Here is a 56,284-nt window from a genome sequence, read left to right on the forward strand (position 1 = left end):
CAATCGACGCACGGGGGATTCACACCCACCGCATTTGGCATACCAACAAGGCCGAACCGGGCTGCCGGGGCTCAGCTCTCCGTCAGCCGTCCCGCCGCCACCTCTACACGGCGCGTCGTGCGGACCGCCTCCAGCATCCGGCGGTCGTGCGTGACCAGCAGCAACGTCCCCTTGTACGAGTCGAGCGCCGACTCAAGCTGCTCGATCGCCGGCAGGTCGAGGTGGTTCGTCGGCTCGTCCAGGACGAGGAGGTTGACGCCCCGGCCCTGGAGCAGGGCGAGTGCGGAACGGGTCCGCTCGCCCGGGGAGAGAGTGGTCGCGGGGCGCATGACGTGATCGGCGCGCAGGCCGAATTTGGCGAGGAGCGTGCGGACCTCGGCCGGTTCCGTGTCGGGGACGGCCGCGCAGAACGCCTCCAGCAGGGATTCAGTACCGTGGAACAGCTTCCGCGCCTGGTCCACCTCCCCCACCACCACACCGGAGCCCAGGCTCGCGTGCCCCGAGTCCAGCGGGAGGCGCCCGAGCAGGGCGGCGAGCAGCGTCGACTTCCCGGCGCCGTTCGCGCCGGTGATGGCGATCCGGTCCGCCCAGTCGATCTGGAGCGAGACCGGTCCGAACACGAAGTCCCCGCGCGTGACGCGCGCCTCGCGCAGGGTCGCCACGACGGAGCCGGAGCGGGGGGCGGAGGCGATCTCCATCCGCAGCTCCCACTCCTTGCGCGGCTCCTCCACGACATCGAGCCGCTCGATCATGCGCTGGGTCTGGCGGGCCTTCGCGGCCTGCTTCTCGCTCGACTCACTGCGGAACTTGCGGGCCATCTTGTCGGAGTCGCCGGCCTTGCGGCGCGCGTTCCTGACGCCCTTGTCCATCCAGGAGCGCTGCATGAGGGCGCGGCCCTCCAGCGCGGAGCGCTTGTCCGCGAACTCCTCGAACTCCTCCCGGGCGTGCCTGCGGGCCCGCTCGCGCTCCTCCAGGTACGCCGCGTAGCCACCGCCGTAGAGGTTGATCTGCTGCTGGGCGAGGTCGAGTTCGAGGACCTTGGTCACCGTACGCATCAGGAACTCGCGGTCGTGGCTGATGACGACCGTGCCCGCGCGGAGCCCGGAGACGTACCGCTCAAGCCGTTCCAGGCCGTCGAGGTCGAGGTCGTTGGTGGGTTCGTCGAGCAGGAAGACGTCGTAGCGGGAGAGCAGCAGTGAGGCGAGGCCCACGCGGGCTGCCTGGCCCCCGGAGAGGGTGGTCATCGGCAGGTCGAGGCCGACGGTCAGCCCGAGCTCCGCGGCCACTTCCTCGGCCCGTTCGTCCAGGTCTGCGCCGCCGAGGGCGAGCCAGCGTTCCAGCGACTCCGAGTACGCGTCGTCGGAGCCGGGCGCACCGTCCACGAGGGCCTGGGTGGCGGCGTCCATCGTCGACTGGGCCTCGGCCACGCCCGTCCGCCGGGCCAGGAACTCCCGCACCGTCTCCTGCGGGCGCCGCTCCGGTTCCTGCGGGAGGTGGCCGACGGTGGCGGTGGGCGGGGAGAGCCGCAGCTCCCCCTCCTCCGGCTGGTCGAGCCCGGCGAGCAGACGCAGGAGCGACGATTTTCCGGCGCCGTTGACTCCGACGAGACCGATCACGTCGCCGGGAGCGACCACGAGGTCGAGTTCGGCGAAGAGAGTGCGGTCGCCGTGTCCGGCGGCGAGGTCCTTGGCGACGAGGGTGGCAGTCATCAGGAGGTCGATCCTAATCGGCGCCCGGGGGCGCCGGTCGCCCGGAGCGGGGCTAGGGTCCTTCCCTGGAACAGGTGGACCGACCGGGTGGGCCGGGCAGAGACGAGCGGCGGTGCGGCAGTGTCGGAAGTGATCGTGGTGGGCGGTGGGGTCAGCGGCCTCACCACAGCGGTGGTGCTGGCCGGACGCGGTCACCGGGTACGGGTCTGGTCACGGCAGCCCGCCGCGGCCACGACCTCCGCGGTGGCGGGGGCCCTGTGGTGGCCGTACCGGATCGAGCCGCGGGACCGGGTCGGTGACTGGTCGCTGGCTTCGCTGAGCCGGTACGAGGAGCTGGCCGCCCGGCCCTCGGAGACCGGGGTACGGCTGGTCAGGGGCCTGCACCGGGGCGAGCGGCTCGCGGCGCAGGGGGCGTGGGCCGGAAAGCTGAAGGATGTGGTGGAGAGCGCGGAGGGGCTGCGCTGCCGGTTGCCGCTGATCGACATGCCGGTGCACCTCGACTGGTTGGAGGAACAGGTCAGGGCCGCCGGGGGCTCGGTCGAGCGGCGTACGGTCAGCTCCTTCGACGAGGCCGCCGCCGAGGCGGCGACGGTGGTCAACTGCACCGGGCTCGGCGCCCGTGAGCTGGTCCCTGACACCGGTATGCGGCCCGTGCGCGGTCAGCTGGTCATGGTGGAGAACCCGGGGATCGAGGAGTGGTACACCGAGGCGGACCCGGCGTCAGAGGCGACGACGTACTTCTTCCCGCAGCCGGGCCGGCTGGTGCTCGGCGGCACCGCCGGCACGGACGACTGGAGCACCGTGCCCGATCCCCGCGTGGCCGGGGAGATCGTGGCGCGGTGCGCCCGGGTCCGGCCGGAGATCGCCGGTGCGCGGATCATCGGGCACCGGGTGGGGCTGCGGCCGGCCCGGGACGCGGGGGTCCGCATCGAGGCCGAGCCGCTGCCCGGTGGCGGGCGCCTGGTGCACAACTACGGGCACGGCGGCGCGGGGGTGACCGTGGCGCTGGGCTGCGCGGAAGCGGCGGCCCGGCTGGTGGACTGAACTGGTGCGCTGAGCGCGGTGGGGCGAAGCGCGACCGGCGCTCGTAGTCGCCGGGCGGTCCCGCTCAGTCGGCGGCCGGGCTGGAACCGCCGGGCTTGTCGCTGTCGCGTTCGGTGGTGATCTGGCTGTCGCCGGGACCGATCCGGATCTCGAAGTCGCCGTCGTACTTGGCGTGCCCCTCGATGACGGCGGACTCGACCGCCTCCACCCCGAACTCGCGTCGCACGATGAGCGGGTCCTCGCGCAGGTCCCGCATCAGGGCCACACACATCCCGATCATGACGATGGTGAAGGGCGCGGCCACCAGGATGGTCAGGTTCTGCAGTCCGGCCAGCGCGTCGCCCTTGCCGTTCCCGATCAGCAGCATGACCGCCGCCACCGCGCCGGTGGTGACGCCCCAGAAGACGACGACCCACTTGGCCGGTTCGAGGATGCCCTTCTGGGACAGGGTGCCCATCACGATGGACGCGGCGTCGGCGCCCGACACGAAGAAGATGCCGACCAGGATCATCACGAGCAGGCTCATCACCGTGGGGATGGGGAACTGCTGGAGTACGCCGAAGAGCTGGGCCTCCTGGGTGTCGGCGCCGTCGAGCTTCCCGGCCTCCTGGAGCTTGATGGCGGTGCCGCCGAAGATCGCGAACCAGATCAGGCTGACCGTGCTGGGGACCAGGATGACCCCGCCGATGAACTGACGGATGGTCCGGCCGCGGCTGATCCTGGCGATGAACATGCCGACGAACGGGGTCCAGGAGATCCACCAGGCCCAGTAGAAGACGGTCCAGCTGCTGAGCCAGTCGGCGACCTCGCCCTTGCCGGTCGCCTCCGTGCGTCCGGCGAGCTGGGGCAGATCACCGATGTAGGCGGCGATCGAGGTGGGCAGCAGGTCGAGCACGATGATGGTGGGGCCCGCGATGAACACGAACACGGCGAGGATCAGGGCGAGCACCATATTGATGTTGGACAGCCACTGGATGCCCTTCTCCACGCCGGAGATCGCCGAGGCGACGAAGGCCACGGTCAGTACGGCGATGATCAGGACGAGCAGCCCGGTACCGGTCTTCTCCTTCCAGTTCAGCTCGTGGAACCCGCTGCCGATCTGGAGTGCGCCCAGGCCGAGCGAGGCGGCCGAGCCGAAGAGAGTGGCGAAGATGGCGAGGATGTCGATCAGTCTGCCGAGGCCGCCGTGGGCGTGCCGGGCGCCGATGAGCGGCTCGAAGACGGCGCTGATGGTCTGCCGCCTGCGGCGCCGGAAGGTGCTGTACGAGATGGCGAGACCGACCACCGCGTAGATCGCCCAGGGATGGAGCGTCCAGTGGAAGAGGGTCGTGGCCATCGCGGTCTGCATCGCCTCGGCGGCGTCCGCGGGATGGGTGCCGGGCGGGTGGTGGACGAAGTGCGCCAGGGGCTCGCTCACTCCGTAGAACATCAGGCCGATGCCCATGCCCGCGCTGAACATCATGGCGACCCAGGACACGGTCCGGAATTCCGGCTCCTCGCCCTCCTGGCCGAGGGTGATCTTTCCGTAGCGGCTGATGGCGAGCCAGAGCGCGAAGACCACGAATCCGGAGGCGGCCAGCATGAAGGCCCAACCGCCGTTGTGCATGAGCCCGTTGAGCAGTGTGCTGGAGACGTCCTCCAGCGAGTCGGTGGCGGTGGCCCCCCAGACCACGAAGGCGAGGGTGAGGACGGCGGTGACGCCGAACACCACTCGGTCGGTCGTGGGGCGCCGGCCCTGGGTCGGGTCGCCGGGCAGATCCGCCGTCACCGACAGATCCCCCCTGCCGCCCGTTCTCTGATCGTCCTGGGACACGAAAGGCACCTTTCACGGAAGCTGAAGTTTCGCTCTCCGTAGGCAGTACCACACGCGGCGCACATCTTCCGGGATCAACAAGCGGTATCGGCTTGACCGTTTATGAGGTGGTATGACGCACGTGCGTCCAGCAGGAGCGGGATCAGCTTCCGGGCCGGCTGGTCCAGCGGTACGTACACACCGTCACCGTCGGGCCGGGAGGTGACGCCGTGCAGGGCGAGTTCGTCCCCGACCTCGGCGAATCCGCGCTCCGTGAGCCGGTAACCGCAGGGCGGCCGCGCGAGGACGTCGCCGGGCTCCGGGTCCTCGTTGTCGGCCCCGCCCAGCAGGACCGGTTCCCGGTCGGACGTTCCGGCCGCCCGGGAACCGGCGGTGGCGGCGGCGATCTCACCGCGCCGTTCCTCGACGTAGGAGAACAGACCGTCGAGCGCGGCGAGTTGGGAGTGCACCCGGCGCCGGGTGCTGACCGCGGGGTCGGCCCGCTCGGCGTCCGTGAGCGGGTCCACCCGGGATTCGACGAGCAGGGCCACCGCGTGTTTGACACCCGCCGCGTTGCGCAGGATGCGCTCCTGCCCGTCGCCCGCCGTCTGCTTGACCGCCCGCCCGGTGACCGGGTCCGTCCAGATGCCGTAGAGCCCGCTGTCGTGTCCGGCGGACCGGACGGCCGGGCGCACATAGCGTGCGGCCAGGAGCTTCGACTCCTCTCGCACCCGGTCGTCGACGTTGGGGTTGCGGGGCCACAGGACGGTCAGGTCCTTGTCGTAGTACGGCGTGGCGGCGCCGTACTCGTGCAGGTCGTAGACCACGTCGGGCGTGTGGTCCCGGAGCACCGCCGCGATGGCGCGGCCCTCCGCGGTGTGCAGGGCGAGGTGGTCGCGGTTGATGTCCACGTCGTCCGAGTTGCCCCGGGTGCCTGCGGCACTGCCGTCCGGGTTGGCGGTGGGAACGACGAGGATCTCGGTGCGGGCGAGGAAGTCACGGGTGGCCGGGTCCCTGGCGTATCCGAGATCGCGGACCGTCGTCAGGCAGGCCTCACGGGCAGCCGGTTCGTCGCCGTGCTGGCTGCACACGAGGAGCACGGTGAGCGCGCCCGGACGCCGGGTTCCGATCCGGACGAGCCGCAACGGGCGGCCCCGCTCAGTCGTACCGATCCGCTCCACGGCGACCCGGTCGCCGCGCCCGCCGAGGGCCGCGAGCAGCGCGCGTTCTTCGGCCGGGGAGGTCCAGCGCGTCCCGTCGGCGGCCTCGAATCCGGTACGCGGCGGGGTGCGCGCGGCCTCGGCGGAGCCCGTGAGCAGCGCGCCTGCCAGCGCGGTGGCGACGGCCGCGTGCACGAGGCCGCGCGTCCGGCGACGGCCGGCCAGCGGGCCGCCGCCGTCCGACGCGTGGCCACCCCGTGCACGTCTCGGCATGGCCGGAAGGTACCGTGCCGGGCGCCCGCGCGACAGAGCCCGGAGCCACCCGCGCGACAAGGCCCGGAGCCGCCCGCGCGACAGGGCTCGGAGCCGACCCGGCCCCCGGCCCCCGGCCCGGCGTCCGCGCGAGGGGATACCCCGGTCGCCGCCCGCGCCAGGTCGTAGGCTGGCGGGGTCCGTGCTGTCCGGCCGGGACCCGGCCGGATCCCGCCCCCTCCCGCGCCTCCGAGGAGCGTCCCTTGCCCCGTTCCACCCCCGATGCCTCTCACGCACGCCCCACACTGGAAGCCGTGGCGGCCCGCGCCGGGGTGTCCCGGGCGACGGCCTCCCGGGTGGTCAACGGCGGTGCGGGGGTGCGGCAGCCGCTGGTGGACCAGGTCCGCAAGGCGGTCGACGAGCTCGGCTATGTGCCGAACCACGCCGCCCGGACCCTGGTGACCCGGCGCAACGGGGCGGTCGCCGTCATCATCGACGAACCCGAGATCCGGATCTTCTCCGACCCCTTCTTCTCCCAGCACATCCGTGGCATAAGCCGCGAACTCATCACCTATGACACCCAGTTGGTGCTGCTCCTGGTGGAGGGGAGCGGGGACTTCGACCGGGTCACCCGCTATCTGGCCGGTGGCCACGTGGACGGTGTGCTGGCCTTCTCGCTGCACACGGACGACGAACTGTCCTCGGTCATACGCCGGTTCCGGGTACCGACCGTCTACGGCGGGCGCCCCGGACGGCCGGGCGTCTCAGGCCCCGCGGTCCCCTACGTCGACTGCGACAACCGGGGAGGCGCCCGCGAGGCGGTACGCCATCTGGCCTCGCTCGGCCGCCGGCACATCGCGCACATCGCAGGCCCGCGCGACCAGACCTCGGCCCTGGACCGCCTCGACGGCTACTTCGACGTACTGCCGGACGGGGATCCCGCGCTGGTGGCGGACGGCGACTTCACCGCGGAGGGCGGCGCCCGCGCCATGGCCGGGCTGCTGGCGAGGCGGCCGGACCTGGACGGTGTCTTCGCCGCCAACGACCTGATGGCCTCCGGCGCTCTGCAAGTACTGCGCGAGCACGGCCGCCGGGTACCGCAGGACGTGGCGCTGGTCGGCTTCGACGACATGGAGTCGGTCGCGGAGAAGACCGATCCCCCGCTGACGACGGTCCGTCAGGACGTGGTGAGCATGGGCAGGTTGATGGTCAGGCTGTTGATGGACCGGCTCAACGACGGCGCCGGGGAAGCCGGTCCGGTCATCATGCCGACGGAGCTGATCCGGCGCGCTTCCGCCTGATCCCGGCCTCCCGGTGGGCCGCCCGTGCCCGGCGCGCCCTCGGCAGGTAGCGCAGCCGCTCCGGCAGCACCGGCACCAGCAGCCGCACCACGGCGCAGAACCGCCGCAGCGCCCGCTCCTGCGCGTCCGTCCACTCCAGGCCGATCGCCTCGCGCGCGTCCGGGGGCATCAGCCCGACGGTGAGGAAGCTCCGGAACCGGGCCAGCGGCGGACGGAGCAGCGGCCACAGCGCCCTCAGCGGCAGCCGCAGGAGCAGCGGCCCCCGGTCCGGCGGGGGCACCGGGGTTCCGGGGTCGACGAGTTCGTCGACGACGACGGTCCGCTCGATCTCATCGGCCAGCATGCCCCAGTAGTACGGCCAGAACTCCTCGACGGTCCGCGGCATGTCCCGGTCGCGGATCCCGAGCACCCGGCCCACCTGGAGCCACTCCCGGTACAGCGCCCGCTCCTGTTCCGCGCCGAGCGGGCGGATCAGGTAGCGCGCCGCGTGCTGGTACACGGGGAATCCGGTGGCGTGCACCCATGCGTAGTTCGCCGGTGACAGGGCGTGGTAGGGGCGGCCCCGGGTGTAGGTGCCCCGAATGGTGCGGTGCAGCCGGCGGAGCCTGCGCCCCTCCTCCACCGCCTCCGCTCCCCCGTACACCCAGAGCTGGAGCGAGCGCAGGGACCGTTCACCGCGCCCCCACGGGTCCGTACGGAAGACGGAGTGCTCGTCGACCCCCGCGCCGACCGCTGGATGGGCGACCTGGAGGGTGAGGGCGGCCGGCAGCATCAGCAGAGCCCGGATATCGCCGGACAGGCTCCACAGCACACCCCCGGGCGGGGGCGGTACGGGGTCCTGCTCGCTGCTCATTCGGTACTCCCGGCGGTCGGCGTGGGGGCCTGACCCGGCGATCGGCCCCCGCCTCATCCAGTATGCGAGCGCTTCGGACACCACGCGCACCGACCCCCGCCGCACCCCGTCCCACACCCGCCCGTCGGCACTGTTGACGGGACTCGTGAAACAAGTCAATAGTATTTGTAACTTTGACTCTCAGGACCGACGACCCATCACATCGCTTGCTTATCAAGCGAGTTGGAGCATGAAATCCGGACACCACACACCGGATCGGTCCCACATGGAACCGGGACACGGACACGGACAGGAGGGCGCACCATGGGCCGATACAGCCGCCTGCGCGAGATACGCCGGATGGATCCGGCGCACGACTACGCCGAGATCCTTCGGCTGATCTCTCAGTACGAGTTCCCCTGGGACTACCGGCAGGGGGTGAGCATCGCCTTCCTCCGCGACTACGGGGTCCCCCGGATCTCCGTGCTCCTGGACCGGACCCAGGAGTTCGAACGGGCCGGGCAGAAGCGGTACGACGACACGGTGCTGATCGGGTACGAGATGGCCGCCGACGGCTTCGACTCGGAGCGCGGGCGGGCGGCGGCCCGGCACCTCAACCGGATCCACGGGAAGTACCGGATACCCAACGAGGACTTCCTGTACGTCCTGGCGACCACCGTCGTCGGGCCGAAGCGCTGGATCGACCGGTTCGGCTGGCGGCCCCTGTGCCGGGTGGAGACACAGGCGCTGACCGAGGTGGGCCGGAAGATGGCCGCGATGATGGGCATCGAGGGCGCACCGGACACCTACGAGGGGTTCGAGCGGCTGCTGGACTCCTACGAGGAGCGGATGTTCGCGTACGACCCGGCGAACCGGCGGGTCGCCAACGCCACGTTCCGGACCATGGCCGACTGGTACCCGCGCCCGCTGCGTCCGCTGATCGCGCGCTTCTCGCTCGCCCTGCTGGACGAACCGCTGCTGCGCGCCCTGGGGTTCCGCGCGCAGCCCCGCTGGGTCCGCTCCGCGGCCGCCGGATCGCTGCGCGCCCGCTCGCACTGCGTCCGCCTCCTCCCGGCGCGCCCCCGCCGGCTGCCCTCACGTCCGCAGCCGCGCTCCTATCCGTTCGGCTGGCGGCTGGACGACCTCGGGCCGCACTGGGCGGCCGGCCGCCCCCTGGAACCGCTCCCCGACGAGACGGCCGCCGCCTGAGCCGCCCCCGGCGCCTCAGCGGCCGCTCGGGCCGTCCGGGGAACGGGTCGCGAGCAGCGGCACCAGATAGCGCCGGGCGAACTCCCGCACCTGGGTGTCCTCGTCCAGCTCGAAGCAGCTGACGGGGTTGAGGAGGAAGGAGACGGTGATGCGCACCATCAGTTCGGCGACCGGTGTCGGATCACTGGCCGGGCGGCCCTCCGCGCGCCGGGCGTCACGCAGCCGGTCCGCCAGGTACTCGCGGATGGCGAGGAGGGCCGGTCCGCTCTCCAGGGTCAGGAAGGGCAGCATGGTCTCGGGTTCCAGCCTCAGCAGACCGCCGATGAGCGGATGCTCGCGGATGTGCCGCAGCACCGCGGTGAAGCCTTCGACCAGCCGGTCCTCCGTCGTGGGCAGGGCGGCCACCGCGTCGTCCACCTCCACCAGGAAGCGGCGGTACTCGCGCAGCAGGCAGGCGGAGACGAGGCTGTCCTTGTTGCCGATCCGCCGGTAGACGGTCACGCGCGAGACCCCGGCCCGTTTGGCGACGTCGTCGACGGTGGAGCGGCGCAGCCCGAAGGTCATGAACTGCTCACGCGCGGCGTCGAGGATCTGCTCACTCAGGGCGTCGGAGGGCGGCGGCCCGTCCAGCGCACGGGCCAGCAGTGCCTCGTCCGTGCTCCGTGCGGCCATGGGACCTCCCCGCTCTGTGCCGGTTCCGGTCCACCCTAGTGGCGCCGCAACAGTGAGCTCCGTGCTGTCACTCCGTTACTCGCGCGTCAGTCGAAGTCGTACACCGTCACCTCGACCCCCCGGCTCGACAGCCGTTGTTCCAGCAGGGGTTCGACGCGCGACCACTTCCCGCCCGCCAGCCCGCAGCCGATCCGCGGCATATGGACCGAGGCCCCCAGCTCAAGGGCCTTGTCGGCCACCGTGCCCAGCGCCGTGTCGATCGCCTCGTAGCGGACCGGCACCCCCTGACTCCCGGTGCGCATCCCCCGCTGGCCCACCATGTTCGCCACCCAGATGTACGGGCTCACCTGGACGAACTGGACGGCGCCGAGCCCGAAGTCGTTGCCGGCCCGTTCGCGGTGCCAACTGCGGTACCGGGCCTCCGGTTCGGGCCAGCGGCGCGACACGGCGAGCACGAAGCCCTTGCCCCAGCCGCCCAGGTCGTTGCAGACATGGGCGATCAGCTTGACGCCCTTGCCCTGCGGAGCGGTGGCGTCCCCGTTTACATAAACGATCTCGGTCATCGCACCAGCGTACGAGCGCGCACTGACAATGGGCGGCCGGAGCGCCCGTTCCGGCGGGGCCGGGCTCCTCGCCCTCGGTCCAGCGGTGGACCGACCGGACGAGCGGGAAGGCGGAACTCGGGGTTCCGGCGGCCCATTCGGGGAGCTGCTCCCGCAGCAGCGCCCGGACGGCGGACTCATCCGCGTCGGTCTCGTCCTCATGGAGGGTCACGGCGACAGCCTGGTGCGCGGGCTGCGCCGCCGCCGGCGAAATCAGCTGGTGCTCCGCCGCCGGGCACTTTCACAACAGTGGTGAGACAGCAATACTGTTGAACTGATCGACGCACACGCCCGGCAGTTCATCCGCGGGGTCGGACACGAGGAGCAGAGATGGCGACCGGGACAGAGGAGCCGACGCTCACGGTCGACGAGCTGGCCGCTCGCGCCGGGGTGACGGTGCGCACGGTGCGCTTCTACAGCACCCGGGGGCTGCTGCCGCCGCCGGTGATCGGTCCGCGCCGGGTGGGGCACTACGGGCACGACCACCTCTCCCGCCTCGCGCTGATCGAGGAGCTCCAGCACCAGGGCATGACGCTCGCCGCGATCGAACGCTACCTGGAGCAGCTGCCGCCCGATCTGAGCGCCCAGGACCTGGCGATCCACCGGGCGCTGGTGGCCTCCTGGGCGCCGGACTCGGCGGAGGACGTGAGCCGGGCGGAGCTGGAGCGCCGCGCGGGGCGGGCGCTGACCGGGCAGGACCTCGACCGGCTGGCCGCGATGGGGGTGCTGGAGCGGGCCGATCCGGGCGCGGCCCCCTACCGGGTGGATCCGGGGCTGCTGCGGCTCGGGGTGGAGCTGCTCGACGTGCCGATCGCGCACGAGACGATCCTGGCCGCCCGTACGGTCCTGCTGGAGCACACCCGCTCGGCCGCCCAGGAGCTGACCCGGCTCTTCCGGGACGAGGTGTGGAGTCCGTACCGGGAGCGGGAGTCGGACCCGGAGCACCTCAAGGCGATGAAGTCGCTGTCGGCGCACATGCAGCCGATGGTGCTCCAGGCGCTGGTGACCGCCTTCCAGCGGTCGCTGAAGGAGGAGCTGCGGGCCGCGTTCACCGCCGAGTGACGGTGAACGCGGCGCACGGGCGGCCTCAGTCGTGGAAGGTCTCGCCCTTCTCCGCCTTGGACACGAGCAGCGCGGGCGGCAGGAACCGGTCCCCGTACCGTCCGGCGAGCTCCCGGGCGCGGGCCACGAAGCCGGGCAGGCCGCCCTCGTACCCGTTGATGTACTGGAGCACGCCGCCCGTCCACGGCGGGAAGCCGATGCCCATGATGGAGCCGATGTTGGCGTCGGCGACGGTGATCAGGACGTCCTCCTCCAGGCAGCGGACGCTGTCCAGGGCCTCGGAGAAGAGCATCCGCTCCTGCATGTCGGTGAACGAGATGTCCGTGCCGGGTCGCGTGAAGTGCTCGCGCAGTCCGGGCCAGAGGCGGGTGCGCCTGCCGTTCTCGTCGTACTCGTAGAAGCCCGCGCCGCCGCTGCGTCCGGGGCGCCCGAACTCGTCGACCATGCGGTCGATGACCGAGTCCGAGGGGTGGCCTGCCCAGCTGCCGCCCGCCTCCTCGACGGCCCTGCGGGTCTCGTCGCGGATCTTGCGGGGCAGGGTGAGGGTCAGCTCGTCCATCAGGGAGAGCACCTTGGCCGGGTAGCCCGCCTGGGCGGCGGCCTGCTCGACGGAGGCGGGCTCGACGCCCTCGCCGACCATCGCGACGCCCTCGTTGATGAACTGGCCGATGACGCGGGAGGTGAAGAAGCCGCGCGAGTCGTTGACGACGATCGGGGTCTTCTTGATCCGGCGGACCAGGTCGAAGGCGCGGGCCAGGGCCTCGTCGCCGGTCTTCTCGCCCTTGATGATCTCGACGAGCGGCATCTTGTCGACGGGCGAGAAGAAGTGCAGCCCGATGAAGTCGGCGGGGCGCGTGACCCCTTCGGCCAGGGCCGTGATGGGCAGCGTGGAGGTGTTGGAGCAGAGCAGCGCGTCGGGCTCGATGATGTCCTGGATCTCCTGGAACACCTGGTGCTTGAGCTCGGTGTTCTCGAAGACCGCCTCGATGACGGCGTCGCAGCCCGCGAGGTCTGCCGGGTCGCCGGTCGGGGTGATCCGGGCCAGCAGCTCGTCGCGCTTGGCCTCGGTCGTACGGCCCCGGGACAGCGCCTTGTCGAGCAGCTTCTCGCTGTACGCCTTGCCCTTGGCGGCGGCCTCCGTGGAGACGTCCTTGAGGACGACGTCGATGCCGGCCTTGGCGCAGGAGTAGGCGATGCCCGCGCCCATCATCCCGGCGCCGAGCACGGCCACCTTGCGGACCTGGCGCTCCTCGATGTCCTTGGGGCGGCTGGCGCCGGAGTTGACGGCCTGGAGGTCGAAGAAGAACGCCTGGATCATGTTCTTGGAGACCTGGCCGGTGACCAGCTCGGTGAAGTACCGGGCCTCGATGGTCAGGGCGGTCTCGAAGTCGACCTGGGAGCCCTCGACGGCCGCGGCGAGGATGTTGCGCGGCGCGGGCATCGGGGCGCCGTTCAGCTGCTTCTTGAGGTTGGACGGGAAGGCGGGCAGGTTGGCGGCGAACTTGGGGTTCGACGGGGTGCCGCCGGGGATGCGGTACCCCTTGACGTCCCAGGGCTGCTGGGACTCGGGGTTGGCGTCGATGAAGGCGCGGGCCTTGTCCAGCATCTCCTCGGGGGTGGCGGCGACCTCGTGGACCAGGCCGTTCTCCAGGGCGCGTCGCGGGGTGTACTGGGTGCCCTGGAGGAGCACCTTGAGCAGCGCGTCGGCGATGCCCATGAGGCGTACGGTGCGGGTGACGCCGCCGCCCGCGGGCAGCAGGCCGAGGGTGACCTCGGGCAGGCCGATCCGGGAGCCGGGCGCGTCGAGGGCGACGCGGTGGTGGGAGGCGAGGGCGATCTCGTAACCGCCACCGAGGGCAGCCCCGTTGATGGCGGCGACGACGGGCTTGCCGAGGGTCTCGATGCGGCGGAGCGAGCCCTTGATGGCGGTGCCGGTGTCGAACGCGAGCTGCGCGTTCTCCGGACCGATCCTGATCATGTCCTTGAGGTCGCCGCCGGCGAAGAAGGTCTTCTTCGCGGAGGTGTAGATGATGCCCCGGATGGTGTCCTTCTCGGCCTCCGCGCGCTCGGCGATGGCCGCGATGGAGTCCTTGAAGGCCTGGTTCATCGTGTTGGCGGACTGGTTGGGGTCGTCGAGTACCAGGGTGACGACGCCGGTCTCGTCCTGTTCCCAGCGGATGGTCGTGCTCTCGGTCATGTGTCTGTCTTCTCCGTAGGAGGGGGAACGGTCAGAGACGCTCGATGACGGTGGCCACGCCCATGCCGCCGCCGACGCACAGGGTGGCGAGTCCGTAGCGCTTGTCGCGCCGCTCCAGTTCGTCGATGAGGGTGCCGAGGATCATCGCGCCGGTGGCGCCGAGCGGGTGGCCGAGCGCGATGGCGCCGCCGTTGACGTTGATCTTGTCGAGGGAGAGCCCCATGTCCCTGGCGAAGCGCAGGACGACGCCCGCGAAGGCCTCGTTGATCTCGACGAGGTCGATGTCGTCGATGGTGAGCCCGGCCTTGGCGAGGGCCTTGCGGGTGGCGGGCGCCGGTCCGGTGAGCATGATGGTGGGCTCGGAGCCGGAGACGGCCGCGGAGACGATCCGGGCGCGCGGCGTGAGACCGTACCGCTCCCCGATCTCCTTCGAGCCGATCGCGACCAGGGCCGCGCCGTCGACGATGCCGGAGGAGTTGCCCGCGTGGTGGACGTGGTCGATCTTCTCCACCCAGTGGTACTTCTGGAGCGCCACCGCGTCGAAGCCGCCCATCTCACCGATGCCCGCGAATGACGGCTTGAGCGCGGCGAGGGAGTCGGCGGTGGTGCCGGGCCGCATGTGCTCGTCGTGGTCGAGGACGACGAGGCCGTTGCGGTCCTTGACGGGGACGACGGAGCGGGCGAAGCGGTTGTCCTTCCACGCCTCCGCGGCCCGCTCCTGGGACAGCGCGGCGAACTCGTCGACGTCGCGGCGCGAGAAGCCCTCGATGGTCGCGATGAGGTCGGCGCCGACGCCCTGCGGCGCGAAGCCGGTCTCGTAGTTGGTCATCGGGTCCATCGCCCACGCGCCGCCGTCCGAGCCCATCGGCACCCGGGACATCGACTCGACGCCGCCCGCGAGGACGAGGTCCTCCCAGCCGGAACGGACCTTGGCGGCGGCCAGGTTGACGGCTTCGAGCCCCGAGGCACAGAAGCGGTTCTCCTGGACGCCCGCGACGGTGTCGGGGAGCCCGGCCGCGATGGCGGCGATCCGGGCGATGTCGGAGCCCTGGTCCCCCAGCGGGCTGACCACGCCGAGGACGATGTCGTCGACGGCCGCCGGGTCCAGGCCGGGGAAGCGGCTCCGGAGCTCGTGGATCAGGCCGACGACGAGGTCGATCGGCTTGGTGCCGTGCAGGGCGCCGTTGGCCTTGCCTCGGCCGCGCGGGGTGCGGATCGCGTCGTAGACGAATGCTTCGGTACTCAAGACAGCTGCCTTTCTGGGGCGGTTTTCTGCCCGGTGCGGGGTCGGGCGAGCAGGGGTCAGGCGAGCAGCGAGCGGCCGATGATCTCCTTCATGATCTCGGTCGTGCCGCCGTAGATGGTCTGGATGCGGCCGTCGGTGAACGCCTTGGCCACCCGGTACTCCGTCATGTATCCGTAGCCGCCGTGCAGCTGGAGGCAGCGGTCGGCCACCCGCTTCTGCAGTTCGGTGGCCCACCACTTGGCCATCGAGGCGTGCACGGCGTCGAGCGTGCCCTGCGAGTGGTCGACGATGCACCGGTCGAGGAAGGCGCGGGTGACGGCGCACTCGGTGGCCATCTCCGCGATCTCGAACCGGATGTGCTGGAGCTTGGAGAGCGGCCGTCCGAAGGCCTCGCGCTCCTTGACGTACTCGGTGGTGATCTCCAGCAGGTGCTCGGCGGCGGCGATCCCGGCGACGGCTATGCCCATGCGCTCCTGGGCCAGGTTGGTCATCAGGTGGATGAAGGCGCCGTCCAGCTCACCGAGGAGGTTCTCCTTGGGCACCCGGACGTCGTTGAAGAAGAGCTCGGCGGTGTCCTGGGACTTCTGGCCGATCTTGTCGAGGTTGCGGCCGCGCTCGAAGCCCTCCGCACCGCGCTCGACGACGATGAGCGAGAGCCCCTTCGCGCCGCCCTCCGGGGTGGTCTTCGCCACGACGACGACCAGGTCGGCCAGGATGCCGTTGGAGATGAAGGTCTTGGAGCCGTTGAGCAGCCAGTGGTCGCCCCTGTCCTCTGCCGTGGTGCGGATGGCCTGGAGGTCGGATCCCGCGCCGGGTTCGGTCATGGCGATGGCGGTGATGGTCTCGCCGGTGCAGAAGCCGGGCAGCCAGCGCCGCTTCTGCTCGTCCGTGCCGAGGCCGGTGAGGTAGGGGCCGATGATGTCGTTGTGCAGGCCGAGCGCGAGCCCGGGGGCGCCGGCGCGGGTGAATTCCTCCGCGAGCACGGCGCTGAAGCGGAAGTCGGTGTTGCCGCCGCCGCCGTACTCCTCGGGCACCGCGAGGCCGAGGAGCCCCTGCCGGCCGGCCGCGCGCCAGGCCTCGCGCGAGACGATGCCGTCCTTCTCCCACTGCTCGTAGTGCGGGAGGACCTCCTTGGCCAGGAAGGTGCGGACGGCCTCGCGGAACGCGTCGTGCTCTTCGGTGAAGATCTGCCGCTGCATCAGTCGGTGGTGTCCTTCCGGGTGGTCCGCAGGGCCGGTACGTCCCAGTCGGCGGCGACGGCCTCCGTGTCGGCGCCCGGCCGGGCCGGGCCGCTGTGCACGGAGGCGGGCGTGGCCGAGAACCGGGGCGCGGGCGCGGGCTGGGTGAGTCCGCCGTGCTCGACGAAGGTGGCGCGGGCGGCGAGGTGCGGGTGACGGGGTGCCTCGCGGAGCGAGAGGACGGGCGCCACGCAGGCGTCGGAGCCGTCGAAGACCTCGGTCCACTCGGCGCGGGTGCGGGTACGGAAGCGGGCGGCGACGACCTCGCGCAGTTCGTCCCAGCGGGAGAGGTCGCCGCGGTCGGGCGCCGTCTCCCCGATGCCGAGGAGCTCGGTGAACTCCGCGTAGAACCGCTGCTCCAGCGGGCCGACCGCCATGTACTCGCCGTCGGCGGTCTCGTACGAGCCGTAGAACGGGCAGCCGCCGTCCAGCAGGTTGGAGCCGCGCCGGTCCTGCCAGCCGCCGGCCGCGAGCATCCCGTGGACCATCATGGCGAGGTGGGCGGTGCCGTCGACGATCGCCGCGTCCACGACCTGGCCGGAACCGCCGGGGGTGCGGGCGTGCTGGAGGGCGGCGAGGACGCCGACGACGAGGTAGAGCGAGCCGCCCGCGTAGTCCCCGAGCAGATTGGCCGGGACGGTGGGCGGCTCGTCCGGCTTCCCGATCATGGAGAGGGTGCCGGTCAGCGCGATGTAGGCGATGTCGTGCCCGGCGCGCTCGGCCAGTGGCCCGTCCTGGCCCCAGCCGGTCATCCGCCCGTAGACGAGGCGTGGGTTGCGCGCCAGGCAGGCGTCGGGGCCGACTCCCAGCCGCTCGGCGACGCCCGGCCGGTAGCCCTCGATCAGGATGTCGGCGCGTCCGGCCAGTTCCAGGACCGTGTCCGGGCCGCCCTCGGCCTTGAGGTCGACGAGGACGGAGCGCTTGTTGCGGTTGGTGAGGTCGTGGGCCGGATCGATGCCGAGCCTGGCGCCGCCGGGCCGGTCGACCCGCACCACGTCGGCGCCCAGATCGGCCAGGAGCATCGCGGCGAACGGACCGGGCCCGATGCCCGCCAGCTCGACCACCCGTACTCCGGCGAGCGGGCCCCGGGGGCCGTGCGCACCGTTCCCTGCTGTTGCCATCAAGCCCCCAGCGGTATGACACAACTGATGTAACACCGATGATGCTAAGAACGGACCGCGCTCCGCACAACCCTTTCGGCCGAGCAAGCGCTTAGTTCTTTTCGGCCGATCTTGCCCCACGAAACCCTCCCGGCCGCACACCGCCACGTCCGCCTCGGCTAACCTCTGGCTGCTACATCGGCGCCGGCCCGTGCGGAGGCACTCGTGAACAGGCAGAGCGGGGCACAACGCCCCTATGACGTAGTCCTCTTCGGCGCCACGGGATTCGTGGGAGTCCTCACCGCCGAGTACCTGGCCGCACACGCCCCGGAGGGCTGCCGGTGGGCGCTGGCCGGTCGTAATCGCGCCAAACTGGAGCAGTTGCGCAATCACCTCACCTCCCTCGATCCCGCCTGTGCGGACATCCCACTGCTGCACGCCGACGCGGACGACGCCGGATCGCTGCGCGAACTGGCCGAGTCCACCCACGTGGTGGCCACGACGGTGGGCCCGTACATCTGGTACGGCGAGAAGCTGGTCGCGGCCTGCGCGGAGGCGGGGACGGACTACACGGACCTCTCGGGCGAGCCGGAATTCATCGACCGGGTCTACCTGGAGCACGACGCACGGGCGCGCGAGACCGGCGCCCGGATCGTGCACGCGTGCGGCTTCGACTCCGTACCGCACGACCTCGGCGTGTACTTCACGGTCCAGCAGCTGCCCGAGGGCGTGCCCCTGCGCATCGACGGTTTCGTCCGCAGCAACGCGGCCTTCTCCGGCGGTACGTTCGCCTCCGCGCTCAACACGATGAGCCGCGGCCCGCAGATGGCGGCCGCCGCGCGGGAGCGCCGGCTGCACGAGCCGCGCCTGGTCGGCCGCCGCGCCGCCGCACCGCTCGGCGGACCGCGCTTCAGCACGGAGACCGGCACCTGGGCGCTGCCGCTGCCGACGATCGACGGGCAGCTCGTGAAGCGCTCCGCCCGCGCGCTGCCCCGCTACGGCCCCGACTTCCGCTACCGCCACTACGCCTCGGTCAAGCACCTCCCGGTGGCGCTGGGCGGCACGGCGGCGATGGGTGCCCTGCTGGGCGCGGCGCAGATCCCGGCCGCGCGGGCGTGGCTGATGAGCCGTTACGAGCCGGGCGCGGGCCCGGACGCGGAGCGCAGGCACCGCAGCTGGTTCACGGTCCGGTTCGTCGGCGAGGGCGGCGGCCGCCGGGTGTTCACCGAGGTGTCGGGCGGCGATCCGGGCTACGGGGAGACGGCCCGGATGCTCGCGGAGGCCTCGCTGTGTCTGGCGCTGGACGAGCTGCCGACGGTGTCGGGGCAGGTCACGACGGCCGTCGCGATGGGCGACGCACTGGGGGATCGTCTTCGGGCGTCCGGTCTGCGCTTCCGGGTGGCGGCGGTCCGCTGACGCGCCGCGGCGGCCGGGAGGGGCGGCACTAGAAGATCCAGGAGGCCAGTGTGTAGAGCATCGCCCCGGCCCAGACGAACGCCACCGCACCCCCGATCAGCATGCCCGCCTCGGCTCGGCGCCGGATGGGTTGAAGGGGTGCGGTTCGGGTGGGTGTGCGAGGTACGTTCATGTGTCCAGAGTGCCGACCATGATCGTCGAACGCTATCCGTACGGATACTCAGACGCCCTCGCCCCCGCCCGCACCCTCTCAGCCCGTCGCCTCGCGCAGCGCCCGCCGGCAGAGCGCGTCCGCCCTGCGGGTGGTCTCGGGCTGGCGGAAGTCCCGGGCGAGCAGCAGGGTGTGCGCGCAGGCGTTGTCGAGGCCGGTGCGGTGGCCGACGGAGACGAACACCGGTTTGGTGCCGTCCTGGGTGCGCAGCGCCCGGCCCACCTCCTCGTCCCCGTCGAGCAGCGGCGAGCGGTCGCCGCGACGCGGGCCGGGCTGTTCGTACGAGAAGGTGAACGGGTTCTTCGCCACGCCGATGACCGGCAGCCCGGTGAGCACCCCCAGATGGCTGGCGAGCCCGAAGCGGCGCGGGTGCGCCCGCCCGTATCCGTCGCAGACGACCAGGCCGGGGTCGACCGGCAGGGACTCCAGCGCGGACAGCACCGTGGGGATCTCGCGGAAGGCCAGGAGTCCGGGTACGTACGGAAAGGTGACCCGGCCGACCGCGGTGGACTCCGCCACCACGTCCAGGGTGGCCGCGTCGAGCACGACGGCCGCGGCGACGACGACGTCGCGCTCGTCGTCGTAGGCCACGTCGACACCGGTCACCCGGCCGGTGCCGGGCGGCGGCCCCGGTTCGTCGAGCACCACCCGGGCGCGCAGGGAGTCCTGGAGGGCGCGGGCGGCGGCCTCGTCGGCGGGCATCCGAAGACTTGTCATGGTGGCGGCCAGATTACGGGACCGCCCCTGGCATCGGCCCGGCGCATGACGGCCGGGCGGCGGGGTACCCGACGTCCCGTAGCCACCCCGCCGCTCCCGTAGCCTGGAGATCATGTTCGTACTTGAGCTTTCCTACGCCGCCCCGCTGGACCGGGTCGACGCGTTGATGAAGGACCATGCCGGCTGGCTCGACACGCAGTACGCGGCCGGGGTGTTCATCGCCTCCGGGCGCAAGAACCCGAGGGACGGCGGAGTGATTCTCGCGGTCGGGGAGGACCGGGCCGAGATCGAGAGGATCGCGGCGACCGATCCGTTCGCCGCGCACGGTGTCTGCGTGTACCGGATCACGGAGTTCATCGCGACCAGGACGTCGGACGCCCTCGCGCCCCACCGTCAGCAGGTGTGACCGCACCCTCCGAGTCCGGTGAACGGTGGGTGGCGGGCGGTGACGCAGCTCACGCGGTGTCCCGGTGCACGGATCGGCGGCATCCGTCGTCTGTATCAGTGCCGGGAACCCGTTCATCCGGTCGCGAGAGGGAGCAGGTCTTGTCCATCGTTATCGAGCAGTCCGTACAGGCCCGCATGGTGGCCTCCGCACCGCGGATGGAGACGCTTCCCGCTGTCCTGAGTTACGACCGCACGGACCCCTTCGCGATCCGCATGGCCTTCCCCGCACCCGCGACACTGGAGGGCACAGAGGTGTCCTGGGAGTTCTCCCGGGAGCTGCTCGCGGAGGGCATGGACGTACCGGCGGGGCTGGGTGACGTACGGATCAGGCCCTTCGGGTACGACCGTACGGTGCTGGAGTTCCACGCCCCGGAGGGCATCGCCATGGTGCATGTGCGCACCGCGGAGCTGCGCCGGTTCCTGCGGCGGACCGAGCAGCTGGTGCCCGTCGGCGCGGAGCGCCGGTTCCTTGACCTGGACCGGAGTCTCACGGATCTGCTCGACGGCTCCTGCTGATCCGGCTGCCCGTCATTCGGCTGTTCGCCTGCCGGTCATTCGGCTGCCGGTAATTCGTTTGCCGCTCCCCCGGGCCGGGCGTAGCGTCTTCGGTGTCCTTGTCGTCGCCGATCGGAGTAGGACGTTGCTCGTCTGAGGTCTTGAGACACCGTGTCGCACGCCGTGCCATGTCCGTACATGCCCGCGTGCCCGAGTGTGACCTCAGCTCTTCGAGCCGTCCTCCGTGACCAGGGCCTTCCTCCACACCCCCGGAATCCTTCCGTGGAACGCCAGTGACCGGTGTCTCATCCCGTTGCCCCTGACCTTCCTCGCAACCGGGAGATTCCCTCATGTCAGCTCCACTCGCACACATCACCTGCTCGTCGCTGTCCTTCGCCTGGCCCGACGGGAGCGAGGTGTTCGACGACTTCCATCTCACCGTGGGGCCCGGCCGTACGGGCCTCATCGGCGTCAACGGCGCCGGCAAGTCGACCCTGCTGCGGCTGATCGCCGGTGACCTCACCCCGGCCGGGGGCCGGATCAGGGCCACGGGCGAAGTCGGGTACCTGCCGCAGAACCTGGTCCTGGACACCGCGCTGCGGGTCGACGCGGCCCTCGGCATCGCCGGGACCCGTGAGGCGCTGCACGCCATCGAGGCGGGCGACGTCGGCGAGGAGCGGTTCGCGGCCGTCGGCGACGACTGGGACGTGGAGGAACGGGCCCGCGCCACGCTCGACCAGCTCGGCCTCGGGCACATCGGGCTCGACCGGACCATCGGTGAGATGTCCGGCGGGGAGTGCGTACTGCTGCGGCTGGCGGCACTGCTGCTGGCCCGGCCGGACGTGCTGCTGCTCGACGAGCCGACGAACAACCTGGACCTGTACGCCCGGCAGCGCCTGTACGCCGCGGTCGAGGCGTGGAGCGGTGTCCTGATCGTCGTCAGCCACGACCGGGAACTCCTGGAACGGGTCGATCAGATCGCGGACCTGCGCGGTTCCGAGGTCACCTGGTACGGCGGAAACCTCTCGGCGTACGAGGAGGCGCTCGCCGTGGAGCAGGAGGCCGCCGAGCGCATGGTGCGGGTCGCGGAGGCCGATGTGCACCGGCAGAAGCGCGAACTCGCGGACGCCCAGGTCAAACTGGCCCGGCGCAAGCGCTACGGGCAGAAGATGAACGACCAGAAGCGCGAGCCGAAGATCGTCATGGGAGCCCGCAAGCGCGCCGCGCAGGAGTCCGCGGGCAAGCACCGCATCATGCACACCGAGCGGCTGGCCGAGGCCAGGGAGCGCCTGGACGCCGCGGAGGAGGCGGTGCGCGACGACGACGAGATCCGGGTCGAGCTCCCGCACACCAAGGTCCATCCGGGCCGTGGCGTGCTGGTGCTGCGCGAACTGGAACTGGCCTACGGGGCCCGGGTCCAGGGCTCCTTCGAGGTGCGCGGTCCGGAGCGCATCGCGCTGGTGGGACGTAACGGGGCGGGCAAGACCACGCTGCTGCGGACGCTCGTCGGTGAGCTGGCGCCGGTGTCCGGAGAGGCCGCCGTGGAGGTGCCGACGCGGTTCCTGCCGCAGCGGCTGGACGTGCTCGACGACGGGCTGAGCGTGGTGGAGAACGTGGCGCGGTTCGCACCGGATGCCACGGACAACGCCATCAGGGCGAGGCTGGCACGCTTTCTGTTCAAGGGGGCACGCTCCGACCGACCCGCGGGAACGCTGTCGGGCGGGGAGCGGTTCCGTGCGGCTCTGGCCGCGCTGCTGCTCGCAGAACCGGCCCCTCAGCTGCTGATGCTGGACGAACCGACGAACAACCTGGACCTGGCGAGCGTGCGCCGTCTGACGGCGGCGCTGGACGCGTACGAGGGAGCGCTCATCGTGGCGAGTCACGATGTGCCGTTCCTGGAGTCACTCGGAATCACGCGCTGGCTGCTGCTCGACGGCGAGCTCCGGAACACCACGGCGGACGAGGTGCGCGCGGCCATGTGAGGTGCGGGGGAAAAGCGGGGCTGTGCGGGGCTAGTGGTGGAGTAACGCCCAGGTCTTCGAGCCGCCGGTGACGGTCAGCGCGGGGGCGAGACCCCAGTCTCCGCCGTGCGCTTCGACGGCGGCGGCCAGCAGCCACATGTCGGCGCTGCGGCGCTCCCTGCACTCCTCGGCCCTCTCGGGCGTTCCGTGGCACGGGTGTTGGTCGTAGAGAACGATCCGCAGCGCGTCGAACTGCCAGTGGATCCGCAGCAGCATCTCCCGGTCCGGAGTGAACCGGTAGGCCGCGGCGACCAGTTCGGACGTGGCGAGCACCGCGGTGTCGCGAAGCTCCGCGAGTTCGTGCCGGGTGAGCAGGTCACTCACGACACGGCGGGCGAGGCCGGCACAGAACGCGCCGCCGGGCAGGGCGAACGAATAGCTCAGATTGTCCGCTCTGGGCGGGTGGGGTCCGGCGGAGGCGAGGGCGGGGAGGCAACGCAGTGCGCCCTTCATCAAAGTACTCACAATTCCCGGTTCATGTGGTGACGGTCACACAGAGGCATGGTCGCCCCGTGTGAGACTTGCGCTACCGACCGTAGCCCACAAGTGGAGCACAGTGCTACTACTTGTGTGGTTCCGGTCATTTCACTGACTTCCCGCACCCGGAAGGACACTCACCGTGCCACCCAGGAGCACCCCGACCGCCCGGCAGCAGCGGCTCGGGTACGAACTGCGCAAGCTGCGCGAGCAGTCCGGAATGACGGCGCAGCAGGCCGCCGCACTGCTCGGCGTCGACCGCACCCGGATCCCGAACATCGAGTCGGGCAGGTTCGGCATCAGCGCCGAGCGGGTCCGCACCCTCGCCTTCAACTACGGCTGCCCCGACACGGGCCTGGTGGACCTGCTGGCGGAGATGGCACAGGAACGGGCCAGGGGATGGTGGGAGGAGCATCGCGGACTCCTGCTTCCCAGCCTGCTGGACATCGCCGAACTTGAGTTCCACGCGGTGGAGTTGAACACCGCGACCACCACACACATCCCCGGCCTGCTACAGACGGAGGAGCACGCGCGGGCGGTCTTCGACACCGCCGACCCCCAGCTGCCGCGCCCCGACCTGATGGCCCGGCTCTCCCTGCGGCTGCGCCGCCAGGAGGTGCTCGAACGGGACCAGCCGCCCCTGTACGAGGCGGTGATCCACGAGGCCGCCCTCCGGATGCGGTTCGGCGGCCCGAAGGTCACGGAGGCGCAGCTGCAACACATCCTCCGCCAGTCCGAACGGGACCGGACGACAGTGCGGGTGATCCCGTTCGCGGTCGGCGGATTCCCCGGCGCCGGGCAGTCGTTCACTTATGTCGGCGCGGCGGTGCCCCAGCTCGATACCGTACAGCTCGATTCCTCGCACGGCTCGATGCTGCTCGACGCCGACATGCAACTACGGCGCTATCGCGGCCTGTTGGGGCGTCTTCGTACGCTCGCACTGCCCGTCGCGGAATCACGCGACTTCATCCGGTGCATAGCCAAGGACCTCTGAGGAGAGACCATGAACGACATCCGCTGGGACGAGGCGTTCTGCAGCGAGGGGGCGAACTGCTTCCGGTTCGGACTGGACGACCAGGGCCGCGCCTACATCGGCTCCACCACCGACACCGCCACCTACGTCAGCGACTCGGTGGAGGCGCTGCGGGCACTGATCTTCGCGGTGAAGTCCGGCGCGGCGGACCATCTGCTCTGACCCCGACCGACCGGCCGAGTCCCCCGTGCCGCCGCGCTCCGAGTACGCCGACTGTTCAGAGCGCGTCGTCACCGGGGACCGGGCCCGGCCGTTTCACCGTCTGAGCCCGCTCCCCCGCAGCCGTCCTGACCCTCTGTACACCCACTTGACCTGCGAACATTACGTATAGTAACCGAATATTGCCCGGACGGGCTTGGCTCCGGCCTTACTGCCGCTTTAACCTACGGTCTCGTAACCTACGAAGCCGTAGGTAATTCTCCCGTCCCCAGGAGCCCCCCGTGACTATCACCTCTCCCCACCTCGGCAGTTCCCAGGCGTGGACCGACGCGCAACTGCTGTACGCGCTGGAAGAGGTGGTGGAGAAGGAACTCAACCGCCATCTCAAGGTCGCCAAGGACTGGATGCCGCACGAGTACGTGCCGTTCTCCGACGGCCGGAATTTCCCCGGCGTCTTCGAGGACGGCCAGGCCTGGGAGTCCGAGCAGTCCAAGGTCACCGACATCGGCAAGATCGCCCTGGTCGTGAACCTGCTGACCGAGGACAACCTCCCCAGCTACCACCACGAGATCGCCTCGCTCTTCGGCCGCGACGGCGCCTGGGGCACCTGGGTGCACCGCTGGACGGCGGAGGAGGGCCGGCACGGCATCGTGATGCGCGACTACCTGCTCACCTCGCGCGCGGTGGACCCGGACAAGCTGGAGCAGTTCCGGATGGCGCACATGGCGGAGGGCTTCGAGTCCGACAACCGCCACTCGATGCTGCACTCCGTGGCCTATGTCGCCTTCCAGGAGCTGGCCACCCGGGTCTCCCACCGGAACACCGGCCACCAGTCGGGCGACCCGGTCTGCGACCGGATGCTGGCCCGGATCGCGACCGACGAGAACCTCCACATGGTGTTCTACCGCAACCTCCTGGGCGCGGCCTTCGAGCTCGCGCCGGACCTGACCATGCAGTCCGTGCGCGATGTCGTCGTGAACTTCCGGATGCCCGGCCACGGCATGCCCGGCTTCGAGCGGGCCGCCGCGCAGATGGCGATCGGCGAGATCTACAACATGCGCATCCACCACGACGACGTCATCCAGCCGGTGCTGCGCTACCTGAAGGTGCTGGACATCGACGGGCTCGGCCCGGAGGGTCTCAAGGCGCAGGAGGAGCTCGGTCTGTACATGAACGGGCTGGACAGCGAGGCGTCGAAGTTCGACGCGAAGCTGGCCGCCCGCAAGGAGCGGATGGCGGCCCGCGCCCAGGCCTGACGGCCCCGCCCCACCCCGCCCTGCGGTGACCCGTCACCGCAGGGCGGGATCAGCCCTCACCACCGGCGCGCGGACCGTACTCTGTGCCGGTGAAACCTGTGACGCGTTTCGTTCTCTTCGCCGCGCCGATAGCCATCGCCGCCTCCATCGTCTTCAACGGTGGCGGCGACGACCCCGAACCGCCGGACGACTCCCCCGCCGCGGCCGCCGCGGACCCGGCCGACTCCGCCGTGGGCCCCGACCCGTACGCCGCCGCGAACGACGCGGAACGCCGGGAGCTGGACGAGCGCGTCGAGGCGATGCCCGCCGGGCTGGCCGCACCGGCCGAACGCGAACTGGCCTGGAAGCTGCTGGCCACCTCGGAGAGCTCGACGCTGGACTGGCGCAGCCAGTACGGGGTGATCGACGACAACGGCGACGGCACCGGCTACACGGCCGGGATCGTCGGATTCTGTTCCGGAACGCACGACATGCTCACGTTCGTCGAGTCGTTCACCAAGGACCATCCGGACAGCCCGCTCAAGCCGTACGTCCCCGCGCTGCGCAAGGTGGACGGCACGGGTTCGCACGAGGGTCTGGACCCCGGCTTCACCGCCGCCTGGAAGAAGTCGGCCGAGGATCCGGTGTTCCGTGCCGCGCAGGACCGGGTCAGGGACAAGCAGTACTTCGAGCCGGCCGTGCGGCTGGCCAAACTGGACGGGCTCGGCACCCTGGGCCAGTTCATCTACTTCGACGCCATGGTGCTGCAGGGCCCCGGCACGGAACCGGACGCCTTCTACGGAATCCGGAAGGCGGCACTCGCCGAGGCCGACACGGTCGACGAGGGCGGGGACGAGAAGGTCTATCTGGACGCGTTCCTGGACGCCGCACGAGCCGTGATGAAGTCGAAGAAGAACCAGCACGACACGTCGCGCATCGACACCGCGCAGCGGGAGTTCCTGTACGACGGCAACCTGGCGCTGAAACCGCCGCTGACCTGGAAGATGTACGGCGAGACCTTCCACGTCGCGTCCTGACACGGACGCCCTGCCCCGGATGCCCCGACGCGGGCGCCCCGTCGGCCGACCGGCCGGGCCGGTCGACCGGCCCGGCGCCCGCGGTCACGCCCGGTCGCGCCCCGCTCTGCGCAGCCGGTCGCGCTCCTTCTCCGAGAGGCCGCCCCACACGCCGAAGCGCTCGTCGTTGTCGAGGGCGTAGTCGAGGCAGGCCAGCCGCCCTTCGCAGGCGTTGCAGAGCTGCTTGGCCTCCCGGGTGGAACTGCCGGGGGCGGGGAAGAAGAACTCGGGCCCCGCTTGCGCGCACAGCGCTGTCTCCTGCCAGGCGAGAGCGGGGTCGGTCGGGGTGTTGATCAGCATGCCGCACACAGTGCCCTGCCGCGATAAACGACTGATCAACGATGGATCAACCACCCGTCCCGGGCCCGGCCGGGCGGATCCGCCCGGCGGCCGGCTACGCGCTCTTGATCACGGCGAACGGCGCGCCGTAGGGATCGGCGACGTTGGCGAACCTGCCGACGCCATCCATCTCCAGCGGCTCCAGCGTCAGCTTGCCGCCCAGCCGCTCGACCTCCGCCACCGTCGCATCGCAGTCGTCGACCTCGATGTACGGCAGCCAGTGCGGGCCCACGACCGCCCTGACCGGTACGGCGTCGAGCGGGACGAGCCCGCCGAAGCCGGCTTCCTCGCCGCCGCCCGCGGTCCGGACCAGTGTGTACGATCCGCCGCCATCCGGATAGGGCACCTGGCTGCTCTCCCAGCCGAAGACCGCGCCGTAGAACGCCGCGGCGGCCGGAACGTCCGGGGTGTACAGCTCCGCCCAGCACAGGCTGCCGGGGTCCCCCACGAGTCCGAGTCCCGGCAGCTGCTTCGGCTGCCAGACGCCGAAGTACGCCCCGCCCCGGTCGGCGAACCCGCCCATCCGGCCGAACTCCAGCACGTCCATCGGCGCGAACGGCACCGAGCCGCCGGACTTCTCGACGAGCCGTGCGGTGGCGTCGGTGTCCGCCGACTGGAAGTAGACCGACCAGGATGTCTTCGCCTGCTCCTCCGTCACGGTCATCACACCCCCGACCGACTTCCCGTCGAGCGTGAACATGCCGTAGCCACCGGTCTCGGGTCCTCCGGCCTCGTACCCCCAGCCGAAGAGAGCGGTGTAGAAGGCCGCGGCCCCATCGATATCCGGGGTGCCCAGGTCCAGCCAGTTGGGGGCTCCGTCGACAAATCGGGTGGTGAGCATGGTGCGCTCCTTCAGTGGTCCCGTTCCCGAACGAACAGGGTTTCTCCTGATGTGTCCGAGTCTTGCACCGGGCACTGACAACCGCAGTCCGTCGGCCCCCTGTCAGCAGCGCATGGGACGATACGAATCGCTCCGGCCGCGCTGCCGGGCGGAGCGGCGGTGAGGCTTGCGGGGACAGAGGACGTACATGACTGAGGCCGGGTCCACGGAGGGCGGGGCGACGAGCGGGCGGGCGGCCAGGGAGCTGCTCGCGCGGGCCGAGGAGCTGCTGGGCGCGGCACGCGCGGTGCTGGCCGATCACGGCCGCGCCGTCGACGCCGTACGCACCGCCCTGGACCCCATGCTCGACGCGCTCGTCCGGGACGAGCTGTCGGCCATCCCGGCGTCCCGGCTCAAGGACGTCACCGAGGGCCGGCTCCGTATCGGCGCGATCGAGCAGGCAGGTTTCACCACCGTCGGGCAGGTGCACGGGGCCAGCCGCTACGAGCTCCGCCAGATCCCCGGCGTCGGTGCGCAGACCGCCGACCAGGCGCTCGCCGCGGCGGGCCAGATCGCCCACGCCGTACGGGACACGGTCACGGTGCGGATAGCGGTCGAGTCCCCGGACGACGCCACGACGGCTCTGGTCACGGCGTTGTACCGGCTGGTCGAGGCGGGACCGGACGTCCGGCGGGCGGTGGACGGCGCCCGCGGGCTGGCCGAGCGGCTGGATCCGCTGCTGCTCACGGCGGCGCCCGCGCGGGGGCGGCTGCGGATGGTCTTCACACGGCGGCCGGCCCGGACGCGGGCACTGGCCGCCGTCGCCGCCGCCCGCGCGGTGCTGGCCGATGCGCGGGAGCGTGAACTGCCGCTGCTGTTCGGGCAGGTCTCGGCCGATCTGCTGCGCGATCCGGACTCCCCGATCGCGGCCTGGGTCGACTTCGAGGTGCGCTCCGCCGAGTACTACAGCCTGCTCGCCGAGATGTCCGGCACCGGACCGGACCGGGACGCGGCCGAGGGGTTCCTGCCGTCCGGGATCGCCGACCGGGTGCGGGGTCTGCGGCTGGACGACGCCCGGCTGCGGGTGTCGTTGCGCGGCTACCAGTCCTTCGGCGCCCGTTTCGCACTCGCGCAGAAGCGGGTGATCCTCGGCGACGAGATGGGGCTCGGCAAGACGGTCCAGGCCATCGCCGCGCTGGCCCATCTCGCGGCCGGGGGCGAGACCCACTTCCTGGTGGTCTGCCCGGCGAGCGTGCTGATCAACTGGACCCGGGAGGTGCGGGCCCGTTCGACGCTGCGGGTGCTGCCGGTGCACGGTCCGGACCGGCAGGGCGCGTTCGCGGAGTGGCGCGAGGGCGGCGGGGTCGCCCTCACCACGTACGACGCCCTGCACACCCTGCCCGACGCGGCCGGCTGCGGCGTACGGCCGGGCATGCTCGTGGTCGACGAGGCGCACTACGTCAAGAACCCCGCCACCCGGCGCTCCCGGGCGGTGTCCGGCTGGGCGCGGCGGACCGAGCGGGTGCTGTTCCTGACCGGCACACCGATGGAGAACCGGGTGGCGGAGTTCCGCAGCCTGGTCAGCCAGCTCCAGCCCGAGCTGGCCCCGTTGATCAGCACCAGCCACGGCGCCGCCGGATCCCAGGCGTTCCGCCGGGCCGTCGCCCCCGCCTACCTGCGCCGCAACCAGCGGGACGTCCTCACCGAACTCCCGGCGCTGGTGCAGGTCGACGAGTGGGAGGAGTTCAGCGAGGCCGATCAGCTGGCCTACCGGGAGGCGGTGGCTGCCGGGCAGTTCATGCGAATGCGCCGGGCCGCGTACGCCGGCCCGGCCACCACCTCCGCGAAGCTGAACCGGCTGCGCGAGCTGGTCGCGGAGGCGGCGGGCAACGGGCTGAAGGTCGTGGTGTTCTCGTACTTCCGTGAGGTGCTGGAGACGGTCCGGCTGGCCCTGGACGAGGAGGTGTTCGGGCCGGTGTCCGGGAGCGTGCCCGCCGCCCGGCGTCAGGAGATGATCGACGCCTTCACGGCGGCGGACGGCCATGCGGTGCTGCTGAGCCAGATCCAGGCCGGCGGGATCGGGCTCAACATGCAGGCCGCCTCGGTGGTCATCCTCTGCGAGCCCCAGATCAAGCCCACGATGGAGCACCAGGCGGTGGCCCGCGCCCATCGGATGGGCCAGATACGCACGGTCCAGGTGCACCGGCTGCTCGTGGCGGACAGCGTCGACGAACGCATGCTGGACATCCTGGCCCGCAAGGAACGGCTGTTCGATGCGTATGCGCGGCGCAGCGATGTCGCGGAGACGACGCCGGACGCCGTGGACGTCTCCGACGGCTCGCTGGCCCGCCGCATCGTCGAGGAGGAACAGCAGCGCCTCGCCGTGGAGTCGGGGGCGGCAGCGGCGGTGGAGGCCGGGGTCGACGCGGGGGACGGTTCCTGACGGTTGCGGCGATTCGGCCAGGGCATCGTTTTACTGCCATTCACCGGCAACCCGGTCACGGCACCGGCCGGACCCGGCTAGACAGGAGGGGGCTCGGACCGGCGTCCGCTGCTCTCCTGGAGACGGCCGTGTTCTGGTGGGAGGTCCGGCAGTTGCTGTTGATCACGCGGGCAGAGCGGTGAGCCCCCGGTCGCGCGGAGGCCGGGCGACGATCAGGCGCCCGCCGGTCCGGCGCCGTACCCGCAGGACCGGAAGGCGGAGCCGGCGCACGGACGACCGGCTGACCGGCCGCCTCGTGACCGTGGCGCTGACCGCCGTCGCGGTGGTGGCCCTGGTCAACTGGCTGCTGGCCCACTGGTGGGTGCTGCTGGTCCTCGGCGCGATCGCGCTGCTGACCGGCGGCGGCATGCTCCACCGACGACGGCAGAACGCCCGGTGGGAAGCGGTCCGCGCGCAGGGCCTGCGCTACGAGCTGGCCCAGCTGGACGCCCTGCACCACACCCGGTTCGAGGACGCCGTACGGGACCTGATGCACCGCGACGGCTGCCAGGACGCGCTGCGTGTCGGCGGCGGCGGAGACCTGGGCGCCGATGTGAAGGCCACCGACCCGTACGGGCGGCGCTGGGTGATCCAGTGCAAACACCGGCGCAACGGGCTGGCGGGCTCCGCGGTGGGAACACCGGATCTCCAGGTCCTCAACGGCACCGCCCGCCAGGTGCACGGCGCCGACATCGCGGTGATCGTGACGAACGGCAGAGTGACCGCACCGGCCGTGGTCTTCGCCGAACAGCAGCGGCTGCACGTCGTCGACCGGCACACCCTCGAAAGCTGGGCGTCCGGCTCCCGTCCGCTGTGGCAGCTGCTCCGGGCCGTCCCGCCGCCGCGCGGGCCGACCGCCCTGTCCTGAGCGGTCCGCCGCGGGCCGGGAGCGGCGGGGCCCGGCTCCCTCACCTGTCAGTGGCTGTCGTGCGACGCCGCCTTCTCCGATGTCTTCGCGGCCGACGACTTCGCGTCGGAGGGCTTCGCGTCGGAGGGCTTCGCGCCGTGCGAGGACATCGAGTGCGCCTCGTGCCCCGGCACGGTCCCGTCGGCCTTGGCGACCAGCAGCATCCCGGCCATGCCCATGTCGGAGTGGCTCTGCACATGGCAGTGGTACATCCACGCGCCCGCGCCCACGTGTTCACCGGCGATGACCTGGAAGCCGAACGAGTCCGCCGGTCCGACGATCTTCGTATCGATGACCCGCGTCGGGTCGTCGGGGCCGGTGAGCAGGCCCGTGCGGTTGTCCGCCCAGCGGTGACCGTGGACATGGAACGTGTGGTAGTACTCGCCGTGCGTGATCATGACGACTTCGAGCCGGTCCCCCACCGTGGCCTCGAAGTCGGGGCTCTTGTCGGCGGGCTTGTTGTTGATCAGCATGTCGTTGAAGACGATCGTGATCGTCTTGTCCGGCAGGATGTCGCCCTTGCGCCGGACGATCACCGGACCGTACAGGCCCTTGCGGATGCCGCCCGTGCCGTGATCGGTACCGACGACGTGGTCGTGGTAGTGCCAGTAACCCGCGCTGCCCGCCTGCCAGGTGCCGTCCTTCCTGCGGCCGGGGGCGTGGGTGCGCCAGGTGTAGGTTCGGGTCTCGCCCGGTTCGACGATGCTCTTGTTCATCCGGGTGCCGTCGCTCGCGATGTCGTAGTCGACGCCGTGCGCGTGCAGGCTGGCCGCCACGTCCATCGTGTTCTCGAACTCGATGTGCAGGGTGTCGCCCTCGTTGATCTCGATGAGCGGGCCGGGGATGGATGCCTTGCCCTTCTCGAAGCCGTACCCCATCTGCCCGTCCGGCAGCTTCTCCGCGTACATCTTGAGGTGGCGGACCACGCCTCCCGCCGGTGCGGTGCGGGGCGGGTTCTCGGCGGAGGTGGCCTCGATCGCGCCGAGGGACAACGATGTCACCCCGGTCGCCGCCGCGACCCCGCCGCCCATCAGAATCCGCCGGTTGAAGCTACGTCGATCCATGTCGAACTCCCCACTTTCGGACGGGTGTTGCGGAGAAACCCAAGGCAACTACGGCACACGGCACAGAGGTACGCAGGTCATGGCGGTCAACGCCGCCGGGCACGGGTGGGCCTCAGGGACGGGCCATACCGTAGCCCGGGGATCTTCGTTTATCCACACTAAGGACAAAGTTCGTGCGATTGCTGCCATAGCTATTGGCGAGTCGCGAAAAGAGGTCTAGCTTCATGCGCTGTTGAAGTGACCAACGAGGGGTGGGTGACCACATGCAGCGCACACCACATCACAGGTCCAGATCGCGACGCGGAATTGCGGCGGCCGTAGCGGCCGGCGCACTCACCGCATCCCTGCTCGGCGGCAATGCCGCCAGTGCCAGGCCGTATCCCGGACCGCACGAGTCCATGGCGACAACGTTGTCCCTGCCGACGCCGCCCGGCGGCGCGAACGTGAAGGTGCTGGTCTTCCACGCCTCCGCGTCCGACGAGTCCCCGACGGTCGACGCCGGTATCGCGGCGATCGAGAAGATCGGGCTCACCGGTCCGGAGGCGGGCCGCTTCAAGACCGTGGCCAGTGACGACCCTGCCGTCTTCACCAACGGCAAGCAGCTCGGCAAGTACAACGCCGTCGTCTTCCTGACGGGCGGCGGCGACGTCCTGGATCCGGAGCAGGAGGCCGGTCTTGAGGCGTACATGGAGGCCGGCGGCGGCTTCCTCGGCATCCACGACGCGGCGCGCACCGAGCCGTACTCCGACTGGTTCACCGGGCTGGTCGGTGCCCGTCCGGCGGCCGACAGCCCCACCGCCGTCCAGCGTGCGACGGTGGAGATCGGGGACCGGCAGCACCCGGCCACCAAGAACCTTCCGCTGGAGTGGAAGCGTCCCGACAAGTGGCTGAACTGGAAGGAGAACCCGTCCGGCGACGTGCACACCGTGGCGCGCGTCCGGGAGATCACGTACAAGCCGGGAGCGAGCGCCAACGGCTGGGACCACCCGGTCTCCTGGTGCCGTGACTACGACGGCGGCCGGTCCTTCTACACCGCGATGGGCGGTACGGTCGACAGCTTCGCGGAGGCCGACTTCCGCGACCACCTGCGCGGCGCGCTCGACTGGACGACCCGGATCTCGCAGGCCGACTGCAAGGCGACGATCACCTCCAACTACAAGGCGGAGCGGGTCACCGAGCCCAACCAGCCCGGCAAGAACGACCAGATCGGTGAACCGCACGGGCTGGTCACCGCCCCCGACGGACGCGTGCTGTACATCGGCCGCGGCGGCGCCGACAGCAGCGTGCCGGTCGTCACCGACTGGAAGGACCCGAACGTCGGCAAGGGTCTGGGCCAGATCCACGTCTACGACCCGAAGACCAAGAAGGTCACCCTCGCGGGAGAGCTGACGGTCTTCGGCAACAAGGGCGGCGGCGACGAACTGGTCAAGGTCGAGGAGGGTCTGCTCGGTATCGAGCTCGACCCGGACTTCGAGAAGAACGGCTGGGTGTACCTGCACTACACACCCCACGACAAGATCGACCGCGACAAGCAGATGGCGGTCCGTCAGGTCTCCAGGTTCACCATGGACCTTGCCACGAACAAGCTGGACCTCTCCTCCGAGAAGGTGCTGCTGCACTGGCCGGTCCAGATCCACAGCTGCTGCCACGCGGGCGGCGGGATGGCCTGGGACTCCAAGGGCAACCTGTACATCGCGGCCGGTGACAACAACTCCTCGCAGTTCAGCGACGGTTACTCGGGCAACAACCCGGAGCCGAACTACAAGGGCGTCTCGTTCGCCGATGCCCGGCGCACCGCGGGCAACACGAACAACCTCAACGGCAAGATCCTGCGGATCCACCCCGAGGACGACGGCACCTACACGCTGCCCGCCGGCAACCTGTTCACCGGCAAGGAGACCGACGAGGGCGGTGGCAAGACCCGTGGCGAGATCTACGTGATGGGCGTGCGCAACCCGGCCCGGATCTCCATCGACAAGTCGACCGACACGCTCTACGCGGGCTGGGTCGGCCCCGACGCGGGCGAGCCGAGCACCACCTGGGGTCCGGCGAAGTACGACACGTTCGCCGCGATCACCCAGGCGGGCAACCGCGGCTGGCCGTACTGCATGGGCAACAAGCAGCCCTACCGTGACCGCAATCTGCCCGATCCGAGCAAGCCGCTCGGCTGGTACGACTGCGACCACCCCAAGAACGAGTCCCCCAACAACGACGGCCTGGTGAACCTGCCGCCGGTCACCGGCAACAACATCTGGTACTCGCCGCAGGGCGGTGGCGTGGACTACCCGCGCGACGAGAACGGCATCCCGAGCTACAAGGTCGAGGACCAGAAGGAGCTGCTGCCCTGGCTCAAGGGTGGCGGGCAGGCCACGATGAACGGCCCGGTCTACCGGTACGACGAGAAGGCCGGCGCCGACAAGTGGCCGTCCTACTGGGACGGCAAGTGGTTCGTCGGTGACTTCTACGACGACACCCAGCCCAGGCACGCCGTGCTCACCGACCCGAAGACGGTCGGCAAGGGCGGACTGCCCACGCACGCCGAGTCCCTCAAGGAGATCATCCCGGTCGGCGCGGACGGCATCCGCAACCTGATGGACTGGAAGTTCGCCCCGGACGGTTCGCTGTACGTCCTGGACTACGGGCGCGGTTTCTTCACCTCCGACTCCAAGTCCGCGCTGTGGCGCGTGACGTACAAGGGCGGCGCGGCGACCCCGGCCGTCAAGGACCTGGCCAGGAAGGCGGCAGTGAAGTGAGACACCGTTCGATCTACTTCCGAAGGCGGTCACGGCCCGCCCGGCTGTGGCTCGCCCTGCTGGGGTCGTTCCTGATGGTGCTGGGACTGACCTCGACGGCGGCCTACGGGCGTACCGTCGCCCCGGCCGGCGCGGCGGCGGCCGACCAGGTACTCACCTGGACGGCCGGCAACCCCATCGACCACTACCTGTCCGCACCGAAGACGGCGGTGGCCGGCAAGGCGACCATCGTCTTCGAGAACAGTGAGGGGACCGGGAACACCAGCGGGATGCCGCACACGCTGACCTTCAGCGTCTCGGACCCGGAGTTCAACAACGACGTCCCGCTGAACCTGCTGGCCAACCCGGGCGACGACAAGGGCGGCAAGCAGACGGCGGAGGTCACGCTCACCCCCGGCCGGTACTTCTACCACTGCACGATGCCGGGGCACGAGGCGATGCAGGGCATCCTGACCGTGACCGACGGGGGCGGCGGCGAGGACGACACCACCGCACCCGAGACCTCGGTCAAGGTCGACGGCGACAAGAACGCCGACGGCGCCTACATCGGCTCCGCGACGGTCACCGTCGCGGCCACCGACGAGGGCTCGGGCGTCGACACCGTCGAGTTCGCGGTCGGGGCCGACGGCGAGTGGCAGCCGTACACCGCTCCGATCGTCGTGGACGAGGTCGGCGCGCACGCCATCCGCTACCGCGCGACCGACAAGGCGGGCAACGCGGCGGAGGAGAAGACGGCGGAGTTCACCGTCGCCGCTCCGCCGACGGACGACACCACGCCGCCGGAGACCTCGGCGACCGTCTCCGGTGAGAAGGACGACCAGGGTCAGTACCTGGGCATGGCGACGGTCACCGTGACCGCCTCCGACACCGGGTCCGGCGTCAACACCATCGAGTACGCGGTCGGCGCGGACGGCGCCTGGCAGCCGTACACCGGCCCCGTGATGGTGCACGAGCTCGGCGCGCAGAAGATCCGTTACCGCGCCACCGACAAGGCGGGCAACGCCGCGGAGGAGCAGGCGGTGGAGTTCACCGTCGTCGAGCCGCCGACCCAGGACACCACGCCGCCGGAGACGTCCGCGAAGGTCGCGGGCGACAAGAACTCCGACGGCGCCTACCTCACCAGCGCCAAGGTGACGGTCACCGCGACCGACGACGACAGCGGGGTGGACAAGGTCGAGTACTCCCTCGACGGCGGCCCCTACCTCGCCTACACCGACACGGTCATCGTCGACCGCGTCGGTTACCACACCGTCGCCCACCGGGCCACGGACAAGGCCGGCAACACCTCGGAGGCGAAGCAGACGTCGTTCACCGTCGCGCAGAGCGGCGGCGTACCGGCGCCGAACTGCCCGGAGTTCGACGAACGCCTCACCGTCATCGTGGGCACCGTCGACACCGGGGTCCCCAACCGGATCACCGGCAACCGCTGCACGATCAACGAGCTGATCGAGGACGAGAAGGACTGGTCGTCGCACGCGCTGTTCCTCAAGCACGTCGACAAGGTCCTCGACCAGCTGCTCACCGCCGGGGTGGTCGACGCCCGCGAGGTCAAGAAGATCTACAAGGCGGCCAAGCAGTCGGGGATCGGCAAGCCGGGCCAGGACGAGGGCTACCACAAGCTCTTCGACGGCACGGCGGCCTCCTTCGCCAAGTGGCAGCAGGTCGGCGGCGGGCAGTTCTCGCTGAACGAGGAGGACGGCTCGCTCAACAGCTCCACCACGGTGGACGGCATGGGCATGCTGTGGTTCCCGGGCCGCCAGTACGGGGACTTCTCGCTGAAGCTCCAGTTCCGGGACGACGCCCCGGGCACGGGCAACGCCAACGGCGGTGTGTTCGTGCGGTTCCCGAACGTCCACGACAACCCGGAGGAGTCCGCTCCGGAGTGGGTCGCCATCAAGTACGGCCATGAGATCCAGATCAACGACCGGCCGGACGGCGACATGTACAAGACCGGTTCCGTCTACGGATTCGACCGGGTCGGCCTGGGCGGCGCCGGGGTCACCCCCAAGGGCACCTGGAACGACTACGAGATCCGGGTGGTGGACCAGCACTACTCGATCTACCGCAACGGTGTCCTGCTCAATGAGTTCGACAACAACGGTGGTCAGTCCTTCGAGCCGCCGCGGGACGGCGACCCGGGCACCGACGGCCGGCGGTACGCCTCCGGCTACATCGGACTCCAGGTCCACAGCACCTCGGACGTGATCTCCTACCGGGACATCCGGATCCAGGAGCTCTAGGCAGTACGCCGGGAGTGTTTCAAGTGGCCGCGGCCGCATGCTGAGGCATGTGGTCGCGGCCTCCCGGGTGCCGGTGGCGCCAGACCCAGAAGACCGTGCAGGAGACCAGCGACCAGGCCGCGAGCACCAGGAACGGGAAGACCCGCTGGTGCCCCTGGTAGTAGACGGCGGTGTGCTGGGCGGTGACGGAGGCGCCCGGCGGCAGCCAGCGCCCGATGTGGCCCAGCAGCGAGGGCAGCAGCGGCCAGGACACGGCTCCGCCGGAGGACGGGTTCCCCAGGATCACCATCAGGCCCCAGGTGGGGAGCATGGCCCAGCGCCCCATCAGGGTGTTGAACATGGTGAAGACCATGCCCGAGGTGAACATGGTGAACGCCAGGATCGCCCAGGACTCGGCGAAGGGCAGATCGACGGCGCCCAGCAGCCAGTCCACCACCGCGGCGATGGAGAAGGCTCCCAGAGCTGAGTAGGCGATCGTGAACGCGATCCGTTCCAGCGGGATCAGCGACCGGGCGTGCACGCTCAGCTGGATGGAGCCGACGAAGCCGATGATCACGGCCGCGAGCGAGATGTAGAAGAGCGCGAGCCCGCGCGGGTCGCCCTTCTGGAGCGGTTTGACGTCCGCGACGGTGACGGGCACGTCGAGCTCCTTCCCCACCTTCACCGCGGACTCCGCGAGCAGCTGGGCGACGGCCGCGCCAGAGGCGCCTGCCACGTCCAGGGCCACCCCCGCCCTGCCGGGCCGCACGATCGCGAAGACCTCCTGCTCCTCCAGTGCCTCGCGCGCCCCGGCGGCGGTGTCGTACCGGTGAACGTCCAGGGAGGCGTCGAGCGCCTCGTCCATCGCGGTGACGAACGCCTTGCCGCGGGCCGTCTCCTGGAGACTGACCACGGCGGCCGGGATCCGGTGCGGGGTCGGATTGGCCATCGCGTACGTGTACGAGCCGGCGAAGAGCCCGGCGGCGGCCGCGAGGATGAAGAGGAGGACGGTCGCCGGGAAGTAGGGCGATTCCTTGTACGTCGTCCACTTCTGGCCCCGGGTCAGCGGCCGGCCGTGCGCTCCGTGCGGCGGCGTCGGCTCCGGTACGGGCGGCCCGTCGTCGGGCGTGCTCATGCGTCGCCGGCGTCGTCGTGCCGGGCGCGGCTCGGCTGGACCCGCTTGGGTTCGCCGGGCATCTTCGGGTACTCCGGCGGATACGGCATGTCGCCCAGCCCGCGCTCCTTCTCGTCGCGGTCCGCGAGCTCCAGCAGCCGGTCGAGCCGGAAGGCGTGCTCGTCCATGTCCGCGTGCACGTCGCCCGCTTCCGCGTACCGCACCGGCATGGTCCGGATGTCGAAGTCGCGCGGCTCCGCGTCGTCGATCTCCTCCCAGCGCAGCGGCGCCGAGACCGGGGCGTGCGGGCGGGGGCGTACGGAGTAGGCGGAGGCGATCGTGCGGTCCCTGGCGGTCTGGTTGAAGTCGACGAAGATCCGCTCGCCGCGCTCCTCCTTCCACCAGGCGGTGGTGACCCGGTCCGGCATCCGGCGTTCCAGCTCGCGGCCGGCCGCGATGGTCGCCCGGCGGACCTCGGTGAACGTCCAGCGGGGTTCGATGGGGACGAAGACGTGGATGCCCCGGCCGCCGGAGGTCTTGGGCCAGCCGCGCAGCCCGTGGTCGTCCAGGACGGCGCGCAGCTCGTGGGCGGCCCGTACCGCGTCGGCGTAGTCGGTGCCGGGCTGGGGGTCGAGGTCGATGCGCATCTCGTCGGGGTGGTCGGTGTCGCCGCCCCGGACCGGCCAGGGGTGGAAGGTGAGCGTCCCCAGGTTGGCGGCCCAGATGACGGCGGCCACCTCCGTGGGGCAGATCTCGTCGGCCGGGCGGCCGCTGGGGAAGGCGATGCGGGCCGTGGGAATCCATTCGGGAAGGTTCTTCGGGGCCCGTTTCTGGTAGAAGAACTCACCCTCGACCCCGTCCACGAAGCGCTGGAGGGTGGTCGGCCGGTCGCGCAGCGCGCGGGTGATGCCGGGGCCCACGGCCAGGAAGTACTCGGCCACGTCCCTCTTGGTGTAGCCCTTCTCCGGGAAGTAGACCTTGTCCGGACTGGACAGCCGGACGGGCCGTCCGCCCGCGTCCAGCTCCACCGCTTTGCCCGCTGCTGCCATGTCGGCCACGGTAGGCCGGGCGCACATATGCCGCATATCGGGAGACTCCGGTCGCCGGACGGTCCACAATCGATCCATGGACCTGCCGGTGATGCCGCCCGTGAAGCCGATGCTCGCCAAGTCCGTGTCCCGGATCCCGCCGGGCATGCAGTACGAGGCCAAATGGGACGGCTTCCGGGCGATCGTGCACCGGGACGGCGAGGAGGTGGTGATCGGCAGCCGCACCGGGAAGCCGCTCACCCGCTACTTCCCCGAGCTGGTCACGGCGGTCCGGGACAATCTGCCGGAGCGCTGTGTGATCGACGGCGAGATCGTGATCGCGCACGAGGGCCGGCTCGACTTCGACCGGCTCAGCGAGCGCATCCACCCCGCGGACTCCCGGGTGCGGCTGCTGGCCGAGCAGACCCCGGCCTCGCTGGTCGCCTTCGATGTCCTCGCGGTGGGCGACGACTCGCTGATGGGTACGCGGCAGTCGGACCGGAGGAGGGTGCTGGAGGCCGCGCTGTCCGCCGCCTCCGCCCCTGTCCACCTCGCCCCGGCGACCACCGATCCGGCCGTCGCCCAGGAGTGGTTCGACCGGTACGAGGGAGCGGGTCTCGACGGGGTCGTCGCCAAACCGCTCGATCTGCCCTACCGGCCGGACACCCGGGTGATGTACAAGATCAAGCACGAGCGGACCGCCGACTGCGTGGTGGCGGGCTACCGCCACCACAAGAGCGGCCCGGTCGTCGGATCGCTGCTGCTCGGCCTGTACGACGAGGCGGGCGTCCTCCAGCACGTGGGGGTGTGCGCGGCCTTCCCGATGAAGCGCCGCGCGGAGCTCGTCACCGAACTGGAGCCCCTGGTCACGGACTTCGCCGACCACCCCTGGGGGGCCTGGCAGGACGCGGAGGCGCACGAGCACGCCCGGCTGCCCGGCACCCAGAGCCGGTGGTCCGGAAAGAAGGACCAGTCGTGGGTCCCGGTGCGCCCGGAGCGGGTCTGCGAGGTGGGTTACGACCACATGGAGGGTGACCGCTTCCGGCACACCGCCCAGTTCCGCCGGTGGCGGCCGGACCGCGCCCCCGGCAGCTGCACGTACGAGCAGCTGGAAGAGGTGGTGCGGTACGACCTCTCCTCCGTGCTGTCGGCCGGGGGCGGCTGAACGGCTGCCGGGTCTCAGTCGGCGGTGGGGGAACCGGTGGGCGTGGTGCAGGGCTCGGGGGTCGTGCTCGGGTCCGGGGACGGCGACTCGGTGGCCCCGGCCGTGTCGGTCGGGTCCGGCGACGGGGCGTCCGTCGTACAGCCCGGAGCGGGGTCCGTGGTGCTCGGGTCCGGGTCGGGGCCTGTGGTCGGGTCGGGGCTGGTGCCGGGGTCCGGGGAGGCGGACCCGCTGTCGGTCGGATCGGGCGAGGAGCCGGGGCCGCTGGAGCCGCCGGGGGCCGGGGAGCCGGAACCTCCGGGCGAGGGGTCCGGGGACGCCGATGCCGGCGGGGTCTTCGTGTGGCCCGGCTGGGGGCCGACCTCGATGCCTCCGTTGCCCGCGTCCTTCCCGCCGCCGCGCCCGCCCACCGGGTGCTTGGGCTCGTTCGGGCTTCCGGCGCCGGGGCTCTTCGGTACGGGGCCCTTGCCGTCGGCGACCGGATGGGTGCCCTTGCGGTAGAACTCCAGCCACGACAGGACGGTGCGCAGATACGTGTCCGAGTGGTTGTAGCTCAGGATCGCCGCGTCGAGACCGGCCCGTACCCTCAGATCGCGCGATCCGGCACAGAGGTAGGCCCCCGCCGCCAGGGCCGCGTCGTAGACATTGCCCGGGTCGTCGCGCCCGTCGCCGTTGCCGTCCCGCTTCCAGTGCGCCCAGGTCGACGGGATGAACTGCATCGGGCCGACCGCCCGGTCGAAGGTCTTGTCCCCGTCGTACGCCCCGCCGTCGGTGTCGGGGATATTGGCGAAGCCCGCGCCGTTGAGCACCGGCCCGAGGATCGGGGAGAGCGTCGTGCCGTGGGCGTCGACCCTGCCGCCGCCCGCGTGTCCGGACTCGACCTTGCCGATGGCGGCCAGTAACTGCCACGGCAGCCCGCAGCCGGGATCGCCGCGCCGCATCGCGGCCTCCGCCTTGCGGTAGGCGTCGAGCACGGTGGCCGGAATCCCCGCCTCGGCCCAGGACGCGACGACGGCCGGACTCCGCTTGACGCCCGGCTCGGGGGGCTCGGGGCTCTTCAGCGGCGGCAGTTCGGTGTGGTACGAGTCGTCGTTGGGGACCTCCGACCACCTGACCTCGTCGGTCTCCTGGCGCTGCTTCGGCGTCTCCTCGTGCGCCACGAGCCCCGGTCCCTGGGAGGCGGTGAGCGCTGCCATCGCGGCGACGGCGGCTGCGGTGCCGCCGAGCCCGCGGCGCATGGTGCCGTTGAACCTCATGCGTGCTCTCCTCTCCCCCGGGTCACCGGGAGAACGTGTCGATGGCCGATATCCGCCAGCTGCCGCCCCGGCGGACCGCGTCCACGGCGAACATCGCCGCCGCGTAGGTCGTCTCCTCCGACTTGCCCGTACGGGTGTTGCTCTGGTCGGCGAAGACCAGCAGCCGGGCCCGGTCGCCGTCGAGCAGCTCCACACCGCTCTCGGTGACGGTCGTGGTGAGGACGAGCTTCTGTTTGGGGGCCTGGGCCCGTACCTCCGCGAGCATGTCCTTGTGCTGCTGGACCGCCTTGCCCACCAGATAGCTCTTCACCGCGGTGTCGGCCTTGGCGGGCGAGGCGTAGTTGTACGAGAACACCGCGCCCACCGCCTCGGCGATCTGCCCCTTGACCTCACTGGTGCGGCTGATGTCGGTGAGAGCGGTGTTCTGCCGGCCGGGTTCGTCGCGCAGGCTGCCCGCCGAGGTGAACGACCAGGCGGCGAAGGAACCGAGCAGCACGGTCAGGACGCACAGCACGGCGGGCAGCGAGACCCGCAGCCGCACCGGCCTCACGGACCGCGGCGCCTTCTCCCCCTCCTCGTCCTTCTCCTTCTCCTCGTTCTCCTCCCCCGGTTCGCCCTCGGAGAGGGCCTCGGGCTGGTCCTCGGACTCGGTGTCCGGCGCGGCGGGCTCGGGCGCGGTGGTGGTCGCGGCGGCGGGCGCGGCGGTGCGCTCCGCGGCGGCGACGGTGGCCAGCCGGCGCTGCCGGTTGACGAGGTGACGGGTCGTCGACATGTCCGGGGTCCTCTCGGTGCGGGGGTGGGAGTCGGTGGCGTCAGCCGGCGGTGTTGCCGACGGGCGCCTGGCCGAGGGCGCTGAGCTTCCACCCCTCGGAGGTGCGGGTGAGCTGCCCGAGCATCCGGCTCTCCTTCACCGCGGGCTTTCCCTTCGGCGCGGTCACGGTCACCCGCAGCGCCACCATGACCCCGGCCCGGCCGGCCCGGTCGTCGAGCTCGGTGACGGCGCCGGACAGCACCTTGGCCGTGCTGACGGTCTTCGCCTCCTTGATCTGCTTCACGAACGCGTCCCGTCCGTCCACGAGTTGCTGGTGGAGGTCGCCCGTGGTGGAGTCCTCCCAGCTGTCGAGCCCCTGGACGAGCTTCTGGTGGTCGAGCGTGTTCATGTTCTGCACGGCCTGCTCGCCCGCGGCCAGCGCGTCGTCGCGGGTCTGCGCGTACGCCGCCGAGTCGTCGTGCGATGCCTGGTACCGGGACACCCCGCCCCAGCCCGCCGCACCCGCCGCCGCGACCGTCAGCACGATCGCCGCCGCCACCAGCGGATTCCCCGTCATCCGTACCCGTGCCATTGCTGCCTCTCCCTGCCGGCCTGCCTGTGCTGTGCTGTTCGGGTGCTTCGTACCGCTGCGCTATCTGGAGGTGATCTCGACGATCGTCCAGCGCCCGTCCCGTAGTTGGGCGGTGACGGAGAGCTGCGCCGCCGCCGTGCTGGCGGCCTTGCCCCGGCGTTCGTAGACCTGGTCGAGGAAGACCAGCAGATGGGCGCTGTCGTCGGTCAGCCTGGTCACCCCTGCCCGGACGACGTGGGTGGTGAGGGTGAGCTTCTGATCGGCGGCCTGCTTCTCGACCTGGCCGAACAGCGCCGCGTACTGCTGGAGCGCCTTGCCCGCAAGCAGCTGCTTCGCGGACTCCTTGGTGACGGCGGTGGCCGAGGGGCTGTAGGAGAAGACCTTGCCGAGTGCGTTGGTGACGTCTCCCGCGACCCGGGTGGTCGCCTCGCTGTCGGTGAGCGCCGCGTTGGAGGTGGCGGGCGTGTCGCGCAGCTGGCGGCCCATGCCGAAGAGCACGCCCCCGGCGACGAGCAGCGCCACGACCAGTGTCCAGACCACGAAGCGCGGCCTGCGGCCCCCCGCACCGGACGGCGCCTCGTCAGCTGCGGCTTCCTCTGCCGCGGGTTCGTCCACCGTGGGGTCCGCCGCGGCCGGTTCCTCGGGGGCGAGGTCCTCCGTCCCCGTGGTCACGGCCGTCGCCCCGCCCTGTCGCCTCATGTGCCGCTCCCGACCGGTATCGCCGTCAGTGCCTTGACCTTCCAGCCGTCCGGGGTCCGGGCGAGAGTGGCCTCGAACCGCTTGCGCTCCGTGCCGCCCTTTCCGGTCCGCGGAGTGACCTGGACATCGACCGTCGCGATCAGCTGCGCCGTTCCGGTCCGTTCGTCGAGCGCGGTGAGCGCGGCGTCGGTGACCTTGCCGCGCGCCGTCGAGCCGGACTTCGTCAGCTCGCTCGCGTCCTTGGTACGGGTGCGCTTCAGCTGTTCGTGCAGGGGGCCGGTGGAGGAGCCGAGCCAGCCGGTGAGTCCGGCGTCCACGCTCTTGGCGTCCTTGCCGTCCAGGCTGTTGAGCCGGGCGAGGTGTGTCTTCCCGTCGGCCAGCGCGGTGTCCCGGCTCTTGGCGTAGGCCAGGTCGTCGTCACCGCGCGCCTGGGCGTACGACCAGCCGCCGAGTGCGCAGACGAGTATGGCGGCGAGCAGTGCTGCCCAGCCGATCGAGGTCCTCGTGCGTGCCGTCATGAGCCGTCCCCCTGACCGAGGCCCAGCAGTCCGGCCATGCCGTCGGCGGCCGGGGCGGTGTCGGGGGTGACACCGAGCGCCCCGGGCAACCGGTCCGCCGCCTTGTCGGTGCCCAGGAGCATCGAGCCGGGCTTGGCGGGCGGGGGCAGGGCGCCGCCCTTCGGCGCGTTCGCGCTGCCCCGGACGTTGATGCCCGTTCCGGGCGAGGAGGCACAGCGGGCCTTGGTGTTGAGCGGGGGGCCGGCCGTGACGTCGAGGCCGTTGCGGTAGGTCGTACCGCCGTAGCCGGAGGTGCAGGGCAGTGGCTCGAAGAAGGTGACGGACATGCCGAATCTGGCTCCGTTCTCGTCGACGGCGCTGGAGCCCACGGCCGCGACCTCCGGGAGCTTGACCAGCAGTTCCTCCAGTCCGCGCTGCCGGGTGACGGCCACGTCGGAGGTGGTGAGGAGGTTGGCGACCACCACTCCGAAGCTCGGGTCGAGGTCCCGCAGCAGTCCGCTGATCTGGCCGGTGGCGTCGGGGGTGACGGCGATCAGCTTGCGCAGATCGGTATCGGATCCCTTGAGCTCGGCGGCCAGGTCCTTGGCGCCGGACGCGAAGCCCTTGAGCGCGTCGCCCTGTTCGGCCTGGGTGCGCAGCACGGTCTCTCCGTCGATCATCAGCCGGGTGTTGACGGGCAGCGCGTCGTCGGCCGCCCGGACGAAGTCGCTGCTGGTGTCCAGCAGGACCTGGAGGTCGTCGCCGCGCCCTTCGAAGGCGTTGCCGAATTCGTCGACGACCGTGCGCAGGGACTCCAGGTCGACGGAGCCGGCGAGGTCGTTGACGCTGGTGAGCACGTCGGTGACGGGGGCCGGGACCGTGGTGTCGGCCTGGTCGATCACCGAGCCGTTCGCCAGGTACGGGCCCTCGGAGCGGGTCGGTCGCAGGTCGACGTACTGCTCGCCCACCGAGGAGAGGTTGGCGACGACGGCCTTCAGGGCGTCCGGGATGCGCGGGGCGTCCTTCTCGATGCGGAGTTCGGCCTCCACGCCGTCGTCGGTGAGCTCGATCGGCCCGACCCGGCCCACGGACACGCCCCGGTAGGTGACGTTGGAGTGGGTGAACAGGCCGCCGGTGCGCGGGAGCTGGACCTTGACGGTGTAGTAGCTGCGCATGCCGACGTAGTGGCCGAGATCGGCGTAGCGCACCCCGAGGTAGCCGAGGACGAGCACGGCGATGATCAGGAAGGCGATGTTCTTGAGCCGGATGGCCATGGTGATCATCGGTTGCTGCCCTTCGTGGCCGGTCCCGTCACCGAGGGAAGGGGCAGCGGCAGTGCCGCGCCGGACTTCTGGGCGGTGGCGCCCTGGACGGCCGGGGGTGTGGCGCCGCCGGCCGGGACGAGCGGCGGAATGATCTGGGTGCCGGGCAGTGCGGTGATGTCCAGGTAGACGTTGAGGTAGTCGCCCTTCACACCGCTCAGCACCTCGTCGGTGAACGGGTAGGTGAGCAGCACCTGGAGGGAGTCGGGCAGGTCCTGGCCGGAGTCCGCGAGTGCCTGGAGGGTGGGAGCGAGGGCCTTGAGGTCCGCGACGATGTCGGCCTTGCTCTTGTTCACCGTGTCGACGGCGACGGTGGAGAGCGTGTCGAGCGAGTGCAGCATGGTCATGAGCGAGCCGCGCTGCTTCTCCAGGACCTTCATGCCGGGGCTGAGCTTGGTGAGCACCGTGCCGACGTCCTGTTTGCGGGTGGCGAGGGTGGCGGACAGCCGGTTGACGCCGTCCAGGGCGTCGGTGATGTCCGCCCGGTGGTCGTCCAGGTCGGTGACGAGGGTGTTGACCCGCTTGAGCATGGAGCGGACCTGGGGTTCCTGTCCGGCCAGGGCTTTGTTGAGCTCGGTGGTGATGGTCTTGAGCTGGTTGATGCCGCCGCCGTTGAGGAGCATGGAGAGTGCCCCGAACACCTCCTCGACCTCCGGGTTCCGGTTGGTCCGGGTGAGCGGGATGCGGTCCCCGTCCGCGAGGGCGCCCTTGGCGGTGCCGGCCGCGGGGGGTGAGAGCTGGATGTACTTCTCGCCGAGCAGGCTGGACTGTTCCAGGTGCGCGTACGCGTTCGCGGGGAGTCTGATCCCCCCGTTGACCCGCATGGTCACCTTGGCGTTCCAGCTGCCGGAGGCGAGCGAGATCTTGGTGACCCGGCCGACGGCCACGTCGTTGACCTTCACCGAGGACTGCGGGGCGAGGCTGAGTACGTCCGCGAACTCGGCGGTGATCTCGTACGGGTGGTCGCCCAGGTCCGCGCCGCCGGGCAGCGGTACCTGGTCGATGCCGGTGAACGTCGGCAGGTCGACCGTGGTGGCGATCAGGGCCAGGCCGACGCCGACCGCCAGCACGGCGGCGACGCCGGTCGCGCGGGCGCCGGGCCGGCGCGAGAAGCGGCTCATCGCTTCGCCCCCTTCTTCTGCATGGCGGACTTCTCCGGGGTGCCGTAGACGGTGCCGACGGCGGGCAGTGGCAGCGAGGGCAGCGCCTTCTGCCGGGTGGCGTCCACCGGCTTGAGCCCGCTCAGCTCTGCGGATTCGTCGGTGAGCGGTCCGCCCATGGAGAGTTCGTTGAGGTTGGTGCGGCCGTTGATGGTGCGGTTCAGCGGGTCGTAGGCCTTGATCACGTTGTCCGCGGCGAGCGGCAGGGTGTCCATCGACTCGGCCAGCGAGGCCCGCTGGTCCACCAGGGCCTGGGTGATCGGCACCAGGGCGTCCACGTTCGCCTTGAGGACGCCCCGGTTGTCCTTGATGAAGGTCTTGACCTGGCCGAGGGCGGTGCCCAGTTCCTTCAGGGCCGCGCTGAGGTTCTCCTTGTCGTCGGCCAGGAATCCGGTGACGGAGTTGAGCTGCTGCTCCGCCTTGCGGACGTTGCCGTCGTTGTCCTTCAGCATGGTGGTGAAGGTCTGCAGGTAGGACAGGGTGTCGAAGAGGTTTCCGCTGCTCTTGTCGAGCGTCTTCGTCGCCTTGCCGAACTGCTCGATGGAGTTCCCGATCGCTTTTCCGTTGCCGTCGAGGTTCTTGGCTCCGGTGTCCAGGAGTTTGGCCAGCGCGCCGTCCGAGTTGGCCCCGTCGGGGCCGAGCGCGGTGGAGAGCTCCGTGATGGAGGCGTACAGCTGGTCGACCTCGACCGGGGTGGCGTTGTGCGACGCGGGCAGCTCGGCCTCGTCCGCGAGAAGCGGTCCCCCGTGGTAGGCGGGGGCGAGCTGGATGTACCGGTCGGCCACCAGGCTGGGGGCCACGACGACGGCGTGCGCGTCCTTGGGTACCTTGACGCCCTTGTCGACGCGGAGCCTGACCTCGACCTCCTCGCCCTTGGGCCGCACGGACTCGACCGTGCCGACCTTGACTCCGAGGATCCGCAGGTCCGATCCGGCGTACACGCCGGTGGCCTGGTCGAAGTAGGCGGTGACCGTCGTCTTGCCCTCGTCGTCCATGGCCATCACCCCGGAGGTGGCCGCGACGGCCACGACGGCGAGTCCGGCACCGACGCCGACGATGCGCGTGATTCTCATGTCAGCGGCCGCCTTGCTGCTTGGGTGGCATGCATCCGGTCGCCGGGGGCGTGCCGGCGGGGAGGTAGTCCCTGGGCACGACTCCGCAGACGTAGTTGTCGAGCCAGCGGCCGTTGCCGAGGGTGTTGCCGACGAGCCGGTTGTAGGAGCCCGTCAGGGACAGCACCTTGTCGAGGCTCTTGCGGTTCTTGACCAGGACGGCGGTGACCCGGCCGAGCGACTCCAGGGTGGGCTTGAGCTGCTTGTTGTTGTCCGCGACCAGTCCGGTGAGCTGGATGCCGAGGTCCTGGGTGCCGGTGAGCAGCAGATGGATGGAGTCGCGGCGGGCCTGGATCTCGCCGAGGAGCAGGTTGCCGTCCTCCAGCAGGGTCTCGAAGCTGCTCTTCTTGTGGGCGAGGGTCTTCGTCAGCTGTTTGCTGCCCTTGAGGAGGGTGGCCAGCTGGGCGTCCCGCTGGGAGACCGTCCTGGAGAGTGCGGAGAGCCCGTCGGCGGCGCTCTTCACGTCGGGCGGTGAGTCCTTGAAGGTGGCGGAGATCGTCTCGAAGCTCTTGGCGAGCTGCTTGGTGTCGATCTCCCCGATGGTCTCGCCGAGTCCGTTGAACGCCTGGGTGACGTCGTACGGGGAGGTGGTCCGGCTCGCGGCGATCCGCCGGTCCGGGTCCTGGGGACCGGTGCCGAGCGGGTCGACGGCGAGGTACTTGTCGCCCAGCAGGGTCTTGATGGCGATGCCGACGGTGGAGGAGTTGCCGATCCAGGCGTCCTTGACCCGGAAGCTGACCTTGACCTTGTCGCCGTCGAGCGAGACGCCGGTGACCTCTCCGACCTTGACGCCGGCGATCCGTACCTCGTCGCCGGAGCCGAGCCCGGCGGATTCGGTGAAGTCGGCGGTGTAGGTGGTGCCGCCGCCGATGAAGGGCAGTGAGTCGGCACGGTAGGCGCCGAAGCCGATGAGGGCCAGGACGAGAAGTCCGGCGATGCCGATGGCGACGGGGTTTCGTTCCCGCAGGGGTTTGATTCTCATGCCAGGCACCTCGGCTGGGTGATCGCGATGCCGGTGGGCGGTGCGCTGCCGTCCTCTGTCGTCACACCGCTGACCTTGGCTTCGCAGAGGTAGAGGTTGAGCCAGGAGCCGTAGGAGGCGAGCCGGCTGATCGCCTCCATCTTGGCGGGGGTCTTCTTGAGGAAGTTCTCGATCTGCGGGGTCCCCTTGCCCAACTGGTCGGAGAGGCGCCCGAGTTGTTTGATGTCGTCCTTGAGGGGCTTACGGCCGTCCTGGAGCAGTCCGGCGGTGACGGTGGTCAGCGCGCCCATCGCGGTGACCGCCTGCCCGAGGGGTTTGCGGTCGCCGGCGAAGCCGGTGACGAGCTTCTGGAGCGTGTCGACGAGGTCGTTGAAACCTGCCTCGCGGTCGTTCACGGTCTTCAGGACCGTGTTGAGGTTCTTGATCACCTCACCGATCACCTTGTCCTTGGCCGCGACCGTGGTGGTCAGTGAGCCGACGTGCTGGAGGATGCTGTCGACCGTGCCGCCTTCGCCCTGGAGCACCTGGACGATGGAGCCCGCCAGCTGGTTGACGTCGGGCGGGGAGAGGCCTTCGAAGAGCGGCTGGAAGCCGTTGAAGAGCTGGGTGAGGTCGAGGGCCGGTGTGGTGCGCGAGAGCGGGATGGTCGCTCCCGCCTGGAAGTTCCGGCCGACCGGTCCGGCGCCCCGGTCGAGGTCGATGTAGCGCTGGCCGACCATGTTGAGGTACTTGATCGAGGCGGTCACGGAGGCGGGGAGGCTGCGCCCCTTGCGGACGGCGAAGCCGACCTCGGCCAGCCGCTTGTCCGCGACCTCGATCGACTCGACCTGTCCGACCTTGACCCCGGCGATCCGTACGCTGTCACCGACGATCAGCCCGGTGGCGTCGGTGAACCTCGCCTTGTACGAGGTGGTGTCACCGACCCCGGTGTTGGCGATGGACAGCCCCAGGACGGTGGTGGCCAGGGCGGTCACCAGGATGAAGACGATCGATTTCGCGAGCGGACCCGCGAGGGAGCGGCGCTTCACTTGAGCTTCACCTCCGCACCGCGGAAGGCCGGGCCGATGAGCACGCTGCTCCAGTCGGGCAGGCTCTGCGGCTGGACTTTCAGTGAGGGAGCGACCAGCTCGTTGACGAGCCGGCTCTCCTGCGGGGAGTTGGGCATGCCGAGGGAGGTGTCCGTCGCCTTCCGCCCGGTGTCGGCGGGCTGGTCCGCGGCCGCCTTGTCGCCGGGGGCCTGGGAGGCAGCGGCCCGTCCGGCCGCCGTCGGCTCCGTCGTACCGACGTACGGCACGGAGTAGCAGTGCGGTCCGCCGCTCGCGTCGTAGACCGGGGTGTCCTTGCCGGCCACGTACTTCCCCTTGGACTTGACGGACTTGAGGGTGACGTGGAGACCGGGCTGTCCGGTGCCCTTGCCGAGCGCCTTGTCCATCGCGGGCACGAATCCGGCCACGGTCCGCAGGGTGCAGGGAAATTCGTCGGAGTACTTCGCGAGGAGTTCCAGCGTCGGCCTGCCGGTGGCGGAGAGCCGGATCAGGTTGTCCTTGTTCTCCTGGAGGAACGTCGTGAGGTCCTGCGCGGAGGCGGTCGTCGAACCGTAGAGGTCGGCGAGCTGTGCCTGCTGGTCCGCGAGGGTCCCGCTGGTGGTGGTGAAGTCGGTGAGCGCGTCCAGGACGTCGGGGGCGGCGTCCCCGTACACCCTGCTCACCTTGACGAGTTCCTTGATGTCGGCGTTGAGCGTGGGGAGTTGCGGGTTGAACTTCTGGAGGTGCGCGTCGAGCCTGACGAGGGTGTCGCCGAGCTTCTCGCCGCGTCCCCTGAGCGCCTGGGAGACCGCGTTGAGCGTGGCGGAGAGCTTCTGCGGCTGGACGGCGGTCAGCAGCGGCAGGACGTTGTCGAGGACCTCTTCCAGCTCGATGGCGTTGCTGGAGCGGTCCTGCGGGATGACGGCACCGGCCCGCAGTGTTTCCGCCGAGGGTACGGGGGGCGGTACGAGTGCGACGAACCGTTCCCCGAACAGGGTGGTGGGCAGCATCTGGGCGGTGACGTCGGCGGGGATCCGGTCGAGCTTGCCGGGCTGGATGGCGAGGGTGAGGCGGGCGCCCTCGCCGTCGGCGGAGATATCGCGGACCTGGCCGATGACGACTCCGCGGAGCTTCACGTCGGCGTTGTCGTGCATCTCGTTGCCGACGCTCCCGGTCCGTACCGTCACGGTGGCGTCGTCGGTGAAGTCCTTGTTGTACACGGCGACCGACACCCAGATGAGCAGGGCCGGCACGAGCAGGAAGGCCACTCCGGAGAGTCTGCGGCGGGTGGAGTGCGTGGTCCGGTTGCTCATCAGCCGGCCACCTTCACCGTCGTCGTGGCGCCCCAGATGGCGAGCGAGAGGAAGAAGTCGGTGACGCTGATCAGCACGATCGCGTTGCGCACGGAACGGCCGACCGCCACCCCCACCCCGGCGGGTCCGCCGGTGGCGTGGAAGCCGTAGTAGCAGTGCGCGAGGATCACCATCACGCTGAAGATCAGCACCTTGAGCACCGACAGCAGCACGTCCTGCGGGGACAGGAAGAGATTGAAGTAGTGGTCGTAGGTGCCGGCCGACTGTCCGTTGAACAGGACGGTGACGTACCGGGAGGAGACGTAGGAGGAGAGCAGCCCGATCGCGTAGAGCGGGATGATGGCGACGACCCCGGCGATGATGCGGGTGGTGACGAGGTAGGGCATGGACCGCACGCCCATCGCCTCCAGGCCGTCGATCTCCTCGTTGATCCGCATGGCGCCGAGCTGGGCGGTGAAGCCCGCTCCGACGGTCGCGGAGAGCGCGAGCCCGGCGACGAGCGGGGCGATCTCCCGGGTGTTGAAGTAGGCGGAGATGAAGCCGGTGAAGGCGGCGGTGCCGATCTGGTTGAGCGCGGCGTACCCCTGGAGGCCGACGACCGTGCCGGTGGCCAGCGTCATCGCGATCATCACGCCGATGGTGCCGCCGACGACGCCCAGGCCGCCGCTGCCGAAGGCGACCTCGGCCAGGAGCCGCTGCACCTCCTTGAGGTAGCGCCGCAGGGTTCTGGGGATCCAGAGCAGTGCCCGTACGTAGAAGGTGAGTTGGTCACCGGATCGGTCGAGCCAGCTGAGCATCGACATCGGTCAGCTCCCCTTCGCGGGGACGATCTGGAGGTAGATCGCCGTGAGGATCATGTTCACGAAGAACAGCAGCATGAAGGTGATGACGACGGACTGGTTGACCGCGTCCCCGACCCCCTTCGGCCCGCCGCGCGGGTTGAGTCCCCGGTAGGCGGCGACGATGCCCGCGATGAAGCCGAAGATCAGGGCCTTGATCTCGCTGATGTACAGGTCGGGCAGCTGGGCCAGGGCGGAGAAGCTGGACAGGTAGGCGCCTGGAGTGCCGTGCTGGAGGATCACGTTGAAGAAGTAGCCGCCGAGGGTGCCGACGACGGAGACCAGTCCGTTCAGCAGCACGGCCACCAGCATCGTCGCCAGCACCCGGGGGACGACGAGGCGCTGTACGGGCGAGACGCCCATGACCTCCATCGCGTCGAGCTCCTCGCGGATCTTGCGCGATCCGAGGTCGGCGCAGATCGCGGACCCGGCGGCCCCGGAGACCAGCAGCGCCACGATGATCGGGCTGGCCTGCTGGATGACGGCGAGCACGCTGGCGCCGCCGGTGAACGACTGGGCGCCGAGCTGCTGGGTGAGGGAGCCGACCTGGAGGGCGATGACCGCGCCGAACGGGATGGAGACGAGGGCGGCGGGCAGGATCGTGACGCTGGCGACGAACCAGAACTGCTCGATGAACTCCCTTACCTGGAAGGGCCGGCGGAACGTCTCGCGGCACACGGTCCCGGCGAGGGTGAAGAGCCTGCCCGTCTCACGCAGCGGCGCGAACAGCCGGCTCGGGCGTCTCTGCTCGGGCGCCTTCTCCGGCACCCGGTCCGAGGGCGGCCCGGGGGGCTCGGGGGGCCGCACCGGCATGGGGGCGGTCACGGGCGTCCACCGCCCGCCGCCGGGCTGTAGCTGTTCAGGATGGCCGTACGGGCGGCTTCCGGCAGCTGCCCCATCATCGACATGACCCGCTCCCGGCGGCGCAGCGCGCCCTGCCGCACGGGCAGCCCCGGCGAGGGCTCCAGCTGCGGGACCACGGTGCGGGTGGCGTTGGCCGAACTGATGCCCTGCCCGTAGCCGTTGACCTCCTCTGCGGCCAGCGTGGCGGCGTCTTTCTCCTCCGACATGCCGATGGGTCCCTCGCGGCGGCCGGAGAGGAACTGGGAGACGACGGGCAGATCGCTGGTCAGCAGCACCTCGCGCGGCCCGAAGGTGACCAGGTTGCGGCAGAACAGCATGCCCATGTTGTCCGGGACGGTGGCCGCGATGTCGAGGTTGTGGGTGACGATCAGCATCGTCGCGTCGATCTGCGCGTTGAGGTCGATGAGCAGCTGCGAGATGTAGGCGGTGCGGACCGGGTCGAGACCGGAGTCCGGCTCGTCGCAGAGGATGATCTGCGGGTCCAGGACGAGGGCGCGGGCCAGCCCGGCCCGCTTGCGCATACCGCCGGATATCTCGCCGGGCAGTTTGTCCTCGTCGCCGAGGAGCCCGACGATGTCGATCCGCTCCATGACGATCCGGCGGATTTCGGATTCCCTTTTGCGGGTGTGCTCACGCAGCGGAAAGGCGATGTTGTCGAAGAGGGACATCGATCCGAAGAGGGCACCGTCCTGGAACATGAGACCGAAGAGCTTCCGGGTCTCCATGATCTTCCGTTCCGGACTGTTCACCATGTCGACGCCGTTGATGAGCACGCGTCCTTGCTCGGGCTTGAGCAGACCGATGAGCGACTTCAGGAAGACGGTCTTTCCGGTACCGGAAGGACCGAGCATCACGCTCACTTCACCGGCGGGCAGGGTGAGGCTGACGTCCTGCCAGATGTTCTGCTTACCGAAGGATTTCGTTAGGCCTTCAACGACTACTTCGATTCCCATCGGCCCTCCCTCGACGTATAGGTGAACGTGGTCATCTGTCAGCGCTCCGGCTCCGAGAAATCCAATGGCGGCTCGTCACACATGCACCAGGAGGCGCACGTTATGTCCGCAGAAACCGCCAGGACAAGCTGTTGAACAGCGGAAATCGACGAACAGGGTGCTCGTTGTGGATCACTTGTCACCGAGTGACAAAGCCGCGCACCGGCTTTGTCGGAATCTGCGCAAGATCTCCGGCGTGCGAGTCGGGGCCCCGTCCGGCAGAGGCCGGAACAGCAGGACCCCGACAGCGGGAGCGCCGCCACCGGACGGAGGGTCCGGGGGCTGATCATTCCCGGTGCGAAATCCTGGTCAAGGGGGGCGCGACCTGGACTCCATGTGCGTCGAGCGAACAGTTACGGACGCGTTTCCGTACCGCTCACCTGGGACGCTACGGCCCAGTAACCTGCCTTCGCAATAGCGGTTCCTGAACTTTTTGCCCGCCCGTTGACGGCTGTGTTGTTTCTGTACGGAGGTGAGTAAAGACCCTCACTCACTTATCGCCGAGTGAGTAATTCTAGGTCGCCGGACCTCATTCACCGGGGTTGCCCCGGCATGCCTGCGCCCCGCCCGGATCGGAATTCCGGGCGGGGCGCGAAAAGAGAGAAGTACGGACTACTTGGCGACCCCTGCGTGCCAGCTGTCCGAGAGCACCCGGCCGGCATTGGGCGCGGCACTGCCCGGAAGAGCGAGCCCCGCCGTGTAGGTGGCGGCGTCGTTGAGCACCAGGTGGTTGTTACCGGCCGCCGAGGGCAGCGCGGTCTTCAGGTTCACCGCCCAGTTGAGTTCACCGAGGGTCAGGGGGCCGCAGCCGCTCACCCCGGGAACGGCGAAGCCGCTGTCGCCCTGGTCGTTGCCGGTCAGCGAGAGGCGGTTCAGCAGCCCCGCGGTGTTCGGGGTGCCGGCGGCGTCGAAACGCTGACTGCCCAACGCCGGAACCGTGAGGTTCTGGGGACGCAGCACGACCGGCTTGGACGTGGTCCCGATGTAGCACTTGGACCCGAGGAACGTGTTCTGCAGATGGATCCGGACCGGAATGTCGACGATCGTTTTTCCGCTCTGCATCCCCGCCGTCAGGTCGAAGTTGGTGGGTGTACCCGCCGACTCCACCGTTGCCACGACCCGGTTGAGGCTGCTGTCGGACAGCTGACTGCAGATGCTGGAGACCACCGGAATGCCGCTGGGGCACATGAGCCCGAGGAGGCCGCCGGGGATATTCGTGGGATCCCCGACGATCGCGCCACCGGCCGGCGCCACGATCTTGGAGGCACCGGTCTCGGCGTTGCGGACCACGCCGAACTGGAGGTCGTTCGCGCCGGTCGTCGCCTCGGTGTTGCCGAGCTTGATGGAGCCGCTCGCGGAGTGCGAGGACACACATATCGCGATGTCCGTCGTGCCGTCCGCGGCGAGCATGGCCGGGTCGTCGACCGGACACCGGGCGAAGGGGCTCCAGTTGCCGTTCATGGCCTGGGCCGAGGCGGCGCTCGCCGGAGAGGTGCTCAGCGGTATGCCGACGGCCACCGCCACAAGAGCGGCGAGCAGAGCGGGTCTGACACGTTTGTGGACAGCGCTCATTGATGGTCCAGCCTTTCTTGGAAGCGGGGTGGCAGCGCCCTCAGCGTTCGGGAGTGGGCTTCGGGGGCTCCGGGCAGTTCGCCGGAACATCCTCGACACACAGAGGGGACTGCATCATCTTGGTGAAGTTGCCCTTCCCGGACACCGACGCCGTGAGGAGGTTGTCGAGGTCCTCCGTGACCCCGCATCCGGCGAACGGCGGTATGTCCGAGGTGCCGGTCAGCGGCCCTCCGGTCTTCACGGTGTACCCGACGGGACCGTTCGTACCGGTGCTGCCCTTGCCGACGAGTTCGAGCTCCATCGGCCTCACGGCGCGGCAGTTGGCCCCGACGTCCAGGGGCTCGCCGTTGACGTCGACGTCGTAGAGCCGTATCCGCAGGAGCGCGACGGCGGTCGTCGTCTCCTTGTACTGCTTGGTGTCGGGATCAGGGGCGGAGTCCCCCAGGGTGCCGATGTCGACGCGGCCCTCAAGAGTGAGCTCCATCTTCGCGGTCGTCGGCATGAAGCCGAAGGTGAGGAAGGTGGCCTTGGCCGGCGGCATCTGCGGCTTGCCGTGGTAGTCGAGCGTGCCGTCGGTGGTCAGCCAGCTCTTGACCCCCGTCGGGCAGCTGAGGAAGGAGACCGAGGTGTTCAGGTTGAGGCGGAGCAGCCCGGGGTCGCTGAACTTCGCCGCTCCGTGCAGCTTGTTGACGTTGGAGTATCCCGCCATGTAACCGT

51 protein-coding genes (1 of these 51 only partly in view) are annotated in these 56,284 nt (G+C 70.4%); 17 read left to right on the forward strand and 34 right to left on the reverse strand.

Features of this window, described 5'->3' with window-relative positions:
* Positions 1-71 precede the first annotated feature (71 nt).
* Positions 72-1,709: an ABC-F family ATP-binding cassette domain-containing protein gene (locus tag ACFVQ0_RS03510; protein ID WP_390084119.1), complete on the reverse strand. Its 1,638-nt coding sequence runs from the start codon at positions 1,707-1,709 to the stop codon at positions 72-74.
* A gap of 120 nt (positions 1,710-1,829) precedes the next feature.
* Between ACFVQ0_RS03510 and ACFVQ0_RS03515 the strand changes: the two genes are divergently transcribed.
* Positions 1,830-2,753, forward strand: a complete 924-nt coding sequence (locus ACFVQ0_RS03515) for an FAD-dependent oxidoreductase (protein WP_390084121.1) — start codon at positions 1,830-1,832, stop codon at positions 2,751-2,753.
* A 64-nt stretch (positions 2,754-2,817) separates the two neighbouring features.
* Here the strand turns inward: ACFVQ0_RS03515 and ACFVQ0_RS03520 are convergent, their stop codons facing one another.
* Together ACFVQ0_RS03520 and ACFVQ0_RS03525 are read right to left on the reverse strand one after the other, a co-directional pair.
* The gene (locus tag ACFVQ0_RS03520) at positions 2,818-4,566 is read right to left on the reverse strand and encodes a BCCT family transporter (RefSeq protein WP_390084123.1); all 1,749 of its coding nucleotides are present in this window, start codon (positions 4,564-4,566) and stop codon (positions 2,818-2,820) included.
* A 74-nt stretch (positions 4,567-4,640) separates the two neighbouring features.
* Positions 4,641-5,978: a M14 family metallocarboxypeptidase gene (locus ACFVQ0_RS03525; protein ID WP_390084124.1), complete on the reverse strand. Its 1,338-nt coding sequence runs from the start codon at positions 5,976-5,978 to the stop codon at positions 4,641-4,643.
* Between the two features lie 242 nt (positions 5,979-6,220).
* Between ACFVQ0_RS03525 and ACFVQ0_RS03530 the strand changes: the two genes are divergently transcribed.
* Positions 6,221-7,258 carry a LacI family DNA-binding transcriptional regulator gene (locus ACFVQ0_RS03530; protein WP_390084125.1) on the forward strand — a complete coding sequence of 346 codons (1,038 nt, stop codon included), beginning with the start codon at positions 6,221-6,223 and terminating at the stop codon, positions 7,256-7,258.
* Here ACFVQ0_RS03530 and ACFVQ0_RS03535 read toward each other — a convergent pair.
* Entirely contained in the window at positions 7,221-8,111 is an 891-nt protein-coding gene (locus ACFVQ0_RS03535; protein WP_390084127.1) for an oxygenase MpaB family protein, read from the reverse strand. The two genes, ACFVQ0_RS03530 and ACFVQ0_RS03535, sit on opposite strands and share 38 nt — an antisense overlap.
* A gap of 303 nt (positions 8,112-8,414) precedes the next feature.
* On the opposite strand from ACFVQ0_RS03535, the gene ACFVQ0_RS03540 reads away from it, so the two are divergent.
* The gene (locus ACFVQ0_RS03540) at positions 8,415-9,299 is read left to right on the forward strand and encodes an oxygenase MpaB family protein (protein WP_390084129.1); all 885 of its coding nucleotides are present in this window, start codon (positions 8,415-8,417) and stop codon (positions 9,297-9,299) included.
* Positions 9,300-9,314: 15 nt separating this feature from the next.
* On the opposite strand, the gene ACFVQ0_RS03545 is transcribed toward ACFVQ0_RS03540, so the two are convergent.
* Positions 9,315-9,971 carry a TetR/AcrR family transcriptional regulator gene (locus ACFVQ0_RS03545; protein WP_390084130.1) on the reverse strand — a complete coding sequence of 219 codons (657 nt, stop codon included), beginning with the start codon at positions 9,969-9,971 and terminating at the stop codon, positions 9,315-9,317.
* A gap of 86 nt (positions 9,972-10,057) precedes the next feature.
* Positions 10,058-10,534: a macro domain-containing protein gene (locus ACFVQ0_RS03550; RefSeq protein ID WP_390084132.1), complete on the reverse strand. Its 477-nt coding sequence runs from the start codon at positions 10,532-10,534 to the stop codon at positions 10,058-10,060.
* A 369-nt stretch (positions 10,535-10,903) separates the two neighbouring features.
* On the opposite strand from ACFVQ0_RS03550, the gene ACFVQ0_RS03555 reads away from it, so the two are divergent.
* Entirely contained in the window at positions 10,904-11,635 is a 732-nt protein-coding gene (locus ACFVQ0_RS03555) for a MerR family transcriptional regulator (RefSeq protein WP_390084134.1), read from the forward strand.
* 25 nt (positions 11,636-11,660) lie between these two features.
* Here the strand turns inward: ACFVQ0_RS03555 and ACFVQ0_RS03560 are convergent, their stop codons facing one another.
* The 4 genes from ACFVQ0_RS03560 to ACFVQ0_RS03575 are packed head-to-tail and all read right to left on the reverse strand — an operon-like array spanning position 11,661 to position 17,437.
* Positions 11,661-13,832, reverse strand: a complete 2,172-nt coding sequence (locus tag ACFVQ0_RS03560) for a 3-hydroxyacyl-CoA dehydrogenase NAD-binding domain-containing protein (RefSeq protein ID WP_390084136.1) — start codon at positions 13,830-13,832, stop codon at positions 11,661-11,663.
* Positions 13,833-13,863: 31 nt separating this feature from the next.
* Entirely contained in the window at positions 13,864-15,078 is a 1,215-nt protein-coding gene (locus ACFVQ0_RS03565) for an acetyl-CoA C-acetyltransferase (protein WP_390084138.1), read from the reverse strand.
* A 56-nt stretch (positions 15,079-15,134) separates the two neighbouring features.
* Complete coding sequence (locus ACFVQ0_RS03570; RefSeq protein WP_390084140.1) at positions 15,135-16,277, reverse strand: acyl-CoA dehydrogenase family protein; 1,143 nt, start codon at positions 16,275-16,277, stop codon at positions 15,135-15,137.
* Entirely contained in the window at positions 16,277-17,437 is a 1,161-nt protein-coding gene (locus ACFVQ0_RS03575) for a CaiB/BaiF CoA transferase family protein (protein WP_390084142.1), read from the reverse strand. Before ACFVQ0_RS03575 ends, ACFVQ0_RS03570 begins: the two co-directional genes overlap by 1 nt.
* A gap of 204 nt (positions 17,438-17,641) precedes the next feature.
* On the opposite strand from ACFVQ0_RS03575, the gene ACFVQ0_RS03580 reads away from it, so the two are divergent.
* Positions 17,642-18,832 (forward strand): saccharopine dehydrogenase family protein, encoded by a 1,191-nt coding sequence (locus ACFVQ0_RS03580; RefSeq protein WP_390084144.1) that lies wholly within the window; start codon positions 17,642-17,644, stop codon positions 18,830-18,832.
* A gap of 28 nt (positions 18,833-18,860) precedes the next feature.
* Here the strand turns inward: ACFVQ0_RS03580 and mmpA are convergent, their stop codons facing one another.
* Both mmpA and ACFVQ0_RS03590 read right to left on the reverse strand, forming a co-directional pair.
* Positions 18,861-19,004, reverse strand: a complete 144-nt coding sequence (mmpA, locus tag ACFVQ0_RS03585) for a morphogenic membrane protein MmpA (protein ID WP_311302018.1) — start codon at positions 19,002-19,004, stop codon at positions 18,861-18,863.
* A gap of 78 nt (positions 19,005-19,082) precedes the next feature.
* The gene (locus tag ACFVQ0_RS03590) at positions 19,083-19,760 is read right to left on the reverse strand and encodes an endonuclease V (protein WP_390084146.1); all 678 of its coding nucleotides are present in this window, start codon (positions 19,758-19,760) and stop codon (positions 19,083-19,085) included.
* Between the two features lie 112 nt (positions 19,761-19,872).
* Here ACFVQ0_RS03590 and ACFVQ0_RS03595 point away from each other — a divergent pair, with 112 nt between their 5' ends.
* The 3 genes from ACFVQ0_RS03595 (at position 19,873) to ACFVQ0_RS03605 (ending at position 22,684) form a co-directional block, all read left to right on the forward strand.
* Positions 19,873-20,166, forward strand: coding sequence for a YciI family protein (locus ACFVQ0_RS03595; protein WP_390084148.1), 294 nt, complete (start codon positions 19,873-19,875; stop codon positions 20,164-20,166).
* A gap of 140 nt (positions 20,167-20,306) precedes the next feature.
* Positions 20,307-20,723, forward strand: coding sequence for an SsgA family sporulation/cell division regulator (locus ACFVQ0_RS03600; protein WP_390084150.1), 417 nt, complete (start codon positions 20,307-20,309; stop codon positions 20,721-20,723).
* Positions 20,724-21,052: 329 nt separating this feature from the next.
* A complete protein-coding gene (locus ACFVQ0_RS03605) occupies positions 21,053-22,684 on the forward strand; it encodes an ABC-F family ATP-binding cassette domain-containing protein (RefSeq protein ID WP_390084152.1) in 1,632 nt (543 codons plus the stop codon).
* A 30-nt stretch (positions 22,685-22,714) separates the two neighbouring features.
* Here ACFVQ0_RS03605 and ACFVQ0_RS03610 read toward each other — a convergent pair whose 3' ends face one another.
* A complete protein-coding gene (locus ACFVQ0_RS03610; RefSeq protein ID WP_390084154.1) occupies positions 22,715-23,188 on the reverse strand; it encodes an ATP-binding protein in 474 nt (157 codons plus the stop codon).
* A 154-nt stretch (positions 23,189-23,342) separates the two neighbouring features.
* Between ACFVQ0_RS03610 and ACFVQ0_RS03615 the strand changes: the two genes are divergently transcribed.
* The 4 genes from ACFVQ0_RS03615 to ACFVQ0_RS03630 all read left to right on the forward strand — a co-directional run bounded on the left by ACFVQ0_RS03615 (position 23,343) and on the right by ACFVQ0_RS03630 (position 26,664).
* Positions 23,343-24,194 (forward strand): Scr1 family TA system antitoxin-like transcriptional regulator, encoded by an 852-nt coding sequence (locus tag ACFVQ0_RS03615; protein WP_390084155.1) that lies wholly within the window; start codon positions 23,343-23,345, stop codon positions 24,192-24,194.
* 9 nt (positions 24,195-24,203) lie between these two features.
* Positions 24,204-24,395 (forward strand): hypothetical protein, encoded by a 192-nt coding sequence (locus tag ACFVQ0_RS03620; protein WP_390084157.1) that lies wholly within the window; start codon positions 24,204-24,206, stop codon positions 24,393-24,395.
* A gap of 278 nt (positions 24,396-24,673) precedes the next feature.
* Positions 24,674-25,648 (forward strand): acyl-ACP desaturase, encoded by a 975-nt coding sequence (locus tag ACFVQ0_RS03625; protein WP_390084159.1) that lies wholly within the window; start codon positions 24,674-24,676, stop codon positions 25,646-25,648.
* Positions 25,649-25,746: 98 nt separating this feature from the next.
* On the forward strand, positions 25,747-26,664 hold the full coding sequence (locus ACFVQ0_RS03630) for a chitosanase (RefSeq protein ID WP_390085364.1): 918 nt from the start codon (positions 25,747-25,749) through the stop codon (positions 26,662-26,664).
* An 84-nt stretch (positions 26,665-26,748) separates the two neighbouring features.
* Here the strand turns inward: ACFVQ0_RS03630 and ACFVQ0_RS03635 are convergent, their stop codons facing one another.
* The gene (locus tag ACFVQ0_RS03635) at positions 26,749-27,003 is read right to left on the reverse strand and encodes a WhiB family transcriptional regulator (protein WP_390084160.1); all 255 of its coding nucleotides are present in this window, start codon (positions 27,001-27,003) and stop codon (positions 26,749-26,751) included.
* A gap of 94 nt (positions 27,004-27,097) precedes the next feature.
* A complete protein-coding gene (locus ACFVQ0_RS03640; RefSeq protein WP_390084162.1) occupies positions 27,098-27,883 on the reverse strand; it encodes a VOC family protein in 786 nt (261 codons plus the stop codon).
* Between the two features lie 187 nt (positions 27,884-28,070).
* On the opposite strand from ACFVQ0_RS03640, the gene ACFVQ0_RS03645 reads away from it, so the two are divergent.
* Together ACFVQ0_RS03645 and ACFVQ0_RS03650 are read left to right on the forward strand one after the other, a co-directional pair.
* Positions 28,071-30,305, forward strand: coding sequence for a DEAD/DEAH box helicase (locus ACFVQ0_RS03645; RefSeq protein WP_390084164.1), 2,235 nt, complete (start codon positions 28,071-28,073; stop codon positions 30,303-30,305).
* A 295-nt stretch (positions 30,306-30,600) separates the two neighbouring features.
* Positions 30,601-31,212: a restriction endonuclease gene (locus ACFVQ0_RS03650; protein WP_390084166.1), complete on the forward strand. Its 612-nt coding sequence runs from the start codon at positions 30,601-30,603 to the stop codon at positions 31,210-31,212.
* A 47-nt stretch (positions 31,213-31,259) separates the two neighbouring features.
* Here the strand turns inward: ACFVQ0_RS03650 and ACFVQ0_RS03655 are convergent, their stop codons facing one another.
* On the reverse strand, positions 31,260-32,315 hold the full coding sequence (locus tag ACFVQ0_RS03655) for a multicopper oxidase domain-containing protein (protein WP_390084168.1): 1,056 nt from the start codon (positions 32,313-32,315) through the stop codon (positions 31,260-31,262).
* Between the two features lie 263 nt (positions 32,316-32,578).
* Between ACFVQ0_RS03655 and ACFVQ0_RS03660 the strand changes: the two genes are divergently transcribed.
* Positions 32,579-35,068 carry a ThuA domain-containing protein gene (locus tag ACFVQ0_RS03660; RefSeq protein ID WP_390084170.1) on the forward strand — a complete coding sequence of 830 codons (2,490 nt, stop codon included), beginning with the start codon at positions 32,579-32,581 and terminating at the stop codon, positions 35,066-35,068.
* Positions 35,065-37,308, forward strand: a complete 2,244-nt coding sequence (locus ACFVQ0_RS03665; RefSeq protein ID WP_390084171.1) for an OmpL47-type beta-barrel domain-containing protein — start codon at positions 35,065-35,067, stop codon at positions 37,306-37,308. The genes ACFVQ0_RS03660 and ACFVQ0_RS03665 overlap by 4 nt, the downstream gene beginning before the upstream one ends.
* A gap of 19 nt (positions 37,309-37,327) precedes the next feature.
* Here ACFVQ0_RS03665 and ACFVQ0_RS03670 read toward each other — a convergent pair whose 3' ends face one another.
* Together ACFVQ0_RS03670 and ligD are read right to left on the reverse strand one after the other, a co-directional pair.
* Positions 37,328-38,422, reverse strand: coding sequence for an ABC transporter permease (locus tag ACFVQ0_RS03670; RefSeq protein ID WP_390084173.1), 1,095 nt, complete (start codon positions 38,420-38,422; stop codon positions 37,328-37,330).
* Entirely contained in the window at positions 38,419-39,429 is a 1,011-nt protein-coding gene (gene ligD, locus ACFVQ0_RS03675) for a non-homologous end-joining DNA ligase (protein WP_390085366.1), read from the reverse strand. Before ligD ends, ACFVQ0_RS03670 begins: the two co-directional genes overlap by 4 nt.
* A 97-nt stretch (positions 39,430-39,526) precedes the next feature.
* Here ligD and ACFVQ0_RS03680 point away from each other — a divergent pair, with 97 nt between their 5' ends.
* Positions 39,527-40,594, forward strand: coding sequence for an ATP-dependent DNA ligase (locus ACFVQ0_RS03680; protein ID WP_390084175.1), 1,068 nt, complete (start codon positions 39,527-39,529; stop codon positions 40,592-40,594).
* Positions 40,595-40,608: 14 nt separating this feature from the next.
* Here ACFVQ0_RS03680 and ACFVQ0_RS03685 read toward each other — a convergent pair whose 3' ends face one another.
* The 16 genes from ACFVQ0_RS03685 to ACFVQ0_RS03760 all read right to left on the reverse strand — a co-directional run.
* Positions 40,609-41,847 (reverse strand): hypothetical protein, encoded by a 1,239-nt coding sequence (locus ACFVQ0_RS03685; protein ID WP_390084177.1) that lies wholly within the window; start codon positions 41,845-41,847, stop codon positions 40,609-40,611.
* Between the two features lie 22 nt (positions 41,848-41,869).
* Complete coding sequence (locus ACFVQ0_RS03690; protein ID WP_390084179.1) at positions 41,870-42,619, reverse strand: hypothetical protein; 750 nt, start codon at positions 42,617-42,619, stop codon at positions 41,870-41,872.
* A gap of 40 nt (positions 42,620-42,659) precedes the next feature.
* Positions 42,660-43,190, reverse strand: a complete 531-nt coding sequence (locus tag ACFVQ0_RS03695) for a hypothetical protein (RefSeq protein WP_311302038.1) — start codon at positions 43,188-43,190, stop codon at positions 42,660-42,662.
* A gap of 60 nt (positions 43,191-43,250) precedes the next feature.
* Positions 43,251-43,889: a hypothetical protein gene (locus ACFVQ0_RS03700; RefSeq protein WP_390084181.1), complete on the reverse strand. Its 639-nt coding sequence runs from the start codon at positions 43,887-43,889 to the stop codon at positions 43,251-43,253.
* Complete coding sequence (locus ACFVQ0_RS03705; protein WP_390084183.1) at positions 43,886-44,407, reverse strand: hypothetical protein; 522 nt, start codon at positions 44,405-44,407, stop codon at positions 43,886-43,888. Before ACFVQ0_RS03705 ends, ACFVQ0_RS03700 begins: the two co-directional genes overlap by 4 nt.
* On the reverse strand, positions 44,404-45,669 hold the full coding sequence (locus ACFVQ0_RS03710) for an MCE family protein (RefSeq protein ID WP_390084185.1): 1,266 nt from the start codon (positions 45,667-45,669) through the stop codon (positions 44,404-44,406). Before ACFVQ0_RS03710 ends, ACFVQ0_RS03705 begins: the two co-directional genes overlap by 4 nt.
* On the reverse strand, positions 45,666-46,829 hold the full coding sequence (locus ACFVQ0_RS03715; RefSeq protein ID WP_390084187.1) for an MCE family protein: 1,164 nt from the start codon (positions 46,827-46,829) through the stop codon (positions 45,666-45,668). The genes ACFVQ0_RS03710 and ACFVQ0_RS03715 overlap by 4 nt, the downstream gene beginning before the upstream one ends.
* Entirely contained in the window at positions 46,826-47,941 is a 1,116-nt protein-coding gene (locus ACFVQ0_RS03720) for an MCE family protein (protein ID WP_390084189.1), read from the reverse strand. Before ACFVQ0_RS03720 ends, ACFVQ0_RS03715 begins: the two co-directional genes overlap by 4 nt.
* Position 47,942: 1 nt before the next feature.
* Entirely contained in the window at positions 47,943-48,962 is a 1,020-nt protein-coding gene (locus tag ACFVQ0_RS03725) for an MCE family protein (RefSeq protein WP_390084191.1), read from the reverse strand.
* Complete coding sequence (locus ACFVQ0_RS03730; RefSeq protein WP_390084193.1) at positions 48,959-49,990, reverse strand: MCE family protein; 1,032 nt, start codon at positions 49,988-49,990, stop codon at positions 48,959-48,961. Before ACFVQ0_RS03730 ends, ACFVQ0_RS03725 begins: the two co-directional genes overlap by 4 nt.
* Positions 49,987-51,300 (reverse strand): MCE family protein, encoded by a 1,314-nt coding sequence (locus ACFVQ0_RS03735; protein ID WP_390084194.1) that lies wholly within the window; start codon positions 51,298-51,300, stop codon positions 49,987-49,989. Before ACFVQ0_RS03735 ends, ACFVQ0_RS03730 begins: the two co-directional genes overlap by 4 nt.
* Complete coding sequence (locus ACFVQ0_RS03740; protein WP_073734361.1) at positions 51,300-52,103, reverse strand: ABC transporter permease; 804 nt, start codon at positions 52,101-52,103, stop codon at positions 51,300-51,302. The genes ACFVQ0_RS03735 and ACFVQ0_RS03740 overlap by 1 nt, the downstream gene beginning before the upstream one ends.
* A gap of 3 nt (positions 52,104-52,106) precedes the next feature.
* Positions 52,107-52,964 carry an ABC transporter permease gene (locus ACFVQ0_RS03745; RefSeq protein ID WP_073734360.1) on the reverse strand — a complete coding sequence of 286 codons (858 nt, stop codon included), beginning with the start codon at positions 52,962-52,964 and terminating at the stop codon, positions 52,107-52,109.
* Complete coding sequence (locus ACFVQ0_RS03750; protein ID WP_073734359.1) at positions 52,961-53,956, reverse strand: ABC transporter ATP-binding protein; 996 nt, start codon at positions 53,954-53,956, stop codon at positions 52,961-52,963. Before ACFVQ0_RS03750 ends, ACFVQ0_RS03745 begins: the two co-directional genes overlap by 4 nt.
* 651 nt (positions 53,957-54,607) lie before the next feature.
* Positions 54,608-55,567, reverse strand: coding sequence for a hypothetical protein (locus ACFVQ0_RS03755; protein ID WP_390084197.1), 960 nt, complete (start codon positions 55,565-55,567; stop codon positions 54,608-54,610).
* A 40-nt stretch (positions 55,568-55,607) separates the two neighbouring features.
* Positions 55,608-56,284, reverse strand: the 3' portion of a protein-coding gene (locus ACFVQ0_RS03760; RefSeq protein ID WP_390084198.1) for a DUF6801 domain-containing protein. 823 nt of this gene lie beyond the right edge of the window; the window shows 677 of its 1,500 coding nt (coding positions 824-1,500); its start codon lies off the right edge, out of view; it ends in the stop codon at positions 55,608-55,610.

It is taken from the genome of Streptomyces sp. NPDC057900, assembly GCF_042887885.1.
Taxonomy (GTDB): domain Bacteria; phylum Actinomycetota; class Actinomycetes; order Streptomycetales; family Streptomycetaceae; genus Streptomyces.

What these genes read in the sequence shown, in the direction of transcription:
- ACFVQ0_RS03510 (WP_390084119.1), bottom strand. Translation starts at nt 1,709, where the DNA reads ATGACTGCCACCCTCGTCGCCAAGGACCTCGCCGCCGGACACGGCGAC.
- ACFVQ0_RS03525 (WP_390084124.1), bottom strand. Translation starts at nt 5,978, where the DNA reads ATGCCGAGACGTGCACGGGGTGGCCACGCGTCGGACGGCGGCGGCCCG.
- ACFVQ0_RS03535 (WP_390084127.1), bottom strand. Translation starts at nt 8,111, where the DNA reads ATGAGCAGCGAGCAGGACCCCGTACCGCCCCCGCCCGGGGGTGTGCTG.
- ACFVQ0_RS03540 (WP_390084129.1), top strand. Translation starts at nt 8,415, where the DNA reads ATGGGCCGATACAGCCGCCTGCGCGAGATACGCCGGATGGATCCGGCG.
- ACFVQ0_RS03545 (WP_390084130.1), bottom strand. Translation starts at nt 9,971, where the DNA reads ATGGCCGCACGGAGCACGGACGAGGCACTGCTGGCCCGTGCGCTGGAC.
- ACFVQ0_RS03550 (WP_390084132.1), bottom strand. Translation starts at nt 10,534, where the DNA reads ATGACCGAGATCGTTTATGTAAACGGGGACGCCACCGCTCCGCAGGGC.
- ACFVQ0_RS03555 (WP_390084134.1), top strand. Translation starts at nt 10,904, where the DNA reads ATGGCGACCGGGACAGAGGAGCCGACGCTCACGGTCGACGAGCTGGCC.
- ACFVQ0_RS03560 (WP_390084136.1), bottom strand. Translation starts at nt 13,832, where the DNA reads ATGACCGAGAGCACGACCATCCGCTGGGAACAGGACGAGACCGGCGTC.
- ACFVQ0_RS03570 (WP_390084140.1), bottom strand. Translation starts at nt 16,277, where the DNA reads ATGCAGCGGCAGATCTTCACCGAAGAGCACGACGCGTTCCGCGAGGCC.
- ACFVQ0_RS03575 (WP_390084142.1), bottom strand. Translation starts at nt 17,437, where the DNA reads ATGGCAACAGCAGGGAACGGTGCGCACGGCCCCCGGGGCCCGCTCGCC.
- mmpA (WP_311302018.1), bottom strand. Translation starts at nt 19,004, where the DNA reads ATGAACGTACCTCGCACACCCACCCGAACCGCACCCCTTCAACCCATC.
- ACFVQ0_RS03590 (WP_390084146.1), bottom strand. Translation starts at nt 19,760, where the DNA reads ATGACAAGTCTTCGGATGCCCGCCGACGAGGCCGCCGCCCGCGCCCTC.
- ACFVQ0_RS03595 (WP_390084148.1), top strand. Translation starts at nt 19,873, where the DNA reads ATGTTCGTACTTGAGCTTTCCTACGCCGCCCCGCTGGACCGGGTCGAC.
- ACFVQ0_RS03605 (WP_390084152.1), top strand. Translation starts at nt 21,053, where the DNA reads ATGTCAGCTCCACTCGCACACATCACCTGCTCGTCGCTGTCCTTCGCC.
- ACFVQ0_RS03620 (WP_390084157.1), top strand. Translation starts at nt 24,204, where the DNA reads ATGAACGACATCCGCTGGGACGAGGCGTTCTGCAGCGAGGGGGCGAAC.
- ACFVQ0_RS03635 (WP_390084160.1), bottom strand. Translation starts at nt 27,003, where the DNA reads ATGCTGATCAACACCCCGACCGACCCCGCTCTCGCCTGGCAGGAGACA.
- ACFVQ0_RS03640 (WP_390084162.1), bottom strand. Translation starts at nt 27,883, where the DNA reads ATGCTCACCACCCGATTTGTCGACGGAGCCCCCAACTGGCTGGACCTG.
- ACFVQ0_RS03645 (WP_390084164.1), top strand. Translation starts at nt 28,071, where the DNA reads ATGACTGAGGCCGGGTCCACGGAGGGCGGGGCGACGAGCGGGCGGGCG.
- ACFVQ0_RS03655 (WP_390084168.1), bottom strand. Translation starts at nt 32,315, where the DNA reads ATGGATCGACGTAGCTTCAACCGGCGGATTCTGATGGGCGGCGGGGTC.
- ACFVQ0_RS03660 (WP_390084170.1), top strand. Translation starts at nt 32,579, where the DNA reads ATGCAGCGCACACCACATCACAGGTCCAGATCGCGACGCGGAATTGCG.
- ACFVQ0_RS03670 (WP_390084173.1), bottom strand. Translation starts at nt 38,422, where the DNA reads ATGAGCACGCCCGACGACGGGCCGCCCGTACCGGAGCCGACGCCGCCG.
- ACFVQ0_RS03680 (WP_390084175.1), top strand. Translation starts at nt 39,527, where the DNA reads ATGGACCTGCCGGTGATGCCGCCCGTGAAGCCGATGCTCGCCAAGTCC.
- ACFVQ0_RS03685 (WP_390084177.1), bottom strand. Translation starts at nt 41,847, where the DNA reads ATGAGGTTCAACGGCACCATGCGCCGCGGGCTCGGCGGCACCGCAGCC.
- ACFVQ0_RS03690 (WP_390084179.1), bottom strand. Translation starts at nt 42,619, where the DNA reads ATGTCGACGACCCGTCACCTCGTCAACCGGCAGCGCCGGCTGGCCACC.
- ACFVQ0_RS03695 (WP_311302038.1), bottom strand. Translation starts at nt 43,190, where the DNA reads ATGGCACGGGTACGGATGACGGGGAATCCGCTGGTGGCGGCGGCGATC.
- ACFVQ0_RS03700 (WP_390084181.1), bottom strand. Translation starts at nt 43,889, where the DNA reads ATGAGGCGACAGGGCGGGGCGACGGCCGTGACCACGGGGACGGAGGAC.
- ACFVQ0_RS03705 (WP_390084183.1), bottom strand. Translation starts at nt 44,407, where the DNA reads ATGACGGCACGCACGAGGACCTCGATCGGCTGGGCAGCACTGCTCGCC.
- ACFVQ0_RS03710 (WP_390084185.1), bottom strand. Translation starts at nt 45,669, where the DNA reads ATGATCACCATGGCCATCCGGCTCAAGAACATCGCCTTCCTGATCATC.
- ACFVQ0_RS03715 (WP_390084187.1), bottom strand. Translation starts at nt 46,829, where the DNA reads ATGAGCCGCTTCTCGCGCCGGCCCGGCGCCCGCGCGACCGGCGTCGCC.
- ACFVQ0_RS03720 (WP_390084189.1), bottom strand. Translation starts at nt 47,941, where the DNA reads ATGAGAATCACGCGCATCGTCGGCGTCGGTGCCGGACTCGCCGTCGTG.
- ACFVQ0_RS03725 (WP_390084191.1), bottom strand. Translation starts at nt 48,962, where the DNA reads ATGAGAATCAAACCCCTGCGGGAACGAAACCCCGTCGCCATCGGCATC.
- ACFVQ0_RS03735 (WP_390084194.1), bottom strand. Translation starts at nt 51,300, where the DNA reads ATGAGCAACCGGACCACGCACTCCACCCGCCGCAGACTCTCCGGAGTG.
- ACFVQ0_RS03740 (WP_073734361.1), bottom strand. Translation starts at nt 52,103, where the DNA reads ATGTCGATGCTCAGCTGGCTCGACCGATCCGGTGACCAACTCACCTTC.
- ACFVQ0_RS03750 (WP_073734359.1), bottom strand. Translation starts at nt 53,956, where the DNA reads ATGGGAATCGAAGTAGTCGTTGAAGGCCTAACGAAATCCTTCGGTAAG.
- ACFVQ0_RS03755 (WP_390084197.1), bottom strand. Translation starts at nt 55,567, where the DNA reads ATGAGCGCTGTCCACAAACGTGTCAGACCCGCTCTGCTCGCCGCTCTT.